This window comes from Kribbella flavida DSM 17836, from assembly GCF_000024345.1.
Taxonomy (GTDB): Bacteria; Actinomycetota; Actinomycetes; order Propionibacteriales; family Kribbellaceae; genus Kribbella; species Kribbella flavida.
The window spans coordinates 2,133,773-2,189,044 of the sequence record NC_013729.1 but is presented as its reverse complement, the minus strand read 5'-3'; the positions used below and the strand labels follow the sequence as shown (position 1 = coordinate 2,189,044).

Genomic DNA, 55,272 nt, shown 5'->3' with positions numbered 1-55,272 from the left:
TGGTGCTTGGTGCGCGCGCTGATCGTGTAGATCTGCGACGCCTGCAGCCACATGCCCGGCTTCGCCGCGGCACCCTCACCGGGCGCCCGCATCAGCTGCAGCTCGCTCCCGGACGCCGTCCGCAACGAGCCGAGCTGGTTCGTCCAGTCCAGCTGCATGCCGGCCAGGCCGCGACCCATCAGCGTCTGCTCGGGCGCCGGCTGACCGGCCAGCTCCGAGGTCATCGACGCCGGCGGCGTGGCGCCGGAGTCGCGCATCGCGGTGGTCATCGTGAACCACTCGGTCAGCGTCTGCTCGCTGATCCCGACCTTGCCGTCCTCGGTGTAGAGCGACTCGCCGCGCTGCCGCGCGAACAGGTCGAGCGCGTCGGCGCTGGTCGGGTCCTCGGCGCCGAACGTACCCTTCGGCGCCGCCTTGGCGATCTGCTCGGCGATCCGGCGGTAGTCCTGCCAGGTCCAGGTGTCCTGGTTCGGCAGCGGTACCCCGGCGGCCTTGAAGACCTTCGGGTTCACCACCACGCCGAACGCGTTCACGCCCGTCGGCACGCCGAACTGCTTGCCCTCGAAGTTGCCGTTCGACAGCGCGGCCTGGTCGATCTTGTCGGTCTTCAGAATGTCCTTGACCTCGGCCAGGTCGAGCAGCGCGCCGCGGTCGCCGTACTCGCGCGGGTACGCACCACCGAGGGTGATCACGTCGGGGGCGTCGTTGGCCGCGACACTGGTCGCCAGCTTGTCGAAGTACCCGTTGAAGTCGCTGTACTCCGGCTTGACGGTGATGCCCGGGTTCGCGGCCTCGAAGGCGTCGATCGCCTTCTGGGTGAGCTTGGCCCGGTCCTCGTTGCCCCACCAGGAGAAGCGCAACGTGACCGGCTGGTTCGGGTCGTCGCCCGAACCGCCGGAGTCACCGCCGCAGCCCGGCAGGGCCAGCAGCAGGCCGGCCAGGGCGAGCGCGGTCAGCCGTGCCCGGGACCTGCGGATCTTCGGCGAGAGGTGCTTCATGATCGTGTTCCTTCCTGCCCCGGCCGGCGGCCGGCGGTGACGTGAACCCCGAGTGGTCACTTGAGCCCCGTGGTGGCGATGCCACGGGTGAGATAGCGCTGGCCGGCCAGGAAGAACCCGAAGATCGGCACCAGCGCGACGACGGACATGGCGAACAACGGCCCCCACGAGGTCTGCCCCTGCGCGTCCATGAAGGAGCGCAGCGCCACGGGCACCGTGTACTTGTCCGGATCGGTGAGGAAGATCAGCTGGCTGAAGAAGTCGTTCCAGGTCCAGATGAACGTGAACACCGCCGAGGTGGCCAGCGCCGGCAGGCACAGCGGCATCACGATCCGGGCGTAGATCCGGAAGTGCCCGCAGCCGTCCAGCCGGGCCGCCTCGTCCAGCTCCCGCGGCAGCCCGCGGATGAACTGCACCATCAAGAAGACGAAAAAAGCGTCGTGGGCCAGGAACTTCGGCACCACCAGCGGCAGGATCGTGTTGATCCAGTCCAGCTTCGAGAACAGCACGTACTGCGGCACGATCAGCACGTGGATCGGCAGCATGATCGTGCCGAGCATCAGCGCGAACCACAGCTTCTTCAGCGGGAACTCCACCCGGGCGAACGCGTACGCCGCCAGCGAGCAGGTCAGCAGGTTGCCGATGATCGCCAGCACCGCGATCACCGCGGAGTTCATCAGGTAGTGCTCGAACGGGTGCGCCAGCGCCGTCCAGCCGTCGGTGTAGTTGTCGAACTGCACCTTGCTGGGCAGCAGCGACGGCTCGCGGAAGATCACCTCGGACGGCTTGAACGAGCTGGACAGCAGCCAGAGCAGCGGATACAGCATCACGAAGCCGAACAGGATGATCAGCGCGTGCTTGAGCAGGCCGCGGCCGGTCGAGGCCGGCCGGCCGGGGCGGTCCGCACGGACCCGGGGCAGCGTCTCACTCGTCACCGTAGAACACCCATCGCTTGGCGAACAGGAAGTTGATCGCGGTCAGCGCGGCGATGATCGCCAGCAGCAGCCAGGCCATCGCGGACGCGTAGCCCATGTGGAAGGAGCCGAAGCCCTCGTCGTACAGGTAGAGCGTGTAGAGCAGGGTCGAGTCGGCCGGACCGCCGGTACCGCCGCTCACCACGAACGCCTGGGTGAAGCTCTGGAACGCGCCGATCACCTGCAGCACCAGATTGAAGAAGATGATCGGGGTGAGCAGCGGCAGCGTGATGTGCACGAACGTCGTCCACCGGCCGGCGCCGTCGACCGCCGCCGCCTCGTAGTACGACGCGGGGATCTGCCGCAGCCCGGCCAGGAAGATCACCATCGGGGCGCCGAAGGTCCAGCCGTTCAGCAGGATCAGCGTGCCGAGCGCGAAGTCGGGATGCGCCACCCAGCTCTGGCCCTGGATGCCGACGCTTCCGAGCGCGTCGTTGACCAGGCCCTCCTGGCCGAAGATCTGCCGCCACAGGATGGCGATCGAGACGCTGCCGGCCAGCAGCGAGGGCAGGTAGAAGACCGAGCGGTAGAAGCCCAGTCCGCGAATGCCCTGGTTCAGCACGATCGCCAGGCCGAGCGCCATCAGCAACTGCAGCGGGACCGAGATGAACACGTACTGGAAGGTGACCAGCAGCGACTTGTGCAGCCGCCGGTCGGTCAGCATCTCCTCGAAGTTCGCCAGCCCGATCCACTCCGGCGGCTTGAGCAGCGAGTAGTCGGTGAAGGCCAGGTACAGCGAGGCCAGGATCGGCCCGAGCGTGATCGCCACCAGGCCGATCAGCCACGGGGTCAGGAACAGGTAGCCGGTGACCGCGTCGCGGCGGCGCTGGCTGTACCTCCCACGGCGGCCACCGTCGGGCGGTGGCGGCGGAGAGGCCGTCTCCCGCGGTTCGCGGGTCAGGGTGCTGCCGGTCGGACTCACGCGTCACCTTCTCTCACGATCGCGAGTAACCGGTTTCTAGCAGCCGACCTTGAAACGTGTCAATGCTTCAGCAGCGCTGCCGAAATTGTTTCGCTGTAAAGGATTATTCTCGGTCTGAACGCTGAGAGACCGGTTTCTTCGAAGTCGACGGTGGGTTATCGTTTCAGCCCCGGCGGGATCGCCGCCGGGTGCTGAAGGGAGGGTTCGGTGGTCGAACAGGGGCGGTCGACAGCGACCATCACCCGGGTCGCCGAGGCCGCGGGGGTTTCCCGGGCGACGGTCTCCCGGGTGATGAACGGCCACTCCACGGTGGCGCCCGAGCTCGCCGAGCGGGTGCTGGCCGCGGCCCGCGCGCTGGACTACGCCCCCAGCCCGGTGGCCCGCAGCCTCGCGCTCGGCCGGACGGCGACGATCGCGCTGATCGTGCCCGACCTGTCGAACCCGATGTTCCAGGACGTCCTGCGCGGCCTCAGTCTCGCCGCCGGCGCCGACGGTCACCGGCTGCTGATCGCCGAGTCCAACGAGCACGTCGAGGACGAGGAGGTGCTCGCGATCGAGGCCCGCCGGCGCTGCGACGGCGTCGTGCTCGCCTCGCCCCGGCTGCCGACCGCCGACCTCGAGCGGCTGGTCCCGCAGCTCACCCCGCTGGTGCTGATCAACCGCAAGCTGCCGGGCAGCGGCGTACCGTCGCTGTCGGTCGACCACGCCGCCGGCATCGGCGACCTCGTCGCCCACCTGCTGTCGCTCGGTCACCGCCGGATCGCCTACCTGGCCGGCCCGCCGGCCAGCACGTCGAACCGGGACCGCCTGGACGCCCTGCTGCGGCTGTCGGACCACGGCCGCGAGTTCGAGCTGATCCAGGTGCCCTGCGGGGCGATGTTCGACAACGGGCACGACGTCGCCGGCGAGGTGGCCGGCAGTGGCGCGACCGCCGTCGTCGCCTACAACGACATGGTTGCCTTCGGCGCCTTGTCCGGGCTGCACGAGCTGGGGGTCTCGGTGCCCGGCCAGATCTCGATCACCGGGTTCGACGACATCCCGTTCGCGCGGTTCACCACGCCGCCGCTGACCACCGCCGCGGTGCCGAAGAACACCCTCGGCAAGCAGGCCTGGGAGCAGCTGCGCAACCAGCTCGACGGCAGGCGTACCAAGCACGAGGCCGACTTCCGGCCGCGTCTGCTGGTCCGCGGCAGCACCGGCCGGGTGAGCTCGTGACCAGGGCGGACGGGGTCCTGCGCGTCGACGGCCCCCGCCTGGTCGACGGCGCCGGTACGCCGGTCCTGCTGCGCGGGATCGGCCTCGGCGGCTGGATGAACATGGAGAACTTCATCACCGGCTACCCGGCGACCGAGTCCCAGCACCGACGGGCGCTGCGCAAGGTGCTCGGCCCCGCGGCGTACGAGGCCTTCTTCGAGCGGTTCCTGACCGGCTTCTTCACCGCCGACGACGCGGCGTACCTGGCCTCGCTCGGTATGAACGCGGTCCGGATCCCCTTCTCCTACAAGCACTTCGAGCACGACGCGCAGCCGTTCGAGCTGCTGGAGGAAGGATTTCGCCGGCTCGACCGGGTGGTCCGGCTCTGCGCCGACGCCGGCATCTACTCGATTCTCGACCTGCACGCGGTGCCCGGCCGGCAGAACCAGCACTGGCACAGCGACAACCCGACCCACTGGTCGGAGTTCTGGAACCATCCGCACTTCCAGGACCGGGTCGTCCATCTGTGGGAGGCGCTGGCCGACCGCTACCGGGACAACCCGTGGATCGCCGGGTACAACCCGGTCAACGAACCGGCCGACCCGACCGGCGAGGTGATCGGCCCCTTCTACCAGCGGCTGACGGCCGCGATCCGGGCGATCGACCCGGGGCACGTGCTGTTCCTCGACGGCAACCGCTACTCGACCGACTTCTCGATGTTCACCGAGGTCGGTGAGAACACCGTCTTCACCGCGCACGACTACGCCCTGCCGGGCATCGCGGCGGGCAGCGAGTACCCGGGCATCACCCGCGGCAAGTACTTCGACCGCGGCGTGGTCGAGCAGACCTTCCTGGAGCGCACCGAGTTCATGCGCTCGACCGGTACCCCGATCTGGATCGGCGAGTTCGGACCGGTCTACACCGGCGACCCGGCCACCGACGCTTCGCGGTACCAGCTGCTGCGCGACCAGCTCGACATCTACCGCGAGCACGACGCCAGCTGGACCCTGTGGACGTACAAGGACATCGGTCTTCAGGGCCTCGTGCACGCCCGCCCCGACAGCCCGTACCTCCAGCGCATCGCCCCCTTCCTGGAGAAGAAGAAGCGCCTAGGCGCCGACTCCTGGGGCGGCAACGACGCCGGCGTCCGCCACGTGCTCGCCCCGATCGAGCAGCTGTTCGCCGAGGAGTTCCCCGAGTACGACCCGTTCCCCTGGGGCCGGCGTCAGTGGATCGCCGTGCTCGTCCGCAACATCCTGCTCGCCGAACCCCTCGTCGACCAGTACGCCGCCTGCTTCGAAGGCGTCACCCCCGCCGAAGCCGAAACCCTCGCCGACTCCTTCTCCTTCCCGAACTGCACCCGGCGCACCCCTCTGGCCGACCTGCTCCGCGCCCACCTCACCTGACCCACCCCGCCCGCCCGCAACCTCCCGCCGCCCGGCACCCCACCCCCGCCTCGCCCGCCCCGCCACATTTGAGGGGAGAACCTGCCAACTTGTGGGTCCACCCCCTCGTATTCCGGGGGACAACCCACAAGTTGGCGGGTTCTCCCCCGAGATGTCGGCGGGGCGGACTTGCCGGGACGTGACGTTCGTCTCGTGTACTTCGGGGTGGTCGTGGCTAGGGTCGTCGGAGTCGAGCGCGAGGAGATCCAGGATGACGTTTTCCGCCGAGCTGTGGGACGCCGGGGCCGCCAAGGTGTACGCCGAGATCGTCCGGCACCCGTTCATCACCGGGCTGACCGACGGGACGTTGCCGCACGACAAGTTCCGCTACTTCATCGTCCAGGACAGCCACTACCTGCGCGCCTACTCCCGCGCGCTCGCGCTGGCCGCCGGACGCGCCACCGACGAGGACGCGGTGAGCATGTTCGCCCGGCACGCCGCCGAGGCGATCGACGTCGAGCGTGAGCTGCACGCCTCGCTGCTGGGATCGCTCGGGCTCACGTCGGCCGACGTCGACAGGTCCGGATCGGGACCGACCACCACGGCGTACATGTCGTACCTGACCGCGGTCTGCGCCACCGGCACGTACGCCGAGGCGGTGGCGGCCGTGCTGCCCTGCTACTGGATCTACCGTGACGTCGGCCGCGAACTGCTCAAGCAGTCCTCGCCGGACCCGCTCTACGCCGAGTGGATCGCCACGTACGGTTCCCCCGAGTTCGACGCGGTCGTAGAGTCGGTGCTGGCGGTGACGGACCGGCTCGGCGCCGAGGTGGGCCCGGCCGAACGGGACCGGTGCCACCGGCACTTCGCAACCACCACGCGGTACGAGTGGATGTTCTGGGACGCCGCGTACCAGGAACTGGAGTGGCCGGTCTGATGAAGGACTTCTACGACGTCGTGATCGTCGGCGGCGGGCACAACGGCCTGGTCGCCGCCGGGTACCTGGCCGGCGCGGGCCTGAGCACGCTCGTGCTCGAGCAACAGCCGCACACCGGCGGCGCCGCGGTCAGCGAGCAGGTCTTCCCCGGCGTCGACGCCCGCCTGTCGCGGTACTCGTACTTGGTCAGCCTGCTGCCGGACAAGATCGTCGCCGATCTCGGGTTGTCCCTGCAGCTGCGGTCACGCTCCGTCGCGTCGTACACACCGGTACGCCGCGGCGGTCGCGACCTCGGTCTCATGGTCGAGCGACCGGAGGGATCCGCGACCCGGGAGGCGTTCGCGGCGCTGACCGGGAGCGACGCGGAGTACGACGCCTGGCGGGAGTTCTACGGCGCGGTCGGTGAGCTCGCTGAGGTGATCGCGCCGACCCTGCTGCAGCCGCTGGACTCGGCCGCCTCCGTGCGCCGGCGGGTGGACCCGGCGCTGTGGGAGGAGCTCGTCGAGCGGCCGCTCGGGGAGACGATCGAGCGGCGGTTCGCGGACGACACCGTCCGCGGGGTGGTGGCGACCGACTCGGTGATCGGAACGTTCGCCCGGCTGCGCGACGACTCGCTGCTGCAGAACCGCTGCTTCCTCTACCACCTGATCGGCAACGGCACCGGCGAGTGGCGTGTGCCGGTCGGCGGGATGGGCGCGGTGACCGCCGCCCTGCTCGACGCGGCCCAGCGCGCGGGCGCCGCGGTGGTGACCGACGCCGCCGTCTCGTCGATCGAGGCCGATGGGAAGCGGGCCGCCGTCACCTGGCTCGGCGGCGACGGCGAACGCTCGGTCGAGTGCTCGTACGTGCTCGCGAACGTGGCGCCCGCCGTACTGGATCGCCTGCGCGGCCGAACCGGCGGCGAGAAGCCCGAGGGATCGCAACTGAAGATCAACCTGCTGCTCTCCCGACTCCCCCGGCTGAAGTCGGGCGACGACCCGCGCCGGGCTTTCGCCGGCACGTTCCACATCGACGAGGACTACAGCCAGCTCGAGACCGCGTACGCCGAGGCGGCCGGCGGCACGCTGCCCGGCGTACCGCCGTCGGAGGTGTACTGCCACTCGCTGACCGACCCGTCGATCCTCAGCCCGTCACTGGTTGCCTCGGGCCACCACACGCTGACCGTCTTCGGCGTCCACTTCCCCGCCCGCCTCTTTGCCTCCGACAACGAAGCCGCCCGCACCGAGTCCGTCCGCCGGGTGCTGGCCGGCCTCGACAACCACCTCGCCGAACCCCTCGAGTCCTGCATCGCCCGCGACGCCGACGGCAACCCCTGCATCGAGGCCAAGACCCCGCTCGACATCGAAGCCAGCGTCGGCATGCCCGGCGGCCACATCTTCCACGGCGACCTCCAGTGGCCCTGGTCCGAGGACCCCGCCGACACCGGCCGCTGGGGCGTCGAAACCGACGTCGCCAACCTGCTCATCTGCGGCTCCGGCGCCCGCCGAGGCGGCGCCGTCAGCGGCATCCCCGGCCACAACGCCGCCCAGGCAGTCCTCGCCCACCACCCCTGATCCCCACCCCGGAGAACCGATTTTTCTTCTCCCCCCGAACCCTGCTACGATCCTCTTCGTTCGAAGGAAACACCAACTGAACAACATGCGCCGCTAGCTCAATTGGCAGAGCAGCTGACTCTTAATCAGCGGGTTCGGGGTTCGAGTCCCTGGCGGCGCACCATAACCGCAGGTCACAGCGTTGACCGGCGGTTTTTTGGTTCCCGGGGTCATCCTTTACCCGTCCTTTTGGTCGTCGAGCGCCTGGCGAAGTACGGCATCGATCGCGCTGGCGGCTCGGGGGTTGCGGAGCTTCCGGCCCATGTAGACGTCCTGGGTCATCGAGGGCCGGGCGTGACCGAGCTGGTCAGCGATCTCACGCGCTGTGAACTCGCCGTCGTCGAGCATCGTGGCGATGGTCTTCCGGAAGCTGTGTGACGTGATCCACGCGAGCGCGTCGTCTCCCCTGGCGTCGCGGATGTCACGCCGGACGTTAGTGGGGTCCCGGAGGCCGCCCAGGGAGTCTGGGAAGATCGGCATGTCCAGCCGTCCTCTCACCGTGAACCGACGCCGCAGCAGTTCGACCGTGGTCAGCGGCAGACCGAGCAGACGCTCCCCGGCGTGGCTCTTGGTGGGCTTCCGAAGCAGCCCCTGTCCCTTGACGCGGATCACCGTGTGGGTGATCTCCACTTGACCGGCCGCGAAGTCAACCTGATCCCACATCAGCGCCAGCGCCTCGCCGATGCGCACACCAGTCGCAAGCATGAACATGCTCAGGTCCGGCAGGTCTTTCCGGACCGCCTTCTCATCAGCCCGTAGTTTCGCCAGCCACGCCACGATTTCTTCTGCGGTGAGTGCACGGGGCTTCTTCTTCCGGCCGACCTCGATTCGCTCGACCTCGCGGACGGGATTGGCGGTCAGGGCTCCATAACGGACAGCAAGGCCCATGACGCCGGAAATCAGGCTTCGGCAGGTCTTGGCGGTTGGTGCGCCAGCGTCGGCCTTGATCGCTGCAATGACCTTGTCGATGAGTGGTGTGGTCGCCTCGGCAAGGCGCACCTGACCGAGAGCGGGGAGAACGTGATTGGTCAGCTGTCGCCGGTAAGTGTCCAACGATCCAGCCGATCGGCTGCCGGACTCGACCATCCCTTCAAACTTGACGATCCACAGATCGGCAGCCTCGGCGAATCGGTGCAGTCCAGTCAGCTCCCCACCACGCGCCTTCTCGGAGCGTTCCTTGAGTTTCTGCCGCAGCCGGTTGGACGCATCGTTTGGCGTACGGCCGTTGGCCTGGACGACACGTGTCCGGCCGTCGAAGTCGCGGAACTTCGCGATGGCCTCAGCCTTCGTTGGCCGGCCACGGTCGTCAGTTGCGGTGACCTTGGTCCGAATCTTGCCCCATGTGCCGATCGGCAAGGGCGGTCTGGCCACGTCTCCCCCTACGCCACGTTCTCGAGCGACTTGATCCAGGCACGCACGACCTCCTGGTCGTACCGGATGTACTTGCCCATGCGGACTCCGGCCGGACCGTATCCGGTTGTGCGCCATCGATAGAGGGTGGCAACCGGGATCCCCAGGAACTCAGAGAGGTCCTCGACACTCCAGAGCCGCCCATCGCGATGCTTCGGTACAGACATTTCAATCCTCCTTCGTTGACGGTTACGTGTCAGTCCTCGGTGCTCTCGGCAATCAGTTCCTTGACAAGTCGTCGGTGTTCGCGGGCTTTGGCGGCGGCAGTGTTGGCGAGTAGTGCGTCGCCGATGGTTCGCCAGCCGGTGTTGGCGTAGGTGAAGTTGCCGACGATGAGGGTGGTTTCGGTGTCGTCGGTGTGGTTGGCGGTGCGGTGTCGTTCTTGTCGCCAGTTGACGCGTGCTTCGCGGAGGGCTTTGAGGGTGGTGGAGTACTGACGGGATTTGGTGGAGAAGTGGCCGCCGAAGCCGAGCATGTGTGCCCAGCGCTGCAAGCGTCGGTAGGACAGGCGTGCGGAGTTCTTGGCGGCTTCGTCTTCGTCGAGGTCGGAGCCAGGTCGTCCGAGTCGCCAGCAGGCTTCGACCAGTCGGCCGGCGTGGGTGTGCAGGACGGCGTAGCGGCGGACGGTGGCGTCGGTGAGGCGTGCGGATGAGTGGCCGGTTGCTTCGGCGGCTTTGGTGGCGTACTTGGCCAGGTATCCCGCGACGGCGGTTTCGGTGATGACTCCATCGACGGTTTGCCGGACGGGACGTAGGTCGAGCTGGTTGCCCCATTCGATGAGCCAGCCTTCGGGCTGGTCGGGGTGAGGCAGGGAGCGGAACCGGGTGCCTTCAACGGCTCGACGGATCGCGTAAATCAAGAGCGCGAAGTCGGCCGAGGCGTGCGGTACAGCGATCTCGTAGGGCGCGATGGGGTTGACGCCGTCGAGCCGGATGAGGGCGTGGAAGTGGGCGACGCCTCGGGCTTGCATTTCGGCGACCTTGCCGTAGGACAGCTTGATCCGGACGCCGTGGTGTTTGCCCCACCGGCGGAGGGTGTCCTTGACGCGTTCCATGGTGCGTCGCCACAGTTCGCCTGACAGGGCGTTCCACACGACCTGGTGGTCGTGGTCGTAGCAGTCCAGACACAGCGGGGTTCCGAGTGTCTTGTCGCCGTCGCCGTGGATCTGATGGCAGGTGAGGTCCACGCCGTGCGGGCACGGGTCGGGGTTGCGCCGTGGGCGGCAGGGGCGGTTGCGGAGCTTGCCGTCTTTGTCGCGGGCTTTGCGGGTGCCGTGGACGGCTCCGAAGCTCGGTGCGGTGAAGGTGACGAAGGCGCAGGGGTGCTGGGCGACCGATGCCGGGATGCCTTTGCCGCCCTGGAGGCCGGCGAGGACGAGTTGGTAGGTGTCGCCGCGGTAGATCTCGGCGCAGGAGGGGCAGACGGCGGCGCGGCGGTTGCCGCAGGCTTTGTAGATGACGCCGTCGGGCATGTCGTCGGTGTGGCGGGTGGAGATGATCCGGCCGGTACGGGTGGACACGACGTGGGCTTCGCCGCGTAGCTGGATCGGTCGGACGCAGCCGCCTGCGGAGGCGGTGTGGTCGAGCCAGGCGCTGTAGTTGGCTGTGGTGGCGGCGCGTTGGATGGCTTCTTCGAGCCCTGAGGCGGGGTTGGTGCGGTTGCCGGAGTCGAGGGTGTGGTTGTGCTCGGTGATGATCTCGACGCCGCCTAGGAGACCGTCCAGGACGTCCAGCGGATCATGTTGGGGTGCGGTGGTCATGGTGGCCTCCTTCCGGGTTTGGGTTCTGTTGCTCGGGGCTACTGGGGTGGGTACGACCGCCCTTTGAGTCCCGGCCGGGGTTGGGTGGGTCTAGGCCCTGGCGTTCGGCCCATGTGCGCCGGGGCCGCCCTTTGACGGTTACGTGTCAGGCGGTGCGGAACGGGGCGTGTTCGAGTTCGGGAGTGCCGAACAGGTGGTAGCCACAGCCGATGCAGTAGCGACCGACGAGCTGGTCACCCATGGCAATCACGGCGTACTCGTCGCCGGGTTCGAGCACGGTGGGGCACCAGTCGTGTCCGCCGAGGTGGTCGTTGGCGACCCAGTCACACAAGAACGTCTCATTGGCGGTGTCGCGGTAGGCGGTGAGTTCGGCGTAGGCGTTGAGGTCGATGCTCATGAGTGGTGTTCCTTCCGTTCAGTGGGAGGTGACGGGTTCGGAGTGCTGGGTGATGCCGTTGTCGCAGTGCTGGTAGGAGCAGTGGGCGACCATCGGGGTGCCGAGCCGGGCGGTGATGGATCGGACGTAGGTCGGGTGCAGCCATTCGGTGCGGGCGGCGACGATTGGCCGGCCACAGCCGTTGCAGCGGAAGGCGCGGTAGATCGAGCCGGTGAGCCAGGCGGCGAGGTCTTGGTCTGGTCGGTGCTGGTCGAGGGCCACTACGGTTCCTCCGTTCTGGCGTCGGCTGGTGGTGGGGTTCGGTGTTCGCCCTGGCCTCCGGGGTGTTTGTCCCGGAGGTCAGAGCCAGCAACGGACCGGTGACTATTCGTCGGGTTCGAAGTGGGAGTCGCAGACGCCGCAGGTGATGTCTCCGAGTTCGAGGACTGCTTTGGCGACGCGGATGCGGCGCGGGCATTGGCACGCGCACGGGATCGCGTTGTTGTTGTTCTTCTTGGTTTCGCCGCCGCCATTGGTTTCGGGGTGCCGGTAGGCGATGAGTGCGGCTTTGAGTTCGGCCAGGACGGCCTTGTAGGTGGTGGCTGTCTCCTTGCGGAGGGTGCACAGCGACCAGCCGATGCGGGGGTCTTTGGTGGTGTCGAGACCAAGCTCGGAGGCGAGGTCGGCGAACTTCTGGTTGTGCCAGCGCCCTTGGCGGCTGGTGTTCTTGATGTCGCGGACGTGTCCGAGTGCGTGGGCTGCTTCGTGGAGCAGGGTGGTGAAGACTTCTTCGACGGGTCGTTTGAGGCCTTCGCCGGAGATGAGGACTTCGGCGAGCTGGTTGTCGCCGTGTTGCCAGCGGATCGGGGCGAAGTGCCCGTACTTGGCCTGCTTGGAGCCGGTGCCGGAGCCGACGATGATCACGACGGCGGGGACGTCGGGGTGCTGGGCGCGGATGGCGGTCCAGGCGGTTTCGAGTGCACTGACGAGTTGTGCGGTGGTGTAGGTGTCTTGACGCTTACGTGTCAGTCGCGCCTTGGGAGACACACCGGGTGAGCCGGTGCGGGTCTTGGTGGTGGTCTTCTTGGCTCGTTTGACGGTGACGGTGACGGCGGGGTGGCTGGTGCCGGTGGAGCATTCGCGGAGCTTGTTGCGGACCGCGATCAGGGATTGGTAGCCGGTGGCTCTGCCGCCTTGGTTGGCGCGGACGGTGTCCATGTGGGTCTGGACGGCGTTGAGGGCTGCTGTGGGGCTGCCGGAGTAGGTGGCGGTGGTCTTGGTGACCTGCCAGCCGGGGAGCCCGTTGAGGGCGTTGGTGTTGGAGTTGGTGAGGCCGGTGAGCTTGGTCGTGGTCGCAGGCTTCGCGGCGGCTACCGGTGCCGGGATGGCCGGCATTTGGGGCAGGTCGAGTTGTCCGGGGACCTGGACGACGGGTGTGAGGGTGTCGGTGGTCACCACTGTTCTCCCTTCTCGGTGGCGTCTTGCTTGGCGCAGGTCATGTGGCAGGCGCGGCCGTTGGAGGGGTCGCGCAGGAGTGCGGGGTTGCCGCAGAGGAAGCAGGGCTGTGGGTTGCCGACTGTGGCGTGTGCCCAGTCGTCGGCACGTTGTGTGCGGTAGGCCTTCTTGGTTTGGGTCTTCTTGGCCACCGGTTCCGGGGCCGGGGTGGTGTCAAGATCGGCCGGGATGGCCTGTTGTCCTTGACAGTTACGCGTCACGCGGCGCCGGGGAGTCCGGTTGGTTGCCGCGCGCATCAGTTCTCGTTGTCGCTCAGGACGACCTTGCGCAGGTCGGCCACGTGGCGCAGGACGAACGATGCGTAGTCGATGTGATCCAGGAAGACGAACCACGTGCTGGTGTCGGCTTGGGCCAGGATGCGCCCCTGGTACCAGCCCCACTTGGGTGAGCAGTAGGCACCGGGAGCCCGGCGTCCTGCGTAGTCTGCGGAGTCTCCTCCGTACTCGTCGAACAGTGGAGTCCACACGAGCGTGCCGTCGGGCAGTCGCCCATCGTTGTCGACGAGCCGCGCGGACTCGTCCAGGTATCGCTTCCAGGAGTCATAGACCGTTGCCGGGTCTTGGTGGCGTCCAGTCATGGCCGGTCCTCCGTCCAGTCGCCGGGGATGTAGAGGGGTTCTTGGGTCCAGGAGGCGTTGTCGGTGGCGTGGGTGATTTGGTGTTCCTCGAGCAGTGCTCGGGCTTCGTAGAGGGCGTCGATCAGGTGGCTGATCGCGGTGACGGAGCCGGTGACGAGTTCGATCTCGATCGGGTTTGCGCCGAGGTCGATGACGACTTTGGGGGTTTGGCCATTGCAGGCCAGGTTGATGCCGGCCACGGAGTGGTCGGTGAAGTCGTAACCGATGATGATGCGGTCTTCGCGATCACCACCGGATGCGTCGTAGAAGGTCATGCTGCGGCCTCCTTGTTGAGGTAGGCCTTGTGCCATTGGCCGTTGAAGGCTTGGCGGTTGCGCATCGCCGACCAGCACACACCGCAGCGGTGCGGCTGGGTGGGTGACCAGGTGAAGGCTCCGCAGTTGTGGAGCCAGCCGGTGTTGCCGTTGCCGTCGTTGACGGCGGTGAACGTCCCCGCGGGGACGGGTTTGACGGTGATCATGCGGCCCTCCGGAGGTACATGGCGCGGCGGACGATCTGCTTGTGGTTGTTGTCGTTGAGGAATGCCGTTTTGAAGCGGCGGGGGAATCCGCCTTCGGCGCGGAGAAGTCCGACGCCGAGGGCTTCGGGTGCGATGTCCACGGCGGTGTGGCCTTGGGAGGCCCAGCCGGTGCCGAGGATGATGTCGCTGCTGGAGTCAGTGGCGCAGCGGAATGCGAGCCGGTAGCCGAACAGGTCCCGCAGTGAGGTGGGAACGATGTCTGCCGAGGGCCGCTGGGTCGCGGCGACGACGATGATGCCTGCGGCTCGGCCACGGGCGACGATGTCTCGCACGAGGGTGCGGAACTCTTCTTGCTGTTCTTTGGTGCCGATGGTGACGGTGAAGTAGGCCAGCTCGTCGATGGCTACGAGCTTGGCGCGGAATCCGTCATCAGGAACGATCTTCTTACGGCCCGTGCGGGCCAGGTGCAGGTAGCGCTCGTCCAGGTCGGCTTGCAGGTCACCCAGGACCCGCAGTGCCTTGTCCATGTTGTTGCCGACGAACTCTGCCGCCACAGGCGCGTAGGGCAACAGTTCGACGATCTTGCCGTCGATCAAGATCAGGTCGACATCTGTGCTGAGTGCCGCGTGGGCGACGATGTTGCCGAGGGCTACAGATTTTCCGGCGCCGGGTTCCCCGCCGAGCAGGATGTTGCGGTACATGAGGGTGACGTAGACGGGTTTGCCGCGCGTGTCGATGCCCAGATAGATCAGGCCGTAGATCGACAGGCCGACCGGTTGAGGTGGGGTGGCCCCCGGCGTGCGCCGGGGGAACACCTGTCGTGGGTGGAAGCTAGACATAGTCGGACACGTCTTCTCCGTTGGCGCCCAAGATCACGGAGTTGCCGTCGTTCACGGCGGCGGTGGTCTTGGTCTTCGCGGTTTTGGTGCGGATCTCACCGGTGCCGGTTTTGGCCGGCGTAGACGAGGTGGAGCCCACAGCCGGGGTTTCGGAGGCGGGGTCGGGGCCGAGGAAGGCCATGACCGCGTCGTCTGCGACGGCCGCTTCGGGCATGTCGCTGGTGTCGTTGAGCAGCGGGGAAACGATGTGCTTCTTCGACAGAGGGTCGCGCCGGTCGATGTCGATCCGCACGAGGGCGGCGTTGCGGGTGGAGCGGGTGATGTTGGCTGTGCGTGCCCAGCACGCCGAGGCCAGCGTTTCGGACTTGTTCTCGAGGTCTTCGGCCGACAGACCGGGACGCATGAACAGCCAGACGACCTGTCCGGTCTTGGTGGACAAGCAGCCGACGATGAAGGGCAGGTTGCCGGACCAGTTCAGGGTCCGCATTTCGGTGAGGCAGGCCCGGACGCGGTGCCGGGTGATGACGCACCAGATTCGGTTACGCGCGAAGCGGCGGGCCGGGTTGTCGGTGAAGATCCATCCGGCGAGGACGATGATCAGCAGCGCGTTGAGCCACAGCGGGTTGGCCTCGAAGTAGCCGGTGATCGCGTCGCGGTGGGCGATGACGATGTAGGCGGCGGTGGCGAGCATGATGAGTTCCCAGCGCCAGCGCCACAGGCTCAGCAGAATGATGACCGGCAGCGACTGCGACGGCCGGGTGATGGTCTCCACGGCACTCGTGGCGGAGCCGCGTCCACGGCGGCGGACTCGACCAGTGGAGCGGTTACGGGTAGATTTGGGCATGACAAGACCTCCCGATCAGGGGGTTGAGTCAGGAAAAACACGAAGCCAGGACGGTTTCTCAGGCCTTTGACCCGGCTTCGTGTCTCGTTCCAGGGAGCGGCCCTTTCGAGGGCCGTTCTTGGGTTCTAGCGGTAGTTACTGAGTGGGTTCGAGGACGATCCCGAACTCCTTCGCGACGGTTGACACGCAAGCGTCAATCCGGGACTGATCACCACCGCACTCGGTGAAGAGTGCGTCGTAGGCGGTAGTGCGCTCGGCAGCGAGCTTGGTACGGCGGTCCCACGCCTTGTCGTTCAGGTCGAGGGTGGCGTTGACCAGGTTGGCTTCCATCCTGGGACCGGTGACGCTGTTGAGCGCCGACGGCAGGTTGGCCAGGAAGTCGTCCATCTTCTCCAGGTGGAGGCAGACGGTGACGTAGTGGAGGGTGATCTCACGGACGCTCGGAGCGCCGTTCGGGGTGAGATACGGGTGAGTCATTGGGTGATCCTCTCGGTGGGGTTTGACACGTACGTGTCAGTGGAGGATTGGCCGGCCGAAGCCGACACGATGACCGCGTGCGCGTAGTCGCGGGCGGCGTACAGATCGAGGCACCGGTTGGAAGCCTCGCGGTACAGGTCAAGCAGTTGCCAGAACGCGTTCGACGCGTGCATGGCGACCTTGTCGTTGCTCAACGCAACGACGGGTTCAGCCGTGTTCAGGCTGTTGGTGATGGCCTGGTCCAGGAATCCCAGGACCAGTTCGATTTCGATGATCTCGTTGCACGTGGCCACGAACTCGGTCCGTGCCTGATTCGCGGTCATGGTTCGGTCTTCCATCGGCTGCGACATGACTACCCCTTGCTGAGCAGTTGCACGAGTCACGGGACGAGTGGAGATCAGGCCTTCGCGTTACCAGCCGGGTTGAGGGTCTTGGCCCGGTACGCGACACCGTTCCGCCCATTGGTGGCCCACGGCATGGCCTCCAGCTCGACCGGCGCGACGACAGTGCCGACGTTGACCTTCGGCATGGCATTGCCCGCCAGGGTCACGTTGATCACCTCGCCGCCCGTCTCGTCGAGCGCCATCACCTGGACCTGCCAGAGCAGCTCGTTGGTGTTCCGGTCAGCCTTCTGACGGCCGTTCTGATCCTTCTTCTCCTCCACCGCCTTGGTCACCGTGAACGTCTTGCCCGTGGTGTCAATGGTCAGCTTCATCAGGAATCGCCCCTTCTAGGCGTCCAACCCGCTCCCGTTGAGCAGGTGTTCTAGTTCAGAGCCTAGAACACTGATCTCAAGTCAACAAGCGCCCAAGGTAACGAATTGATTACTCAGCGTTGACACGTACGCGTCAACGTGGTCGAAGACTCAGTCCCCGAGCCGACCCCGATAGGTCACGCGCCCGTACGTGATGCTCTCGCCGTACTCAAGCACGTCACCACGGTCGTCGTAGATCCAGTTCCGCCCCACCATGATGAGCGCCCCCTCATCCAGCCCCAATTGGCCGGCCTGAGCCGCGGTTGCATTCGCTGGCTCGAACTGATCCTGCCAAGCGTCAACGGTCCGCTTGAGTACGTTGGCTACGTAGGCGAACGTACCTTCCTTGATCCGCTCCGCACTCAGCAGCATCGGTGCCCGCTCAGCGAGGTCGCCACGGAAGTACGAGGTCGACGCGGAGATCGGCTTGCCATCAACCCTGTAGGTGGTTCGCACGCGCTGAACGACCTGACTGCCGACCTTCACCCCAAGTGCGTCAGCGACCTGCTCGGAGGCCTCCCCGAGCACGGCTTCGGTGATTTTCGCGTACTGCCCCGTGGGGTAGACCTTGCCGGTACGCCGAGACTTATCGACCCGGTCATTGGCAGCCCGACCGCGTTCCTCCTCGGTCGTGACGATGCTGCCGACGCCACGCTCTGGCTTGATGTATCCCTCAGCGCGCAAGGTCGACAGAGCCCGTTGAGCGGTGGCAATCGCCACTCCGTAATCACGCATCAACGACCGCACAGACGGCACCAGATCGCCTGCCTGCAACTCACCATTGGAGATCCGCCCACGGATCTCGTTGGCAATCTGCTGATACGGCGGTGCTGGACGCACCAACTTCGGGGGCATGGCTAGACCTCAAGCTCCAATCGCTGTTCTAGAACACCGCCAGCATAGTTGGCGGCTTCTCCGGAGGTCTAGTAATCGTCCCGCGCGTTGATTCGATCAACCCCACCAAGACCAGTCGCCGCGACCGATCGAGCGACCTCCACATCTGCTGGGTCCGGCTCGATCCCTTGTTCCTTGGCCGCAATAAGCCGCTTATGGACCTCCTGCAGCTCCAGAACCTCAGTCAAGCGTGCTTCCTGAATCTCTTCCCAGGTCGGCATGATCACTCCCACTTCAGACCGGTGATCCGCTCGTACATCGCAACGTAACGAGCGCGAGTCTCCTCAACGACCTCAGCCGGGATCTCCGGCCCCGGGGGCGTCTTGTCCCACGAGCCAAGATCCCGCGCCCAGTCCCGCACATACTGCTTGTCGAACGAGACCTGTCGCTGGCCGGGCTTCCAGTCCTCATCTCGCCAGTAGCGCGAGGAGTCAGAAGTCAGCACCTCGTCGGCCAGGACCAACGTGCCGTCCTTTGCAAGCCCGAACTCAAGCTTCGTGTCTGCCAAGTGCACACCGCGACCAGCGGTGATCTCAGTGGCCTTGCTGAACAGCTCTAGCGTCTTCGCCTCAAGCGTCTTCGCGAGCTCTGGCCCAACAGCCTCCGAGACCTCCTCAAAGGTCATCGGCTCGTCATGCCCATCCTCAGGCGCAGTCTTCGTAGTCGGCGTGAACACCGGCTGCGGAAGCTTGTCGCCCTCACGAAGGCCCGGGGGGATCTCCACCCCGGAGATCTTCCCCGTCTCCTGGTAGGCATCCCAGCCCAACCCAGCGAGGTAGCCGCGGGCGATGCACTCCACCTGGATGATCTCGACCTGCTGACACCGCACAGCCCGACCCTCGAACTCGGCCGGCACATCCGTAGCCGAGATCACGTGATTCGGCATCACGTCCGCCAGCTGCCCGAACCACCACAGCGACAGACTTGTCAGCAACTTCCCCTTGTCAGGGATCGGCGTAGGCAGCACCACGTCATAGACCGACACACGATCAGTCGCAACCAGGATCACCTCCCCCGGGCGATCGCTGTACACATCCCGAACCTTGCCCCGATGCAGCAGCTCCACACCTACTGTTCTAGCACACCGCGAACTGGATCGACTCGACGAGGTAAGTCGTGACAGCCAGACATCGAGGTCATAACCTGCACAGTCTGGGCAGGTTCCAACACTACGCGCACAGCCGCGTTTAGCAGTCTCATACCGACACGCACTCGAGGCAGGGGGATTTGGTGATCGACCTTAGTCAGGCCGTATACGCGATTGGCAGAAATGGGCCGAGTGGCGTGCAGCTCCTTGGCACTGCATTCGCGGTTGGCGCGAACAAAATAGCAACGGCGTATCATGTTGTCGGTGGCGACGATCGCGACCTTGTGATGATCGCACCTAAGATCGCTCACTTCAGTGAGTATCAGGATACCGCAGACGGCAGAGTTAATCCGTTGAGGTTGAAGATCGCGGCGGCAGATCCGGTGCGAGACCTGTGCGTGCTGCAAAGTGACGAATTTTCTCTTCGATTCTCGTATGGGCTCGGATCTACTGACTCGTCCCCACCGGGAACGCCCATCGTCACACTCGGATTTCCACATGCCAACCACGGCCGATTGGTTCTGACTCAGCAAAACGCCAATGTGGGCGCAAGAGTGCTGATCGAGAACGCTCGCCAGAAAAACAAGCACATTATTTTGAATACTCAAGCTCGTGAGGGGCAGTCCGGCGGACCCGTCCTCAGTGCCACCATGAAGGAAGTGGTCGCCATTCTCATTGGAAGTTACGCACCAGGGGGAGGTGGAGGCATCAGTCTCGGCGGGGTGGACCCGCACACTCTCCATCAAACCACGCATGCGGTGTCGGCAGAGTATCTAAGGGCTATGCTGTGACTGACGCCCTCGAAATACAAGAGCTGCTTGTCGGAGAACTCGATGACTGGATTGAGGCACTTCCTACATATCAAGCCCAATTGATTCGGTCGATGCTTAATGACGGCGATCCAGCCGAGGTTGCAATGCTATGGTTGTCCACATCAGGACCAAGCAACACTGCCCCATTTGGCGCCGTCAAGTCAGTCGGATCTCGCTTCTACGAGAATCTGCTAATCCAGATGAAGAAGTTGATCTGCGATGATGAGGGCTACGAAGATGAGCGTGGACAACTCATCAAATCCATGAATGCGGGCAAACTATTTCTCGTCGGCGCGATTAGTGCCGCACTCGCTCCTCATGTTGGCGCTGCGGCAGCGGTCATCGCTCCCGCAGTAGCGTTGACACTCGCTGTGCTCAGCGCGACAGGCAAGGCAACCGCTTGTGAAACCCTGACTCAGATGATCGCGGACCGGCAAGGTTTGCCACCTGACCAAGCACCACCCCAGCTGGATGCCTGACAAGTTTCTCTACGTCTTCAAGACGGGCCCCTTCAGGGCCCGAAAGCGCGCCGCCACCGTAGGGCGGGCCGCCTGCCCTCTGCTTCGCTTCGCTCCGCTCCGGGCGCGGCCCTTGGCTTGGCGCGCACGTGTCAGCAGGGTGCCGGGTCGAAGACAGCAGAACTCGCCGTCAACGGCTCGACACCCTGCAAGTGCACCGCTCACTCGGATTGGCCGGCGATCCCGCCGTAGCTGGCTGGGCATGCCTGCCGTCGGACCGTGGGCTACCGGATCGTCCCGACAGCAATGTTGGGGAAGTGCGGCCCGGCCCGGCACGCGTCAAGGGCGCCTACGGCGTCGCAAGCGATCGAGCAAGCTCGACCCTGGACACGCACCGTTCCGGACCTGGGGCGGCAGCTATCGGGACGATCCGGCGGACTGGCCGCGGTTGACACGGAACCGTCAACGGCATGTCATAAAGTCCTTTTTGGAAAAAGTATTCGGTCCGGCTCGGTGCCGCCTCCCCCGAAGGAGAATATCCGCCAACCACGATCACCAGACAGTATCAAAGTGATCACTTTCGTTGGATGAAAGAGCGGTTCCCCTTGTTGGACGAAATGCAGCTTATCTGGGTCGCCGACAGCGACGAGTCGAACATACGCAACCCGCCGAGCAGGATACGTAACGTGATTCGCAGGATTATACCCGGCAAGATCGGCCCGCAACTGGGAAATCCCGTTCGCGTCGAGGCCTTCCCATCCTTTAGCCTCAGGCGCAAGTATCTTTCGCAACTCACGCAGCGCGTCTGATGCGGGGATGTCCTCCCTGGTTACCGTGTGAATGAAACCGCAGACGATGGCGAACGGGTTAGCCTCATCGAGCATGCCGACCTGCCGCTCAGCGCCCTCATCGTCTTCGGACTCTACAAGCTCGGCCTGACGTCTCTCACTCAACACCAAACGGCCATCTAGTTCGCGCACCCAACGGACATCATTGGGATCTGTAAACAGCAAGAGAATCCCAGGAACTTTCGGCTGAACGCCAATCTCTTCTTGACGGTGGGGCATAAGAGGTAACGTTAGATCGTAAATCAACTCTCTTCTCGGCGGCAGGATGGGGATAATCCTTGGAATGGAAAGCGACCCCAGGATCACGGGCGGATGCTCTCCAGGAACCGGTGAGGTCAAATAGATTGATGCCTCGACATTGAATACGGGGTCATTACTTTCATTGATTATATGTGCGTGAATCTGTTGCACATAGGCCGTTCCGTTCTCATTCGGCGTATAGCTCTGCTCCACCCAGGAGGAGACTAGTTTCGCCGTGCTGCGATGCCTCTCAGCGTTCTGCTCTGCCAACAGTGCGTCGCGTTCTTTATTTGCCGCATTCGCTCGCCGCGCTTCGACGACTGCAACCCCTACAGCGATCGCCATGGTTCCAGCAGTCGTCACCGATTCGAGCACTGCGGACCACACTGGTGGGTCAGCCACGAGCACTCCTCCCCTCGTCGATTCGAGCTAACCGCCATCATCACCGGCCGAAGGCAACCATGACAGACCCGTAGGAGCTGTCCAATGCGGCGGCGAGACTCGAAGCGAACGCGGCCGATCCAAAGGAGTGCGGGTCCAGCCGGTACCGGTGCGGCCGTGCAGACGAGCAGCTACCGACTCGGCCTTTAAGTCGGCCCAATGATCGCCTAATGACAGCAACTGACCCCGACCGTGGAATATGCCTACCTCGGCATACAGCCTGTTCACAAGGTGTTTGGTGGCACTACCGAACATCAACGCGAGGCACGACAAGCAAATCAGCGGGTTCGGGGTTCGAGTCCCTGGCGGCGCACATCAGCCCAGGTCACCCAGGTGCCCTGGGCTTCGTTGTGCCTCCAACGACCCTCTTTGCTGCGGGCACGCATCGATCTAAGCCGCGAACGATCTCGCGTCGCGCGTTGGACAGGTCCTCGGAAACCCCTCGCCACTCTTGCCCGGTCGTCACTGTGCGTCACCTCACACAGTTGAGCGTAGTAGTTGCGACACCCCTGCCTCGATCCCGCCAGCCGTTGAGCAACCAACCATCGACCAGGTTGGAGGCTTGAGGTGCCAAGACCACCGCTGCCCCTCGGCTGGTCGACCCACGGATCCGTGGCAAAGCCCAGCGCACGTTCCCTGACGCCAGGCTCCTGTACCTGCCCAGATCTGGCCATGTCGCGCAGATGGAGCACCCGGAGATCGTCGAACAGGCTTTTCGCACTTTTTGACAACGCCTGCCACTGCGACCGAATCCTCATACCGTGACCGGCATCCCCGCGAGCGGAAGGATGTGTGGTGCGCAAAAAAGCACTGGTTGTCGGGCTGTTCTCAGCCCTGTTGATGACAGGCTCGTTCACTCAGGCAGTGGCAGCCGAAGACCCCAAGGTGGTCTCGGCTCCGGCCAAGAACTGGTGGGTTTCGAAGACGCCGGACGGCTACCTGGTCACGGTCCGGCTGGACCGGCCGGCGCCGATCCGGGACGCCAAGCCGATGCTGGCCGCGGATGGCCGGCCGATCGGCCCGGCCGAGGAATCCGCCGACCGCAAGACACTTTCGCTGGTCACCCAGGATGCTTCCGTCCTGCAGGCCAAGGAAATCCGGCTGGCCACTCCCACCGATCAGGTCGGCAAGAAGTCCCCGGCGGCCGGCGAGACCGACGAGTACTGGCTGAAACCGCGTCAGGGCCCGCTGCTCGGCGTGGATCCGGCCGCGCCCGGCGGGTACAAGGTCGGGATCAACGAGTACAACCTGGGTGACCAGGCGGTGTTCCTGCCAGGCCTTCGGCAGAAGTCCGAGGTACGCGGCCGTGTCTACAGTCCGGTGGACGCGTCCGGTGCCCGGCCGGTCGTGGTCTTTCTCCACGGGCGACACCTCTACTGCTATGGCATCCCGTGGTGGGAAGGCCAGCCGTGGCCCTGCCCGGCTGGCGGCAAGCCAGTACCCAGCTTCCGCGGGTACGACGCGCCGGCCAAGGCACTTGCCAGCCATGGGTACCAGGTGGTGTCGGTCAGCTCGAACGGGATCAACGCCTACGACCACTTGGCACCTGACGCCGGCTCACAGGCCCGGGCCGAGCTGGTACTTCACCACCTTGGCTTGTGGCGGACCTGGTCGACCACCGGTGGTGGACCCTTCGGGCAGCAGTTCGTCGGCAAGATGGATCTGCAGAACGTCGGTCTGATGGGTCATTCGCGCGGCGGCGACGGTATGGCCCGCGCGGCGACCCTCAACGCGGCCAAAGGCAGCCAGTACGGCGTCCGGGCCGTCCTGCCGCTCGCACCGACCGACTTCACCCGGGCGACCTTGCCCGAGGTGGCGACCAGCGTGATCCTGCCGTACTGCGACGGAGATGTCGCCGACCTGCAGGGACAGCTGTTCTACGACGACAGCCGCTACGCCGCGCGGACCGACGACGCGACGCGTTCGACGGTCACCCTGCTGGGCGCGAACCACAACTACTTCAACACCGAATGGACACCGGGACAGTCGGAAGCGCCGTCCGAGGACGACTGGCCGGGGACGGGGCAGGAGCAGTGCGACAGTGGGCATCCTGGCCGGCTCTCGGCCCAGGAGCAGCAGGCCGCGGGCGCGGCGTACATCGCCGGGTTCTTCCGTCTGCACCTGGGTAAGGAGAAGGCGTTCCTGCCACTGTTCGACGGCTCGGACACCCGTGCATCCTCTGCCGGCCGCGCAGTGACCCGGGTGGTCTCCCAGGCGCCGCGCACGGCTCGTCTGGACGTAAGCAAGCTGGACCAGCCGCTGCCCGACGGCTCGACCACTGGTCAGGCAACGGCCAGCGTGTGTGCAGGCAACGACGTGAAGCCAGGGGCGTGTGTCAGCGGGGCCAACCCGTTGACGACACCGCACTGGGTGCGAGGTGCCCGCGTCACGCGGACGCCCCCTATCGCGGTGACCAAGCTCAGCTGGACCGGTACGAATGGCGCCGTGCGCGTTGATCTCCCCGCCGGTCAACGGGACATCCGGCAGTACCGCGACCTGACCTTCCGGGCAGCGCCCGATCCGGCCGGTGCCGCCAAGACCGACCTGACAGTCGAGGTGGTCGATGGGCTGGGCAAGTCCGCCGAGGTGCCGGTGTCGGCGGTGAGTGACGCGTTGGTCGCCCTGCCTGGTGGACAAGCGATCTCCTGGTTGCCCAAGGTGCTCCTGCGGACCGTGCGGATCCCCCTGACCGATCTCCCCGGCATCAACCTGGGCGACGTGCGGTCGATCCGGCTCCTGACCGACCGCGTCGCCAGTGGGTCCGTGTTCCTGAGCGACCTGGCGCTGTCGACGCCCGGTCTCGGTCAGTCCGGTCCGTCCACCCTGCCGCAGGTATCGGCGCAGGCAGCCGTCTCCCGGATGCAGGAGGGCAACGTCGGCGGTCTGAACGACTACTTCGTGACGCTGTCCCGGCCGAGCACCGTCCCGGTGGTGGTGTACGCCCAGACCACCAGCCGCATGCCGACGATCGTGCGCGAGGAGGGGCACAAGCTGGTGTTCCAGCCGGGGCAGACCAGGCACAGAGTGACGGCGACGCTGCTTCCGAACACCCGGGACGGCGACGACGTCCTCGTCGGTCTGCAGCTCTCGGCCCCGGTCGACACGGTGATCGGTGCCGCCAGCTTCGGCGCGACGGAACTGATCGACGACGACCCGACGCCCACCTTGACGATCGAGCCGCTCAAGACCACTGAGGGCGCCGGTACCGCCGCCTTCCAGGCCCGCCTGTCCGCACCCAGCGATCGATGGGTCACGGTGACCGGACAGCTCCAGGACGGTACCGCCGTCCTCGGCCAGGACTACCAGTCCACCAGTTCCGGCCGGTTCGTCGGCGCGGATCTGGGCCCGGGAGTCCAGAGCGGCCCGCTCGAAGTGAAGGTGGTGAACGACCAGGTGAAGGAGCCGGAGGAGACCTTCTCGGCACTCTTCGACCAGGTAATCAACGCCGAATTGCCAGTACCCACGACGGTTTCCGCCACGATCAGCGACGACGACTGATCTCGGCCCGGGACCCGGGATGGTGTCGGTTTCGACTCGATCCCGGGTCTCCGGTCAACCAATGGCGTGCTCTCGACAGTCTGGACAGCCGGTTGCTTCACGGCGACCATCACCGACCTCAGAACCACCAGACCGCTGCGCACCCCAACAGCGATTGGGTCTTTCCCGGCTACTTCCCAGGCCGTCACCTCGAGCCAGGGGGTGTCGCTGACCGCCTGCGTGCTGCCTTCGGCGTACGTGCCGCCCGTCTCGGCACGCTGCACGAGCTCACCAAGCTCGCGCCGACCGCGATCATCGCCGAAATCCTCGGCTACTCCCCGCCACGATTGAACTTCACGCCCGCGGATCAGCCGCCAAGTACACCTCCTACATCAAGGCGAGGCTCGACGCCGCTCCGCACTGAAGTTCGGATTCCGAGGCATGGCATGGCATCGGCTCGCCGACGCACGCTCAGCGGCTGATCCGTGCGTCGCAGTCAGGCGGAGAGTGCCATCCATATACCGAGCCCAACCAGGGAGATGCCGCACGCGGCCTCGATGGCCTGTACGCCGCGAGCCGGGAGCGCGCGGCGGAACATGGCGATGGCGCCGGCGCAGATCCAGCACCACAGCAGGGACGCGATGAAGAAGCCCAGGAAGAACACAGCCATGACCTGCCAGGACGGCTCTTGACCGACGGCGCCGGCTACGGCGGCGGCGGCGCCGCCCCAGTAGACGACATTCATCGGGTTGGTCAGCGAGATCGTTGCGCCGACCGCGAGACCTCCCTTGGTGAGGTCCTCGCTGACGGCGCCTGAGCCTTCGGCAGTGGCGGGCGGGCGTATTGCGCCACGTAGCGACATGACCCCGAGTCCGACAGTGAGCAGTGCTCCGACGAGCATCAGGGGTATCCGGACCCCGTCGAGTAGAAAGAGGGCGCCGACGCCGATCAGGCCGAGGATCGCCCAGGTCGCGTCACCAACGAGGGAGCCGACCTGCACAGCGAACGCACTCTTGAAGCCCCCACGCATCCCGCGGCGCAGTGACTCCGTGAAGACGACCCCGGGGGCGGCGTTGAACAGGATCCCGAGCCCGAAGGCGAGAGCAGCGACGTTGAACATGCACCCACCCTGGCCGTGCCGGATGTGGTGCGTCTTGTAGATCTGTGACCAACCGTAGGTGACGTGCGCTACTCCGCGTGATTCTCCGGGTACACCTCTGAGCCGAGGTGGGTGGCGCGGAACTGGCCGGGCGTGGTCGCATACACGGCTTGAAAATGTTTGTGCAGGTGGGCCTGGTCGACGAACCCGACGGCGGTGGTAACTTCGGACGGGGCGCGACCTTCACTGAGCAGGCGCCGAGCCTTCCGCAGGCGCGCTTGAAGGTGCCAGGCGTAAGGCGGTGTGCCGGTGGTCTCGGTGAATCGGCGCGTGAAGGTCTCGCGAGTCCAGCCGAGGTGAGCGGCGACGTCGGCGACCCTCAATGGCTCTACCGGATCCTGAGCGATCGCACCGAACAACCATGCCTCGGCGCGCTCGAGTTCGAGCGAGGTTTCGGTCCTGCCCAGTGGCGCGACGCCGAACACCGAGTAGAGGAGCTGCTCGACTCGGTGGGGCGTTGACGCGTCCGTCGGCGCGAGGGCGATCTGGAGGAGCTGTGCTCGCAACTGCGGCGCGGTCACGACGGGTGCGTGGAACTCGGCGTCGTAGCCGAGCCGTCGCGAGACGACGTCGGGGTCGAGGTAGATGCTGGCGCACGACCAACGCTCGTCGTCGTTGACCGAGGTCTTACAGGATTGGACCTCGCCAGGGTTGTACAGCGTGAGCTCGTCGGTGCCGAGGGTGAAACGGCGCCGGTCGAGCCGGACTTGCTCGACACCGCACACGTTCGCGCTGATGACGAACTCATCGTGACTGTGCCGCGCGAACCCGCCGGATGTGGGCGCGCTGACGAAGACCTCGATGCCTTCTTGGGCCCAGATCCGCATTGGTCAAGCCTATCTTCGCTGCCAATCAGGTTCAGCGTCGGCAGAGGACGCACCACCTGGCCTCGGACGGGTGCACGAGGCTGCAACTCGTCGTACCTCGACATGTCGCTTCACCAGTTGAAGCCCGATGAGTTGCATCCGATGCGGTAGCTCATCGCTCCCCTGTGACAGCTCGCTCAGAGCGAGAGTTACGCATTCGCGAGCGGGCCATCAGCCGATTGCTGCTCCCCGGGCGGCTCAAGCCAGCTCGGCAGCTTTTCAGCTACGAGGACCGTCGTACAGCCCTTCGGGTGGGTTGTCCCAGGGAAGTGGGCTGAGTTCGCCGTTGATCTGGTGGCCTTCGGTGGTGCAGCCCTTGAAGGGGCCGTTGGGGTCGAGGAGCGGGTCATGTGGTGGTCGGCGTGGTCGCGCCACCACACGCTCGTCCCGGTGCCTGGTTCGAGGCGCAGTGCTTCCTAGGAGCGCCACAGCGCGTCGAGTCGGGCGGCGACTTCGAGGTGCTTCCACCACTGCCGGCACCAGGTGCCGCGCGCGACGACCTCTCGCCGGTAGGCCTCGATCAGGAACTGCCCGACGAACTCGGGCAGGCTCGCGAAGTACAGCTGCGGCTTGGTCGGCGGCCGCGGAGAGCTCGGCGCCGGCGGCCGAGGCCAGCGCTTCTTCTTCGAGCTGGTCGGCCTCGAGCTCGCGCAGCGCCGCAGCGACTGCGGCGGTCATGCCCGGTACGCCGGGCGCGGAGACGTCGATGGCGCCGTCGAGCACCGCAGCGATCTGGGCGTCGGCGGCCTTGTTCAGCCGCGCAGTCAGGCGCCGCTTCGCGGCCGCGACCAGGAGCGCCTGGTCGACCAGCTCGCCGGCGACCTTGCCGTAGTTCGGCGGGTCTTCCCACTCGGTGTCGGACAGGCTCACGATTCCTCCCGGCGAAGCGGCGCTGCTGCTGGCGATGGGCGGTCGACGACGCTGGTGCTGGTCTGTGCGCCGGGATCGAACCTCGCCAGCGAGGCCCGGATCCGGTCGGCGTACGGGCCGGCCATCCAGGGCACGGACCGGATCAGGGTCGCACGCGCCCCCGACGAAAACACGATCGCCCGCCCGGCCGGCAGCGTGGCGAGCTCGGCGACGTCGAGGATCTGCTCATGCTGCAGCTGACGGCTGACCGAGGTGCCCTGTTTGCTGGTCGACGTCGACGACCGGAGCCGTTCGTGGTCGCCGATCAGTTTGGACAGCCGGTCGAGGAATGCCGCGTCGGACACACCGCCGCCGTAGATGCGCCGGTTCGAGGCTGACCAGAGTTTCTCCATGCCGCGTTTACCCCAGGAGTCCACGCCCTGGGCCCAGGACTGCAGGATCGTCAGCAGCACGATCCCGCGGGAGCCGTAGTGGCTGTAGAGGTCGGGCAGGTCCTTCCAGCGGCAGACGTTCGCCGCCTCGTCCAGGACGCCGATCATCGGCACGGGGAGCCGGCCGCCGGGGCAGGTGGTGGCGTAGTCCTCGGCGGCTTTGACGAGCCGAGGGTCGTAACAGCGGCCCGCCTGCCTAGGAGCAAATGGCTTCAGCGCCTGAGTTGCCGCGTGGCGGTGCGCGAGTGCGACGGCCGGGACGACCCCCAGAACACCACCGCGTGTGCCCGAAACTCGACCCCGCTGTGATCCCCCACGCGTGAGCGCCACTGGCCAAGAGATGAGCGGTACCTCGTCATACCGGGTCGCGGAACCTGTCCAGTGGGACCACGGCGATCGGGACGACTTCTACGAGCAGGTCCGGGGTCACCAGTCCGGCGACCTGAATCAGGATGCTTGCTGGGGCCGTGGCGGCCGGCAAGGCGCGCGAACGTGCCTGCTGGATCGCCGGAAGGTCTTCGCGGTTCAAGAAGTAGACGGTCATGCTGACGATGTCGGCGAGCGTTCCACCTACCTGGCCGAGGATGCCCCGGACGTTGTCCAGACTCTTCTCCAGTTGCGCGCCGGCGTCTCCCGGCCCGACGACGTTGCTGTTCTCGTCCCAGGCCACCTGGCCGGTGACATGGATGACTCTTCCTTCTGGTTGCACGACACCCTGGTTGAAGGCGCGGCCGTTCGGGGCCCACATCCCTGGTGGATTGAAGTGATTCGCCATCTTGTGACTGTAGAAGGACTGGGGTTCAGCTTTCCTGAGCTTCTGGTTAGGCCGGGCGGTTCGGAGAACGGCTGCGAGTTCTCCGCAAGTAGTCGCTCAACTGGGCGCGGCAGTTGCCGCGTGGCGCGCTGGTAGTGCCTGGTCGCCAAGGCGAGGCAGACGCCGATGAAGAGGCGCCTGCCCGACGGTCGTTCGTTGTTCAGCTACTCAGTGGTCCAGCCGCGTTGGACTGCCCACTCGCGGGTGATGTCTTCGGCGGCGGGGAGGGTCAGGATGGATACGGCGTACAGGACGGTGACGAGGCCGATGGCGAGCGCCCAGGCGTGCGGGCGGTCGGAGCTGGGGCGGCCGGCGTCGGTGGTCCGGCTGAGCCAGCTCGCCGGGAGGTGGCGGTCGCTTGGTCTCAAGGACCAGGATGCGGCGGCGAAGGCCGCGAACATCAGGGGTGGTGCCCAGGACTCGGGACCGTCCCCGTTGACGAGATGCGATGCCACGGCGCCCGACCACATGAACACCGTGCCGGCGTACGCCCATTCCTTGAGCAGCTTGAAGCCGGGCACGATGATCGCGGCGGCGGCCGCGACGTGGCAGACCCCGAGGATGTAGATGAAGTAGTCCGGGTAGCCCAGATGGCTCGTCTGGACCTGCACCCATTCGATCGCCGCGAGATTCCACACCGATCCGGCGATCAGCTCGAAGACCACAACAACCGTGCTGGCCCAGAAGGCGATCGGGCGAATTCGGACCCAGTTGCTGCGAGCAACGGTGACCGGATGACCGCCGGTCGCAGGGTCCAACGTCTTTGTCGTTCGGTTCTGCATGTCCACCTCGTCGTCGAATAGACCTGCTCACGGGGAGTGCCGCGACTAACGGCTGATCGAACGCGGCACGGTGACCGCCTGGAGTTTGTCGGGGTTACGAATGGCGTAGAAGTGGGTGATCTTCCGATCGACGATCTCCATCAGAAAAACGCCCTCCATCCGGTCCCCGCGGGAGGCGACCAGCGCGGGACTGCTGTTGCAGGTGACCATCGCGATCCGCAGGTCCGGCAAGCCTTGGCCCTTGCGGAAGAGGCTCACGATGCAGGCGGCAACCTTCTCCGCCCCCACCACCGGCCGACGGGTCGCGGTGGTCTTGCCGCCACCGTCGGCGGTCCAGGTGGCGTCCGGCGCGAGCAGCGAGAGCAGCCCCTCCAGATCACCGGTACCGGCCGCGGTCAGGAACTGCTTCGTGACCTGCGCGGTCGTCGCAGCGTCGGCGGGCTCGAAGCGCTTGCGTCGCGCCTGCACGTGCTCGCGGGCACGGTGTGCCACCTGGCGCACGGTCGCCACGGACTTTCCCACCGCCTCGGCAACGTCGTGGTGGCTGAAGCCGAACACCTCACGCAGTACGAACACCGCACGTTCGCTGGGACTGAGAGTTTCGAGTACGACGAGCATCGCCATCGACACCGACTCGGCGAGCACCACGTCGTTCGACAGGTCGCTCTCGTCGACCAACAGCGGCTCGGGCAGCCACGGGCCGACGTAGTCCTCGCGACGGCGAGCGCCGGCCCGCACCGCGTTGAGCGCCTGCCGGGTCACCAGCCGCGCCAAGTACGACTTGGTGTCCCGCACAGTCGTCAGGTCCACCTCGGCCCACCGCAGATAGCTGTCCTGCAGCACGTCGTCGGCTTCAGTCGCCGAGCCGAGGACCTCGTAGACGATCGTGAACAGCAGCGGCCGTAACAGGGTGAACCGTTCGGCATGTTCGTCGGCGGTCGCCGGAACGCGAGGTCCCGTACGACGCCGGCCAACTGCTGGGTGGGGGGGTGCGCTGTGCTCAGGCATGCCTCTCAAGACACCGCCCACCGCGGAAACGTGACGTCCGACCCGTCATCGCAGGGCGAGCGGGGTCGCCCTTCCGCGGTAGGTCAGCTTCTGCGGGTCGCGGGCATAGTCATCTCTTCACCCAGCGGGTCCGGTACCAGGAGTGTCGGAACGTCGTCTGGTCGCAGATCTGCGCGGGGCATCGGCAACGGACGGAATGTGAACCGTGCAGTATTCGGGTGCGGCGCCTGTGCGGATTTGCTTGACTGCACTCATGCGTGAACCACCGGATTTCGTCTCAGCCGCCACTGTCCTCGCTGCCGTCCAAGAGCACTGGACGCTCGACGTCGACGCGATCGAGTATCTACCGGTCGGTTTCGGCGCGCACCACTGGCGAGTTTTGTGCGCCGGGCAGCCGCGACTCTTCGTGACACTCGACAGCCTCGGCCGAGCTCATTCGGCGGAGTCGCTCGAGGCTGCCTACACCGCGGCGGGTGAGCTGGCCTCAGCCGGGCTTGAGTTCGTCGCGGCATGCCTGCCCGATCGCCGAGGCCGGCGTACGGTGCCGTTGGCCGGAGGCAGCGTCAGCTGCGTGCCATGGATGGAGGGGAAGCCCGTTGGCTCGGGCCCGATCAACACCGAACGCCTGGCTGTGCAGAACACCGAGATGCTCACCCGGTTGCACGCTTCGTCCCCTCCGGCGGGCATGCCGACCTGGCGACCGCGGGTCGAAGAGGACTTCGGCGACGCCTTGGCCGATCTACTGCGGGATCCATGGCGGACCGGCCCGTACGGCGAACGTGCTCGGACAGCTTTGGCTCAGCAGATCGACTCGATCCGGCGTTGGACGGACGCCTATCACGCGCTGTGCCGCCGCGCTGTCGAACATCCGTGGGTGCCGACGCACGGTGAGACCCACACTGCCAACCAGCTTCTTACCGACCGGGGAATTGTTTTCGTCGACTGGGAGTCGCTTGCCCTAGCACCACGCGAGCGCGACCTCGGCACGCTGGTCGGCTCCGGCTACGCCGAGCTGGCCGCGCCGAACTGGGACATGATCAACCTGTTCGACTTGGAATGGCGGCTGGACGAGCTCGCGCAGTACGCGCTCTGGTTCACCCAACCGCACACCGGAACCGACAGCGACAGGGCCGCCTTCGACGACCTCCTCGCGGAGTTGGAACGGCCTGACCGCGCACGCGTCATCGACTGAAGCCTGGGATCTGCTCCCCGGAAGCTTCTGCGGCTGCGAGTTCGGCATTCAGTGATTCGCGGCCGCTAGGAAGGCGCTCCAGTCGCGACGGCCGGCGCCGTAGAACCCGTCATGGTCGGTGAGCGCCAGGCCGTGCAGCCCCAGGTCGGCCGCGGTCTCCACCAGCGCCTCGGGCTGGGAGGCGCCGTCGAGGAACGAGAACGTCGAGTGCGTGTGCAGCTCCGCGTACGGCACCGGCGCCTCCGCGCGCAGCCGCGCCGCCCGCTCAGCCGCCGGCTCGCCCTCGCCGGCCGCGACATACGGGCCCACGGTGCTGGCTCCAGGCGGGCGAGTCTCCCCCATCGCCTCAAGCCGGGCGGTCGCCGTCGCTGCCCGGTCGCGCTCGGTCCGACAGGCCGGACCGATACAGCAGGTGGGGAGGCGCTGATGGCAACGTGCCAGGTCGCGCAGCGTTGTCGGGAACACCGACCTTTTGCCACCTACAGCAGGCCGACGTACAGCAGCACGGCCGACCATCAGGCCAGGACGGTCAGGTGGGCCGAGCGTCGCGCGCAGCTGAAGTTGCAGCAACGTGCAATCTGCTCCCTCTATGGCCGATGACGCTAGCCCTGTACGTTGCGAGCTGTCTGGATGCCGAGGCCGAGGAGTCGATGTGAGAACAAGCCTGCGCAGAATCGGGTCGATGCTCTTAGCCCTGCCGTTGGTGATCGCCGGCTGGGTTGGAGTACCTGGTGTGGCGGCGGCTGCGGTCGTGGTGCCGCCCGGTGGGGCAGGACACACGTGCAGCGGTTATCACTACTCGACTCCCTACAGCTATTGGCAGACCTGCGCGTGGGCGGACCATCAGTACGTCTGGTTCACGGTCAACTTCGGCAACAGCGGCGACGAAGCCTGGTACCCCGAAGTCATCGCCATCGACTACATCAGCAGCGGCTCCTTCAAGTCCTGCCCTGCCGGCTACTGGGAGACCCCCGAATTTGTCATCGGCCGGAACGCCACGCGGAGCACTCCTCGACTGTCTTGTGTCATCACAAGAAGGCCCGGCGCATACGCATCGAATGCGTATGTCGAGGGCAACCCGCTGGGCTACGACAGCGCCACCTTGCGCAGTCCCACGCTCCAAGTCCAGTAACGTCCCGACGACGTCGACACCTACGCACGAGCTCGCGCCGCCGAGCGGTCCAAGACGATCATCACCTGATTGCTGAGCTGCCTAGCCAGAGGCCTCTCGTCGCTGGTTGAGCAGCCTTGCCGCGGCGACGGTGAACTCCTGAGCCGCCAGCTCGACAACCTCCGGCGGGCGAGCCGCCGCCGCAGCAACGGCCGGATCCACACGTACCGCCGCCAACCGATCCGGTGCTGGATGAGCCCGGAGAACTCCTGCACGATCATCCACTCGGCCGGCATCCGACCGTCAGCCGGCTCGGACGCCTCGGCAGGGCGATGAGGGCCACCGATGTTCATCTCGGCGCCGGTCCGGACCGGGGACCGGGCCCATGCCTCACCTGCGCTGATGGTGACCTCAGCGCGGAGGAGCTCCACCAAGGCGTTGTAGATGCGGCCGAGCTCGGCGCTCTCCGAACTCACCCAGCCCGTCGAGTAGGCCAGCGATTCCTTGGTCTGTGCCCCGAGCGCTTCAAGCCGCACCAGCGTGTCAGCCGAGTCGTCGACGCGACGGTGGATCCGCAAAGGGAACTGCCCCCCGCGTTCAGCGCCTTGACCGCATCGGCGTATCCCTCGCGGATGATCTCAGCGCGTGCGCCGCCGCGATCGAACAGTTCGCCGGCCAAGGTGCCGAGCACGGACGACCCGAAGGCGATCGAGACCACCGTCGACCACGACATGACTCCAGCTGGATCCGGCACCGGCATCTCCCATCCCCCAGCGGGTTGACCGCTTGGCTCCGCCATTGTGGCCATGCCAGCGACGCCGGCGCGGCATACCGCGTGGTCCCTGCTGTGGTCTCTTGTCGGTCAGGCGCCCTCCGAGTGCGCGCGCCAGCAGGTCCTTGTCCAGTTGCCGCCGGTCGAGCGAAGCGGGTCTGGACAAGGACCTGATGGTGTGTGGAGGCTCGCCCACCTGATCGACGAGAGACCACCCACTGACCACCTCTCCGAGAGCGGGCCGGGGGTCCGGGGGCGGAGCCCTGGTCACGTTGTGACCGGTTCCGGGCGGTGGGGACTGCGCGAGAGTCCCGGCCGTGGCCGGTCACGGGCAGGCTGCTGCCGCGTTCAGAGAAACGCCGGCGACCAGTTGCCCGATACCCCCCGGTGGGGAGGCAACGATGGGTACGTGTGAGGTTGCGCTGCGGCTGGTCGCGCTGCTGCGGATCGTCGAGCGGGATCCGGCACCGCACTACGCCGACCAGCTCAGCTATGACGCCGTGCTCGACGCCTGGTTCGGGATCCGCTCCCCCGCCATGCCGTCCACCGCCCTTGACCAAGTAGTCGCCCCCGCGCCTCAGCTGACAGCGAGCGGTTCCAGCAGCTCGGGCCCGTTGTTGCGGACCGAGTTCACCGCGGTGGACACCGCGTAGATCTCCAGCCCGCTGTCCAGCGGAGGCGCATCAACGACCGCACCTCGTCGACGTCGTGGTTACGTGGATCGAGCCACGCCTCCCAGTGGGCCGGGGCGATCGCCCTCGGCATCCGGTCGTGGATCCGGCCGACGCCGTCGGTCGCGGTCGCGGTCGCGGTCGCGGTGATGATCGTGTAGGTGTGCACCAGGCGCTCGGGGTCGTCTTCGGGCTTCGACTTGTCGGTCCAGGTCTGCCACAGGCCGGCCAGCGCGAGGGTGGACCCGTCGGCGGGCCGGAGTGCGAACGGCTGCTTCAGCGGCTTGTTGTTCTAGTCGAGCTGCTCGGTTTCCATCCACTCGTAGAACGCGTCGACCGGGATCAGCGCGCGGCGGGACTTGAACGGCGTAGGGAACGACCGCTTCTCGTGCACCGTCTCGGCCCGAGCATTCACCATCTTCGACCCGATCTTCAGACCGGGAGCCCAGAACGGAGCCAGTCCCCACCGGAAACTGCGTAGCTCCCTCAACTCTGCGCCGGGCGGACTGACCCAGCCCCGTTGATAACGACCATTCTCACCGGGATGCGCCCGCCGTACGACGGCCCGGATCCAGGCGTGCACCGGCCGTATCCGGCGTCGACAGTCAGCCGGCACAGGCGGACCGGGTGTGCGGTGAACCGGCGGCATGATTGGCTCGGCCGATGGTGCTGGTCTTCCTCGTGACTGTCGCGGTGGTTCTCCTCAGCCCCGTTGTGATCGTGTGGACGTTCGTCGGAACCGTGTTCGCGCTCGTCCGGCGTCGCCGGGCCTGGCGAATCGTGGCCCTGCGCAGACTGGCCACCCTCAGCGCTGCCTTCGCTGTGGGCAGTCATGCCCTCGGTGTGGCGCTCGTGATGCTCGAGGTTTCTCAGTCGACACACGGCGCGGATTCGTCGCCTTCTCACGCGTGCCGCAACGCCGCACCGGATCCCGGCAGTATCCGTCGGATCACCCGGCACGAGGCGGGCTACCTACCACCCCGCTTCGACTGCGTTATGGACGATGGCACGAAGTACTCCGGCCGCGTCGTTCCAGCTGGTCTCGGCCCGGTGGTGTTGGTTTCCGGTGCAGGCGCCATCGTGCTCGGGCTCGCCGCACGGCGGACATCCCGGCAAGCGGCTGACGTCGCATCGGCCTGACCAGTGCCAGATCAACTGGTGCCGCCGGGATCCGAGCTCACCGCGGTTTCTACACCGCCCGCCTGGCACATCCTCACAACCCCTCGTTGAGGCCCCAACCCGCTTCGATCACGCCACCGGAACCACTCAACCACCGCGGTTCAACCCATTGGCTCTTCAGGAAACCTTGAACCCACGGTCCCCGGTGATAACGACTGTTCTCGCAGGTCTGCTGGCCAGAGTGTATGGAGAGTGCACAGGGATGTGGCCGGTTGCGGTTCAGCTGGCAGCTTGCCGGGGTACCGCTCTCGTATGCGCGACCATCTGATGTACCGGGCCCCGTGGTGGGTTTTGGCTCTGGTGTCCGGCGGCTGGTTCTGGATCTTCATGGCCGTCACAAGTGGGCTGTCACCCTCCTACGGGTGGCCTGCCGCGATCCTGGGTGGCCTCGTCGGGGGCGTCGTGTTCGGTGTCTTAGTCGCCACGAGCGTCATTTGGACACGGCGCCGACGCCGTCAGGCGACCCAAAGCGACGGGAGCAGCCCTGACCCCCGCCCCAGCCAGTCCCGTTGATAACGACCACTATCACCGGGACCCGCCCGCCGGATGCCGGGTGATCAAGCGCGAACCGGCCCGATCGGTCGGCCATACGCCCGGCCGGCGCCGAACGGCAATCTGCCGTTATCACTGGCCCGAGAACCAGCGGGTGGCCCGGAACCGTCGGCCGCCTAGTAGGGAACGACCTACACCTTGAAAGGTGGAAGGGGGTGTAGTCGCGGCCGAGTTGGGCTGCCCACGAGGTCATCTGCTGGTCGTGCAGTTCGCGGAAGTGGAGCACTCCGCCGGTCCACTCGCTCGTTCCGATGTACCAGCTCTCGTACGGCTGGAACGGTCCGAGTCGAGACCGCGCTCGAAGCCGTTCCTCAGCGTCGTGCGCAGGTGCTCGGCGCGTTGAGCGCGTTCGGCCGGCTGCGATTCGAGGAGCTGCCGGCGAGCCAGGGCGACAACCAAGTGCTTTGTCGTCGTACCACCGCTGCTCAGACTCGTTCCACAGCTCCACGTTGTGCAGTCCGTCGGGGCCTGTGAACGACGGCCTTGTCGAACTCGCCGTCCTTGCGCCGCCGATGAAGGCGTCCCACTTCGTCGGAGTGACCTGCAGGACCGGGCCGCTGCCGTCTGCTTGGTGTCACGTTCGGCGACGCCGTCAGTGGCTGCTTTCGGCGCCGCCGTTGACCTGGATCATCTGCGCGGTGATGTGTCCGGCGGCCGGCGACGCGAGGAAACTGAGCGTGTTCGCCACGTCGCTGGGTACGCCGATCCGGCCGGTCACGGTCTCTTCGATGCGTCGCAAACGACCGCCACCATCCTCGACAACGACGGCCAAACCGCCCGCCAGATCGCCGACCAACTCGGCCACCCGCGTCTCCATGACCCAGGACGCTTACCGCGGTCGCAAAGCACCGATGCCCGAGCGGCCGAAGCCCCCAACCGTCCCCTCGAGAACCTTGGGCCGACGTGACCCCGAAGACGTCGCGTCAACAGCGAAGGCAGTCTGGCTTCCCGAGCCCACGCGGGGCGGTCGACCTGTGCAACGAACCGCTCGGCGGCGTTAGTTGGTCGACGCTCCACACCCAGCGGTGGCGATCGAGCAGCACACCCTTCCGGCGCTCAGCCCTCACCGCACGTGGAGGTCTGAGCGCTGTCAATGCAGGCGGACCTAGAAAATGTCCAGGATCTTGCAGCGATCACATCGCTACCACCGCGCGTCCTCCAGACATGGCCCGTGACTGCGGTTTCACTGCTCATCCATAGGCACCTCTAGCGACTCTTTGTCATCCTCCGACGGAGCAGGAACGGAGCAGAGCGGGGCAGCAGGCGCTCGGACCAGCCGAGGCTAACGGCGACCTACAAGATGTGCCGATCAAGATGTGCCGATGTCGTCATCGGCCCGATGTGGTCGAGGTGCGTATCCGAGGAGGGACACTCACCTCAACCATACGTTTGAGCCTCGCTGTGTCGGCCCGGAACGATGCCGCGTCCACTCCAGCACCGCACTCGCGCGGCCGTAGGGGTTCGCGGCATCGGGCCTGCGAACTACCGCCGCCATCCGCAGTCGCGAAGGTCGCGAATATTGGCTTGGCGGCGCGCTGATCGTCATCTGCTCGCGCGCCGGCGACAGCGCGACGACCAGCGCCGGGACCCGCCAGCTCACCAACCACGGCTGGATCCACCACGACGGCACCTGGCACTGCATCGGCCACTATTCCCCCTCCGTCGACCACGCCGAGCTCTTGTCCTGGAGCAGCGCCCTAGCGGCCACCCGCACCGCCGCGACCACCACCGCTTCCTGACCGACCACCGGGGCCGAGACGCACGCTGCACAGGGATCAACCAGCGGTGCGCTCGAGCAAGGGAGTCGACTCCCGAACACCTGGGGCGACCAGCCCCAAAGATCCAAACGCCAGAACGTTCCGAGGATGTGTTCGACGAGCGCGTAGAACGTCGGTTCCATGGCCTGGAAGGTCGCCGCGGGAATCCGAGTCAGCATGTGGCTCGAGCCCCGGATACAACTGGCTCGAGCGCATCGACACTGCACCATGACCGCCTAGTAGCCGGCAGGTCTGCCTAAGTTTGAGGTCGATCTTGTGCGGGGCACGGAAAGAAGGTCGCAGCTCACTTTTTGGGATCGAGTGGGCCTTCAAGGGCGGTTGGGAGGACCCTGCTGTGTCGATGGAACACTCGTCGGCCGAGGCATTCGGCCGGCTGGCAGCCGAGTTGCAGGACGCCGACGGGGTCGAGCAGACCGTCGAAGCGGTGGTGCAGTACGCCCTACAAGCGGTGTGGTGCGAGTACGCCTCAGTGGTGTTGATCACGAAGAGACGGCGCCCCCAGATCATGGCGCTGACGGATCCGAAACTGGCCGAGCTGTACCGCAGCCAGATCGATGCCGGTACCGGCCCGATGATTACCGCGCTCGAGCAGCGGTCCGCGCTGCTGATCCCTGACGTCCTTGCCGAGGCCCGGTGGTCGGCTCAGTGGAGCGAGCAGATGGTCGCGGCCGGGATCCGTTCTGCGATGCACCTGCCGATGCTCGTGGCAGGACGGCCTGAGGCCGTGCTGTCGCTGTACAGCGACAAGCCCGACGGGTTCACCGACGACGATCTGGCTGTGGCGCACATTCTCGCCCAGCACGGTTCGGCTGCGGTCGCCGCAGCACGTAACCAGGTCTCTTTGACAGAAGCGGTCGACGCGCGCAAGCTGGTCGGGCAGGCCCTGGGCATCTTGATGGAGCGCTACCGCCTCGACGAGGTCCGAGCCTTCGAGGTGCTTCGGCGCTACTCCCAGGACAACAACCGTAAGCTACGCGACGTGGCTCAAGAACTGCTCGACACCCGCGAGCTTCCCACCAGCTCCCAGCGCCGGATGTAACAACCCGGCCCAGCTCCGCTCCTGGAAGCGGTACCTAGCTGCACCGTGGCGTGCTTGACCCCATGTCCGATGACTGCCGAGCCTTGCCGTCGCCGTGACCGTCGTCCGTTTCGACTCGAGCAGCATCTGACCGCCGCGCCTCCGGCACGCCATACTGCCCGCACCAGAGCACGGCGCACCGGTCGCCAGTCTTCAACCCGCCAGAAGCTGCAGCACGGATGCGATCAGGCCGCTCCCTCCACCGGTGCCCAGAAGAAGTTTCAGCAAGCGGTAGGCGTCCTGTCTGCGGTCCGCGTCCTTGACGAACAGGGCGACGCCGATGGCCGCGGCGCTCAGGATCAGGACGAACCCAATCGTGGCGATGATGGTGATGATCATCCAAGGCGTCTGCCCCATAGGTCGAGATCCTCTCGGTGTGCCTCGTCGTACGGGTAACGAAGCAGTCCGGACGATGGCCTGCACCGGACTGATCCGCTAGCGTGCGAGAACGCCCAGGTCAGAGCGCTGATCAGCCCCGATCCCTATCAGGTGTAGATGTCGCCGAGCTGTGTCACCGGTGAGCCGGCGTTCAGCCGCAGCGCACCCAACCGTTGCCGTCGCGGGCCGGCCGCCACCCGCTCGCGGTGAGCTGGGTGTCGATCGCGGGTGGCAGCTGTCAGGCGGATGCAGCCCATGGTCCGGCCATCATCGGGCCTTCGCCGCACACCCGGCACGCGCGAGCGGCGACCGTGCCCTGGGGTTGGCAGTGCGAGCAGAACCGCCGGACCGACACCTGGCCGTTGGAGTCGTCAACGAGCCACACCACCTCAGGTCTTCCCAGTGCTCGTCGGCCTCGATTCCCTGTGCCGGGGTGTACAGGTCATCCGCGGCCTGCTCGGCGGCGCGCAGCGCGGCCTTGAGCGCGTCCACACGGTCCTCGGCCGCCTGCTTCACGTCGGCGAGCTGGGCCTGGTAGTCGGCGCGCAGCTGCTCGCGTTCGGTCCGAGCGTCGGCCCGCAACTGTTCGAGCTCGGCGCGGTGCTGCTGCGCGAGCGCGCGAAGTTGGGCCTGGGCCTGGGCGCGGCTGGTCTCGGCGTCCGCGGCGGCGGCCCGGGCCTGGCGCTGGTCGCTCTCGGCCGCGGCCTGCGCGATCCGCGCCGCTTCGGTCTCGGCCTGCGCCTGCTGGACCTGTTCGTCGGCCGCGGCCCGGAGCTGGCTGATGCGCTGCTCGGTCTCCGCCCGGATCTGCTCGACCTGCTCGGCGGCGGCCGCGCGGGCGGCCTCGGCGTCGGCACGGGCCATCGCGGCGGCTTCCACCGCGGCTGCGGTCTCGGCGCGGGCGGCCTCGAGGTCGGCGATCGCTTCCTCGGCCGCGGCGTCGGCGTAGATTCCATACATTCTTCATTGCAGTCATGCGCTGGCCTACCTGCTCACTGACACACAGAGCAGGTAGGTCCGACCTCATGTTCAGCGAGATCCCGGCGTGCCGTGCCTTCTTACGCCAACGGTCGCAACGATGAACCCGACCACTGCAGCCAATCCGGCTTGAATAAGTGACGCCCAGGAAATGATCGTCTCCCCGTCTGCTCGACGCAGAAGTACGACGACGGCCGCAGCGACTAGGGCGATAGTCAAACGGAACAGCAGAGACTCAAACCTAGAGTCACGATCTTCATTTCGTTTCACGCAATATTCCTACCATGAAGTGACCCATTTGTTCGAGCCTTTGACAGTTCCTATTGCCGAACCGATCCAAAACCATATTCAGAGGATTTGTCGGGGTCGCTGCCAGTGAGTTCACTAACATCGCCGCGCCAATGGGTCGAGACAACTACGACGGCATTGTCGAGATCTTCCAGCCAGTCGGCTGCCCGGCGCATCACGGCTGCTTCGGTCGGACCGGTGATCGTGACAAGTGCGTGGGGGTACTGGAGACTTTGACGGCTCTTCACAGACCAGGGTGTAGTCGTGGCCTGAAGCCGCCGGTCTCGAGCAGGGACCTGGCAATGTAGTTGGTGATGTTGCGGAATCCGAGCGCGGAGCCGCGGAGGTGTTCGAGCCGTCCGTTGATCGCCTCGGTCGGGCCGTTGGATGTGCCGGGCCGGTCGAAGTAGGCCAGCACGTCGTGGGCGCGCTTCTTCAACGTCCGGCCCAGCGTGATGACCTCGCTCAGCACGGCCGGGACTCCGGCGCTGACCGAGTCGATCAGCGCGATCATCAATACGCGGCCACGAGCCCGGTCGGGCTCCCGGTAGGCCGCGATCATGCGCTGGTAGATCCCCCAGGTCGCCTGGACCTGCACATGATCTCCGACCGCGAACAGCGCCCGCAGACGGCTGCGCTGCTGGTCGGTGAGGAGGTCGGCGCCGGTGTGCAGGGTCCGCCGCGCCGAGTAGAGCGGGTCGCCGTTCATGCCGCGGTGACCGTGGATGGCTTGCTGGACCCTGCGTCGGCACCGGTCGAGCGCGTCGTCGGCCAAGCGGACCACGTGGAAGGGATCCATCACCGCGACCGCGTCAGGGAGCTCTTCGGTGGTGGCGGTCTTGAAGCCGCTGAACCCGTCCATCGCGACGACCTCGATCGCGTCACGCCAGGCGTCGGTGCGGGCGACGAGCCAGGTCTTGAATACTTGCTTGGAGCGGCCCTCGACCATGTCGAGGAGCCGTGCCGGGCCTGTCTTGTCGCGGATCGGGGTGAGGTCGATGATGACCGTGACGTACTTGTCACCACGGCTGGTGTGGCGCCAGACGTGCTCATCGACGCCGACGACCGGACGCCGTCGAACCGTGCCGGGTCGTCGATCAGGACCCGCTTGCCCTCGGCGAGGACTGCGTCGTTGGCGGTGTTCCACGCGACGCCGAGACCTTCGGCGACCGGGCGACGGTGAGGTGTCCGACCACAATCCCTTCGAGTGCGCACCGCAGCCCGCGCCGTGAAAACTTCGACCGCGGCTCGGCCACCTGGGAGGTGTCCTGGCGCCAGACATGCCCGCAGCCACCGCATCGGTAGCGGCGGATCGTGACCAGCAGGGTCGTGGGCCGCCAGCCGAGCGGCTCGTGGGCAAGTTGCCTGGTGACCGTGTCCCCGGGGGGCCCTTCGCAGCCGCAGCGGCGGCACCATTGGTCGGGTTCGAGGACCCGGCACCCGAGGACCGCGCGGTCGGGCTCGAGGCGTTGGCCGTCGACGACGAGGCCGACCTCGTCAAGTCTGCAGAAGGTCCTTAGATCGGGGGGCGAACGCGTGCGAGCGGTCGCCACGGTAGCGTCGGGCACGTGGCGGTTCTTTCAGAATGAGCGTGTAGGAGCCTTCCCTCTGGAAACCTCGACATCCATCTGGGACCGCCGCGCCAGCTACACCCCCATCTGTCGAGGGATCCGCGATCACGGCTGATGGCAGAAGCTGATGCGCATCAGCCGACTGTCAGCCCAGTCTTCGAGCCGGGTCGGCCGGATGGTGCCGGGGTCGTGGGGCTGATTGAGATCCGCGACGATCTCCGCCAGCACGGCCTGACGTTCAGCTGGGTCGGTGACAGGCGTGGCCCGTGCAGGCAGATCTGCGCGGATCCCGTTCTTGAGGTGGAAGGTGAAGTTGGGATTGTTGAGAAGGTTTGCATGCCAGTCGGTCGCGGCACCGCCGGCGCCGCTACACAGGTAGGTGGTGCCCGCCACTCGGTAGAAGAAGATCTCGATGCGGCGTGGCCGGCCGGTGCGGCGCCCCAGCGTCGTGATGTCGATGATCCGTTCGCTGGTGCCTGCGGCGGGTGTGATCTCGATGGCTCGCCGGATGTGATCGGGCAGGTGCGACAAAGACGCGTCACGTGCGGAGTCGTTCCATCCGGTCGTGTCTGGACTGCTCATGCGGTCTCGGCCTGAAGGGCGGGCCCGAGGAGGAGTCCACCGTCGATGACGTACTCCGACCCCGTGATGAACGACGCGTCTGATGACGTGAGGAACAGGAGAAGCCGGGTGCCGTCGGTCGGCTCTCCAAGCCGGGGGATGGCGAACGGCTCGGGTGAGTAGAAGTCGGAGATTGCCGCGACGGCGCCGGCTGCTGGTTCGTGGATGAACGGGGTCGCGATCACGCCGGGGTGGATGGCGTTCACGCGGATGTGGTCCCGGCCCAGCTCGAGCGCTGCCGTTCGGGTGAGGCCTCGCACGGCCCACTTGCTGGCGACGTACGGCGCGTAGTGTGCCGTGCCGCCCAGGCCCATCGTCGAGGCGATGTTGACGATGGCTCCCCCTGTTGCGCGGCGCAGAGCGGGAGCGGCGACCTTGATGCCGAGGAAGGTCCCTGTGAGGTTGATGTCGAGGATGCGCGACCACGTGGCCTGGTCCGTGTTCTCGATCGGCGCCGGCGGGTTCTGGACGCCCGCGTTGTTGACGAGCACGTTCAGGGCGCCGAAGGCGCTCTCGGCGGCTAGCACAGCGGCGGACCACGAACTCTCGTCGGTGACGTCGAGGCGGGTGAAGTGAGCGCGGGTCCCGAGCTCGTCGGCGAGAGCGGCGCCGCGTTCGGTGTCGATGTCGCCGATCACCAGGTTCGCTCCCTCCGCGTGAAAGGCGCGTACGTGGCTCGATCCCTGGCCACCGGTCCCACCGGTCACGAGCACGGTCTGGTTGTCGAAGCGGTTCATCAGATGTTCCTTCGGTACGTGGGTGACCGACCGGGATATCGGCGATGAACGGCCGGCCGATGGCGAGCCGAGTGACTCACCACTGCCTCGACACTAGATTGGCGGCAGTGGCGAGTCAAGCCACTCACCTCGTAGACTCAGGCCATGAGCAGGGTCGTACCGACGTACCACCAGCGCGTCGCCCAGGAAAAGCGCGCGCTGATCGTGACGGCCGCGACCGCACTGTTCCTCGAGTTGGGCTACGACCGGACGTCGCTGGCGCGGATCGCAGAGCGCTCGGGTGTCTCGCGGGCCACTTTGTTCAAGCAATTTCCGAGCAAAGCCGTTCTGTTCGACGCCATCGTCACCGAGTCCTGGTCAACCGCTGACGAGGAGGACCCTCCGCCGGCAGGCAATGTCGTTGACGGGCTCAGCGCCATCGGTCGCCGTTACGCCGAGCTGTTGAGCCGGCCCCAGATGACCGACCTGTTCCGGATTGTCATCGCCGAACTGTCGCGGTTCCCCGAGCTGGCCCATGCGCAGTTCTCGCACGGGAAGATGCCCTACTTCGAGTCCGTACGCAGCTACCTCCTGGCTGAGCACGAGGCGGGAACGGTGCGGGTCGAGGACGTGGACCTCGCAGCCACCCAGTTCCTGGGCATGATCTCCAACTACGTCTTCTGGCCAACACTCCTAGTGCCGGGCTGGGAGGTGAGCGCCGAACGCGTCGCTCAGGTAGTCGACGAGGCCGTCCGCACCATCGCCGCCCGGTACGCCGCGACGGGACCAGAGGCGTCCACCGACGACTGAGTCCTCCCGCCGCCACCAAAGGCGCTGATGCCTAAGCAACCGAGGCCGTCGGCACCGAGGGCGTTCGCGGGGCATCCCGGGGCGGACACCGAAGGAGGGAGTGTCGATGTGTTGACCCACCTCGATCAGCCTGGCATCAGCACGGCCCGACAAGAGGTCTCAGCGGCGGGCCCAAAAGTGCAAGGCTGCCCTCTCACTCCCAACGACAGCAAGAGGGGTCACCCAAGACCCGGCCCTCGCAGCTACACCCTCATCTGTGAAGAGCCCCTTTGACGGTAACCCCTCAGCAGGGAGTCCCGACAGAAGTCACCCCCACCCGATCTACCGCGGCCGTGAACCACTCCGCGACCCGTGACCCACGTCCGCGTTTCCCCTGCGGTAGCAGATAGTCAAGCTCCATCCGCAACCCCCGCGCCAACTGCGATCGAACCGCCTCGTCGGACTCTGACAGCCGCCGCTCAGTTCTGCGCCATACCCCACGGTGTCCCCTTCCACAGCGCGCAACCTACATAGCCGGCGATCGCTGACCCAAGGCCATTCCCTGTCGCCTTCGCCGACCCCTTCGGTGATAATGATTGGGTTGGACCTCAGATCTCCGCTTCCGTATCGAGCCCACAAGGTGGGCATCCGCGCGAATCAGTCCAACATCGGCGCATGCGGCTCCGCGGGGTTGGAGTGAATGTGATGAGACGATCACGGCGACAATTGCGGTCCAGTTCCACACACTGTTCGACGATTTATTACCGAATCCGCTGCAGACCACCCGCCACGCCGAGCACAACCCAAAACTCAGGGCACAGTTACATCGGCTACCGTTCCAAGACAACTGACTCGCAACCGTGTGCCAACCTGCGCGAAGTCGGGCAACATGTATGGATGGCGTCAACTACTACAGGTAGACAGGGAGTCGCTCCCAGGTAAAGATTGCCTGCCTATTTCTTTTCGCAGCCGGGTATTCAGCACTTATCCATGCGACGCTTCGGTGAATGAAATCTGTCGCAGCTTGTAGAATACTTCGACGCCAATACGCGCAATGGCGTCTGACCGTGTCCGCGACATATTTAGATCGGCTCCGTCACAGCATACCTCAATGTATTCGTTCGAGTCCGGTTCCGACATACGGCGCTCGGCCTCGCCAACCGAGATGCTGCGAACCGCGGCATCTAGCCGCAAACACCATTCGACCAGCCCTCGCCAGCCGCTGTCTTGCTCACAGGTTGAGAAATCAGCGTTCGGGAGGTGCAAGATTACGTCGCCCATGAAGGCGCCATTCAAAATATCGACATCCCAGGCCGGGCGTCTTCCGGGCCGCCGAGGGCGAGGGCGTGGCGGTAGAGGGTGAAGGCGATCGCTTGGAAGCCTGCGATCGTGGCACCGCCGGCGAGGCGTAGACCCAGAGCGGACAACAGGTCGTCGCCTCGCTGGCGGCTGACTCTGCAGGCTTCGACGACGCCGTCGATCTCATCGAGCGCAATCTCGCGGTGGCTGATCTTGCCAGCTTCGCCGGCCGGCGCAATGAACTCAATCGGCGGGAGGTGGCCGCCGCAAGCTGCCCGGACGAGTCGGCGCGAGTCCGCGACGACGGCGGTGGCGGCGTCCAGCCAGTCGGCGATGACCTCGACTGTCAGCCACTCCTCCTTCCACGGCGGCAGGTGGCCGCCGATCGCGGCGCGATCCTGTTCGACGCCACGGTCGAAGTCCTGTTCGAGGCTGACTCCCAGCGCGTTGCCGAGATCTCGCAGTAGCGCCTCAAGTTTCGCCACCGCAATGGACAGCCGGCCGAACGATGCGTAGTACTCGGTCTCAAGCGTGTTTCATGCTGCCGTTCGGTTCTCCCTGTCACCACCGGGGAAGCTGGCCCGGCTGCTCCCGGTACTCCGATAACCGTGGTGACCAGTTGACCGTCGAGAGTTGCAGCTCAGTAAGCGACGGCGGGGCCGCGGCGAACCGGGACCCACGCCGCTCGACGACCCGGACCACCTGGGCCTGGTACGCGAGATCCCAGACTTGGCGTTCGGCCACGGGGTCCATCGTTGCCTCGGTGATTCCCTGGCCCGCTTGAAGGCGGAATCGGGAGCGGCGCCGTGCTCCGCCGCCTCACCCTGACGCTGATCGCCACCGACCCCGACCGGCACCCTTTCCCGTTGTTCCGCGGACTCAGGTCCCTCCCGGTCACCGTGGGATCGACCAGGGTCTAATGCATCGCAGCGCAACCGTTTGCCGTGCTATACACCCGCCGTCCGATGCGACGAAAGGGAGTCTGATGAGAAGGCGCCGGTTAGCAGTGGTGGGTGCGGTGCTGCTGGGTGTGGTCACAGGCGGGATCACGACAGCGATACCGGCCAGTGGTGCGCCGCCGCAGTTCGAGCACCTGCGGCCAGGAGAGCAGCCCCAGCTCACCGAGCGAGTGCCGTTGAACGTGGTGCTGCTCGGGTACAAGCGGGACAGCGTCGATCTCGGTGCGCTGAGTGGGGCGCTGCCGATCAAGCACCAGCCCCAGCAGATCACCCGGCTGCATTTCGCGGGGATCCACGAGACGGTCGGGCTGGAGTACACCTACGACTACCGGGTCAAGTTCGCCGACCAGACGTACCAGGACCGGTTCTTCCGGCAACTCAGCAGTCTCGCCCGGCCCACCGAGGTGAACACGGTCCAGGCCAGGTACAACGCCCAGCAGAAGAACAAGCTGGACGTCACGGCCAACCACGACATCGACGCGCCGAGCGTTGAGAAGTGGCTCGCCTTCAACCCGCCGACCGGGGTCGACACCCGGGAGAACACGGTCTACCTGATCAACTGGCATGACCGGCCGGACTTCAAGTTCCACGTCTACACCAAGACCGACGAGCCGGACCCCGACACCGGGCAGAACTGGGGCAAGTACGCCAGCCGCGGCATGGTCGCCTGGGGCGGTACCACGGCGGCCGACGAGGAGAGCGGGCTCGGCGCCACCCGCCGGGTCTGGTTCCACGACATCTCGGCCGGGCCGGACCAGTTCTCCGGCAGCTGGAATGTCGACAATCCGGACCTGGACGGCGACAACCAGCCGGACTATCGGATCCCACCGGCCTGGGAGTACGCCGACGACGGCTACCGCAAGAAGGCGGAGCTGACCGCCGACCTCGGCCGCCTGCTCCGGACGGTCGTGGTCAACCAGCTCATCACCGCTTCACCGACGTACCCGCTGGAGCTCACGGTCGGCAACGCGAAGACCGTCAACCTCGACAGCAACACGTACGAGGGCTGGCCGGGCACCGATGTCAGCGGCAAGTACATCAAGCCGGACCTGGTCACCGCCGAGCTCGGCGAGGTGCTGCCCGGAATCGAGCTGTCGTACGACCACCAGGACCTCCCGTACGACGGTGAGGCCAAGCGGTGTATGGAGGACTGGCTGCAAGATGTCTCCTGCTACCCGGAAACAGAGTTGCCGCCGTTCGCGAACATGTACCTGCAGAACAAGCGCGAACTCGACCGGGTGCTGGACGACCAGGGCAAGGTCGACTACGAGTTGCCGCTGTTCAACTATGCGGTCCAGAACGAAAACCTGCCGTGGCTCGGCTTCGCCGGTGACAACTGGAAGGACGGCGGCCCGGGCTTCGTCTACAACTGGCTGTCTCCGCAGTTCGTCGGCTGGGGATACGGCCTCACCTCGACGATGATCCACGAGGTCGGTCACCACATCGGGCTGACGCACCCGCAGGACGGGTACGACAGCATCACCGACAAGTTCTACGAACCGACCGGACCAACGTACTTCGCCTGGCTCGGCGGCGAGGTGAACTCGGTGATGAACTACCTCCAGGTCAACTACGACTTCAGCCAGTTCGACCACGACAACCTGAACCGGTTCCGGGCCGCGGCGTCGAACGAGTCCGCGAACGCGCTGACCGCGGAGGTCCTCAAGATGCCGAACGCCGATCGCGCCTACGCCGACCTGATCCGCGCCGACCAACTGATCGGCCAGGTCAAGAACCGGCTGACCGCGCACGACTATCCCACCGCCCGGATCCTGGCGAGGCAGGCCTACGACGCGGTCGTGGAGGGCAGCCGTAAGGCCGGCGTGAGCGCAGAGGCGTACGAAACGAAGCAACGCGAACTCACCCGCCCGACCCCGGCCACCCTCCCAACCAAGCCGAACCCGGCCACGGTCGACCGCTTCGCGGGTCCTCGTACGGTCCGCTGACCACCCGTGCTGCCGGGAGTACCTGGTCCCGAAGGACCGCCCGCCGAGGGCGGCTCCCGGGAGTACCTGCTTTCCGAAGGACCGCCCGCCGAGGGCGGCTCCCGGGAGTACCTGCTTTCCGAAGGACCGCCCGCTGAGGGCGGCTCCTCGGGAGCTACCCGGTACCGGCTTGGGCCAAGCTGGAGTGGTACCTCCCCCGCTCCCGGCACGCGTGCTCCTTCGTCGCGTGCCGGGAGCGTGGTGCTCTGCCCCCGGCTTCGCGCTGACGCGCTGTCGCGCGGACCGGTAGGTAACTGAGCGGCCATCGGGCGACTCAGCGAAGAACTCCAGTGAGAGTGGAGACCGATCCCGTCAGGCGGGAGTCACCTCCAGCCGCTCGATGATGTCGGTCAGGGTGAAACGGAACGAGAACGGCAGGGGGCCGCCGGGGAAGTCTCCGTTCGCGTTGGCGGTGAGCGTCGAGCTTGAGGGGTCGTAGTCGACGACGGTCAGCGTGATTTTCGGAGCGATCTGGTGGTCCTGGATCCACTGGGCGATCTGGGTGGCGCCGCGGTACTCGGTGTTGTCGTCGATCACTACCGATTCCGGTCCGAAGAGGCCGGCCAGCGCTTCGGCTTCGTGGGTGTTGGTCGCCTCGACGAACGAGGCGACCAGGGATTCGGTGATGGCTGCACTCATGATGTTGCCTCCTGAGGTTTTGTGTCCTGTTGGACAGTATAACGTGTCGTGCAGGACAAGGAATTCCTGCAGCGAGCGAGAAAGTTCGGTAGGCTGCCGGGATGGTTGCCCCTGTTGATCCGTCGCCGCGGCGGCCGCGCGAGGCGCGTGATTTCCCATATCGGTCGGAGTTGCTGGCGAGCCTGAGCGCGCTGATCCTGCTGTGGGAGTCACCTGGCCTGCAGAGCGAGATCCTCACCTCGAGCGGTGAGCCGATCGATCAGCCGGCACACTCGGCACTTCGGCATCTGGCGGCCGGTCAGCCGATGCGGCCGAGCGATCTTGCCCAGGTCATGGGAACTGGCCCTTCGAACATCAGCAAGATCCTCAAGCGCCTTGAGGCGGCCGGATTCATCGAGCGCGGCCCTGATCCCGAGGACACCCGCTCGACCTTGATCACGCTGACATCCGAGGGGCAGACGGCCGCCCGGCACATCTACGACCTCGGCGACGCCATGATCGCCCAGGTGCTCGCCACCTGGTCGCCGCGCGACATCGCCCGGTACACCGAGCTCACGAAACGCTTCACCGCCGACGCGATCGCGGCCGCTGAGGTCATGCGACGCGAGGGCCTCACCCACCCACGCTGACTGGACTCAGGCAGGGAAATCGGCGCTGCGGGAGAGGGCTTCACTGGCGCGGATGTCGGCGAGGTTCGACGCCAAGGTGTTGACGGCGGCATCGAATCCGCCGCTACCGAGCACCAGACGGCGCGGCGGAGATTCCCGGTCCATCGCCTGAAGCACGGCCTGGACGCCACGCTCCGGATCGCCGGGCTGGTTGCCGTCTTGATCGATCATGGTTTTGCGGATGACGTCCAACTGCGGCAGGTAGGCATCCACGGTCTCCCGCAGCGGCTCGTCGGCGAAATTCGAGTACGCCCGGGTGCGGAAGGCGCCCGGCTCGACGGCCAGCACCTTGATGCCGAACTCGGCGACCTCCGCGCGCAGTACGTCAGTGACTGCTTCCACTGCGAACTTCGCCGCTGAGTAGTACCCGAAGCCCTCAATCCCCCGCAGCCCCGCCACCGAGGACATGTTCACGACCCAGCCGGAACCCCGGGCTCGCATTCCCGGCAGGACCGCTCGGGTCACCTCCAGCACGGCGAAGAAGTTCAGCTCCATCACTCGCCGCACATCCTCGGGCCGCATCCCCTCGATCGACCCGTACCAGCCCCGGCCGGCGTTGTTCACGAGCACATCGATCCCACCGAACTGCTTCTCGGCTGCGGCAACCCCAGCTCGCACCTGACCGGCATCGGTCACGTCGACCTCGACCACAAGGACGTTCTCGCCGTGGGGAGCAGCCCAGTCGGCCAACTCCGCAGGGCGCCTCGAGGTGATCGCCACCTGGTCACCGCGCGCCAGCACAGCGTCAGCGAACACCAACCCAAAGCCGCCAGGGGTCCCGCCGGTGATGAACCAAGTCCTCATGCCACTCCTCCTGGGTCCGATCAGATACAGTCAAAACTGTCCTGAAGGACACAGTATCATGTCCTTGGCGACACTATCTGTCGATCCGAATCGGTTGGCCGGGCGGTCAGCGGCCGGGACGGTAGCGCAGGATCCACACGCCCTGGTTCTTGTCGGTGACGTAGATGAAACCGCGCCGGTCCACCACGACATCCTCCGTTTGCAGGACGAGCTCACCCTCGGGCATCGGGCCGTAGCGCCGCCGAGGTTCAGGTGGAAGGAAGTACCCGACCTCACGGACCAGTCGGGTGTTCGACACGTCGTAGATCCGTAAGCCGGCGTTGAAGTGCGCGAGATGGAACAGATTTCCTTGCCTCGCGACGTCGGGATGGTGCTGGTGATGATTCATGTTGTGCGGACCCCGCCAGCCGCCGCGGGTGGTGAAGTCGGCGTACGGCGCGCCGGGTGGCGGAACCGGTTCGGGGAAGAGCGACAGCAGGAACGGCTTCGTTGGATCGGTGATGTCCACGATCGAAGCGTGGTGGGCCGGGCCTTCGCCGTAGGTGACGTTCTCGGAGTTGACGAACGCGATGCCCTGGCCGGGCAGCGGGAGAACCCCGTGCACGCCGAACTGCGAGTGGAACGGCGGGCTGAACGGCAGCCCACCGATCTGCCGAGGGATGGTTGGATCGGAGATGTCGAGAACGATCAGGCCCGCCTCACCGTAGGGCAAGTACACGAGACTGCCTGCGACGTACGGCGGTCCGTGGAGGGACACCTGATGTCCGGACGCGCAGCACGGGCTCGGCTGACCTGGCGGCGCCAGCTGTTCCTCGCTCTCGTGCTGACCCTTGACCCACCATCGGCTCACCTCCCGTGGCCGAGCCGGATTTGCGACATCGAGCAGGACGTAGATGTTGCCGCGATACCCCGGCATCCCGGCCGCGAGATGCACATAACGCCCGCCCGGGTAGAGATTGCGGTGCGTGCCGGTGCCGCCGGTGCGGAAATGACCGAGCTTCCGAGGCCGTACCGGATCGGCGATGTCCCACAGGTAGACGCCGTCCGTGAACGGCTCGGCCGGATCGCCGCCGAAGTTGGGGAACACCTGCTCCAGTGCCGTCACCATGAGGTCGTCGTGCAGATCGACCTGCAGCGTCCAGGTGTTCTCCGGGCCTGGTACGAAGGCCGCGACCTCGGGCCTGCTCGGCCTTGTCACGTCCAGCACCGTCCAGCCCGAGTGCCAGAAGTGCCCGAGGTACAGGTACCAGCGGCCCCGCCGCTGCCGCACGGCCATCTTGAACCCCGGCCGGCCGTCGAGGTCGCTGTAGCCGACAACCTCGACGTTGTGCGCGTACCCGCCGTACGGCCGGTCGACCGTGGCCCGGGCCGGCGAGGTCGACGTGGTGAGGGCACCCGCGGCGGCCGCGGTCCCCAGGATTGCCTCTCGTCGTGAGATCGGACTCATGCGTCCATCGTGAGGCGACTGACCGCGCGGGCCCAGGCCGCGTTGGTCCCTAGGACCGCCAGAATCACCCTGATCAGTCGATAGTCTGGAGCACATGGCCGACATCGGTGGCTTCCTCAAGTCATGTCGAGCGCGACTCAGTCCGGCAGATGTCGGCCTGCCGACGGGACCAGGTTTCCGCCGGGTCGCCGGCTTACGGCGTGAGGAACTCGCCACCTTGGCGGGGATCAGCGTCGACTACTACACGCGGCTCGAGCAGGGTCGCTGCGATGGGGTGTCGGAGAACGTCCTCGACGGCCTGGCGGCGGCGCTGCGACTGACCGAGGACGAGCGTCGCCACCTCCACCAGTTGGCGCGGCCGGCGGCACCGGCACCGCGCCGTGCCGAGGTGCGACCCGGACTGCGGCAGGTGCTGCACGCGATCGGATCCGCCACCCCGGCTTTCGTGCTCGGCAGACGCATGGACATCCTGGCGTGGAACGCACTCGCCGCGGCGCTGATCACCGACTTCGCCGCGCTAGCCATCCGCGAACGCAACCTCGCCCGCCTCGTCCTGCTGAACGACGAAGTCAGCCGGCGATACCCGGACCGGGAACTGGTCGTCCGCAACACCGTCGGATTCCTGCGACTCGACGCCGGTCGGCATCCGACCGACCGGGAACTGGCCGAACTGGTCGCCGAACTGTGCGAGCGCCACCCTGACTTCCGCGAGCAGTGGGAGCTGCACACGGTGCGCCGCAAGAGATTCGGCGTGAAACGGTTCGATCATCCGGACGTCGGCAAGCTCGAGCTCGACTACGAGACGCTCTACCACCCGGACGACGACGAGCAACTGCTGATCGTGTACTCGGCGAAACCGGGATCGCCGGCCGAGGCGAAGCTGCAACGGCTCGCCGGCGTCAAGGACAGTTCACCTGGTGTCGCTCCAGTCCGCTGACCCCTGACCGTTCGCCGACGGCGACAGCTCCTTGGTCAGGGGCTTTGGTGTCCTCCCGCCCCCGCGCTGCGGGGCGATCTCGTCCGGCCACGGGTGCGGACGAGTGCGACGCTTGGCCGGGCGGTGGTCCGACAGGCCCGAATCGACGTTGACGTAGGAGATGCCGGCCAGGCCGGCGCATGCGACGACGGCTATTACCAGGAAGTCGACGAGCCAGGCCAGAGATCCTGCGCCGGTACCGGCGGGGACGTACAGGAGCCCGTTCTCCAAGACCAGGAACTGCTGGGCGGCTTGGTGCCCGATCAAGGGTTCCGCGCGCTCCTGGGCGAACTCCAGCTGGGTCTTCTGTGCCCCGCTGGAAGTCCGGATCGGTCAGCGACCGGCCCAGCCCTGGCAATCTCACAGCCACCCCGCTGAGGCTGCTCAGACCACGGGCAGGCCTGCAGCCAGAGGAGGTTCCGTCTGGAGATCAGAGCCGGTCCGGTCGACCCAAAGATCCAAATGGGTCCGGTCGTCGGTGTCCAGATGCAGCCGCGGACCGCCACCCGCGTCCGGAGCCAGGAAGGCGGGGTTGTCTGGATCGGGTGAATAGTGCAGCGCCTGGCCCCAGAACTGCGCTGCCCGGCCGATGTCCGACACGTTCAGCACGACGGCACCCAGAGAACTCCCCATCGACATTCTCCTGACTCGCGTCACCCCACGCCGGATCCGGATGATCGACCGGGGCGCTCGACTCCACCATGCCACGCCACGCTCGACATCAGGCCGGACGCTTGCGGGTGTCGATCAACTGCGCACGACGAGGCACAAGGCCTGCTCGAACCGAGCCGGGCCGCCGACAGGCGAAGCCGGACGCGCAAGCATTTGTTCGTCGGATTGAAAGGCTCGGACGAGACCTCAGCGGTGAGTAGAGTCCGGCCATGAGGATCTGGGGCTTGTTACTGCTCGGGTGTCTTTTCGTGGCCGTCGGCACCTATCTGGCTGTCCAGGGCAAGGTCGCGCAGGGGGCGATCGGGGTGATCTTCGGATCGATCGGGCTTCTTGCGGCCGCCGTCGGTCTCGTCCGGTCGAACCGCCGGGACCGGGCTGGTCGCTGACCGGTCCGCGGCTCCGCAGCTTTCAGCAGCGGGGCTGGGCGCTACTCCGGCGCAGGTCAGGCTCGCCTGGGTCCTGCCAGGGAGGAGACCGAAGATGAGCGTCTTCCGCCCGCGGCAAGGTTGAAACCGATCAGAGCTTCGAGCTTCGATCTGCACCGTGCGCGGGCGGCTGATGCCGGACGTCCGCCCAGTGCCGGACCAGCGTGGAGTGTTGGGCTCCGTTGGAGGAGACGCAGCCGTCGACGGCTGTGTCGTAGCGCTGGTCTGCGCCGTGTCGATTCGTGACTGTGCCTCCGGCTTCCCTGACGAGGATGCAGATGGCGGCGACGTCATGGGCCCCGGTGCTGTCGTAGAGATCTGCGTCCCAGGTACCTTCTGCGACCTTGCAGCCGGAGAAGACCGTCGGCCAGGGGAATCGGTGCGCGGTGGTTCGGAAGGTGGGCGAGACGAAAGTCTCCAGCAAGGTGTCGGCATCGAGGCCGGCCGGGGTGGGCATGGCGCCG

The 55,272-nt window shown here is 66.2% G+C and carries 61 protein-coding genes, 1 tRNA gene and 2 pseudogenes (2 of these 64 only partly in view); 19 read left to right on the top strand and 45 right to left on the bottom strand.

All coding sequences use genetic code 11. The features are described 5' to 3' along the window. The 3 genes in view from KFLA_RS10370 to KFLA_RS10360 are tightly spaced (at most 56 nt apart) and all read right to left on the bottom strand, a layout consistent with a single transcriptional unit that may run on beyond the window. Window positions 1-998 carry the 5' portion of an ABC transporter substrate-binding protein gene (locus KFLA_RS10370; protein WP_012919739.1) on the bottom strand. It extends 322 nt beyond the left edge of the window, so 998 of the gene's 1,320 nt are visible here — the first part of the coding sequence; it begins with the start codon at window positions 996-998; the stop codon falls past the left edge of the window. 56 nt (window positions 999-1,054) lie between these two features. After that, window positions 1,055-1,933 carry a carbohydrate ABC transporter permease gene (locus tag KFLA_RS10365; RefSeq protein WP_012919738.1) on the bottom strand — a complete coding sequence of 293 codons (879 nt, stop codon included), beginning with the start codon at window positions 1,931-1,933 and terminating at the stop codon, window positions 1,055-1,057. Further along, window positions 1,923-2,894, bottom strand: a complete 972-nt coding sequence (locus tag KFLA_RS10360) for a carbohydrate ABC transporter permease (RefSeq protein ID WP_012919737.1) — start codon at window positions 2,892-2,894, stop codon at window positions 1,923-1,925. Before KFLA_RS10360 ends, KFLA_RS10365 begins: the two co-directional genes overlap by 11 nt. Window positions 2,895-3,101: 207 nt before the next feature. On the opposite strand from KFLA_RS10360, the gene KFLA_RS10355 reads away from it, so the two are divergent. The 5 genes from KFLA_RS10355 (at window position 3,102) to KFLA_RS10335 (ending at window position 8,126) form a co-directional block, all read left to right on the top strand. Then, window positions 3,102-4,109 carry a LacI family DNA-binding transcriptional regulator gene (locus KFLA_RS10355; protein ID WP_012919736.1) on the top strand — a complete coding sequence of 336 codons (1,008 nt, stop codon included), beginning with the start codon at window positions 3,102-3,104 and terminating at the stop codon, window positions 4,107-4,109. After that, complete coding sequence (locus tag KFLA_RS10350) at window positions 4,106-5,494, top strand: glycoside hydrolase family 5 protein (protein ID WP_012919735.1); 1,389 nt, start codon at window positions 4,106-4,108, stop codon at window positions 5,492-5,494. Before KFLA_RS10355 ends, KFLA_RS10350 begins: the two co-directional genes overlap by 4 nt. A 250-nt stretch (window positions 5,495-5,744) precedes the next feature. Next, the gene (gene tenA, locus KFLA_RS10345; protein WP_012919734.1) at window positions 5,745-6,410 is read left to right on the top strand and encodes a thiaminase II; all 666 of its coding nucleotides are present in this window, start codon (window positions 5,745-5,747) and stop codon (window positions 6,408-6,410) included. Next, on the top strand, window positions 6,410-7,963 hold the full coding sequence (locus KFLA_RS10340; protein ID WP_012919733.1) for a phytoene desaturase family protein: 1,554 nt from the start codon (window positions 6,410-6,412) through the stop codon (window positions 7,961-7,963). The genes tenA and KFLA_RS10340 overlap by 1 nt, the downstream gene beginning before the upstream one ends. An 87-nt stretch (window positions 7,964-8,050) precedes the next feature. Next, window positions 8,051-8,126: transfer RNA gene (locus KFLA_RS10335), tRNA-Lys, on the top strand. A 53-nt stretch (window positions 8,127-8,179) separates the two neighbouring features. Here the strand turns inward: KFLA_RS10335 and KFLA_RS10330 are convergent. The 18 genes from KFLA_RS10330 to KFLA_RS10250 form a co-directional block, all read right to left on the bottom strand. Then, on the bottom strand, window positions 8,180-9,373 hold the full coding sequence (locus KFLA_RS10330; protein ID WP_012919732.1) for a site-specific integrase: 1,194 nt from the start codon (window positions 9,371-9,373) through the stop codon (window positions 8,180-8,182). 8 nt (window positions 9,374-9,381) lie between these two features. Next, window positions 9,382-9,579 (bottom strand): helix-turn-helix transcriptional regulator, encoded by a 198-nt coding sequence (locus KFLA_RS10325; RefSeq protein WP_012919731.1) that lies wholly within the window; start codon window positions 9,577-9,579, stop codon window positions 9,382-9,384. A gap of 29 nt (window positions 9,580-9,608) precedes the next feature. Beyond that, window positions 9,609-11,171, bottom strand: coding sequence for a replication initiator (locus KFLA_RS10320; RefSeq protein ID WP_012919730.1), 1,563 nt, complete (start codon window positions 11,169-11,171; stop codon window positions 9,609-9,611). 145 nt (window positions 11,172-11,316) lie between these two features. Continuing rightward, window positions 11,317-11,568: a hypothetical protein gene (locus tag KFLA_RS10315; RefSeq protein ID WP_012919729.1), complete on the bottom strand. Its 252-nt coding sequence runs from the start codon at window positions 11,566-11,568 to the stop codon at window positions 11,317-11,319. 18 nt (window positions 11,569-11,586) lie between these two features. Continuing rightward, complete coding sequence (locus tag KFLA_RS10310) at window positions 11,587-11,829, bottom strand: hypothetical protein (protein ID WP_012919728.1); 243 nt, start codon at window positions 11,827-11,829, stop codon at window positions 11,587-11,589. Window positions 11,830-11,931: 102 nt separating this feature from the next. Next, entirely contained in the window at window positions 11,932-13,002 is a 1,071-nt protein-coding gene (locus tag KFLA_RS36565) for a hypothetical protein (RefSeq protein ID WP_012919727.1), read from the bottom strand. Beyond that, window positions 12,999-13,298 carry a hypothetical protein gene (locus tag KFLA_RS37365; RefSeq protein WP_012919726.1) on the bottom strand — a complete coding sequence of 100 codons (300 nt, stop codon included), beginning with the start codon at window positions 13,296-13,298 and terminating at the stop codon, window positions 12,999-13,001. The genes KFLA_RS36565 and KFLA_RS37365 overlap by 4 nt, the downstream gene beginning before the upstream one ends. Beyond that, complete coding sequence (locus KFLA_RS10300) at window positions 13,298-13,639, bottom strand: hypothetical protein (RefSeq protein ID WP_012919725.1); 342 nt, start codon at window positions 13,637-13,639, stop codon at window positions 13,298-13,300. The genes KFLA_RS37365 and KFLA_RS10300 overlap by 1 nt, the downstream gene beginning before the upstream one ends. Then, window positions 13,636-13,953, bottom strand: coding sequence for a hypothetical protein (locus KFLA_RS10295; RefSeq protein ID WP_012919724.1), 318 nt, complete (start codon window positions 13,951-13,953; stop codon window positions 13,636-13,638). Before KFLA_RS10295 ends, KFLA_RS10300 begins: the two co-directional genes overlap by 4 nt. Continuing rightward, entirely contained in the window at window positions 13,950-14,159 is a 210-nt protein-coding gene (locus KFLA_RS10290) for a hypothetical protein (RefSeq protein ID WP_012919723.1), read from the bottom strand. The genes KFLA_RS10295 and KFLA_RS10290 overlap by 4 nt, the downstream gene beginning before the upstream one ends. Beyond that, a complete protein-coding gene (locus KFLA_RS10285) occupies window positions 14,156-14,998 on the bottom strand; it encodes an FtsK/SpoIIIE domain-containing protein (protein ID WP_012919722.1) in 843 nt (280 codons plus the stop codon). The genes KFLA_RS10290 and KFLA_RS10285 overlap by 4 nt, the downstream gene beginning before the upstream one ends. Further along, on the bottom strand, window positions 14,991-15,770 hold the full coding sequence (locus KFLA_RS35460) for a hypothetical protein (protein ID WP_049797305.1): 780 nt from the start codon (window positions 15,768-15,770) through the stop codon (window positions 14,991-14,993). Before KFLA_RS35460 ends, KFLA_RS10285 begins: the two co-directional genes overlap by 8 nt. A gap of 207 nt (window positions 15,771-15,977) precedes the next feature. Then, window positions 15,978-16,319 carry a hypothetical protein gene (locus tag KFLA_RS10275; protein WP_012919720.1) on the bottom strand — a complete coding sequence of 114 codons (342 nt, stop codon included), beginning with the start codon at window positions 16,317-16,319 and terminating at the stop codon, window positions 15,978-15,980. Next, a complete protein-coding gene (locus KFLA_RS10270) occupies window positions 16,316-16,669 on the bottom strand; it encodes a hypothetical protein (protein WP_012919719.1) in 354 nt (117 codons plus the stop codon). The genes KFLA_RS10275 and KFLA_RS10270 overlap by 4 nt, the downstream gene beginning before the upstream one ends. A gap of 47 nt (window positions 16,670-16,716) precedes the next feature. After that, on the bottom strand, window positions 16,717-17,034 hold the full coding sequence (locus KFLA_RS10265; protein WP_012919718.1) for a hypothetical protein: 318 nt from the start codon (window positions 17,032-17,034) through the stop codon (window positions 16,717-16,719). Between the two features lie 150 nt (window positions 17,035-17,184). Next, entirely contained in the window at window positions 17,185-17,928 is a 744-nt protein-coding gene (locus KFLA_RS10260; RefSeq protein WP_012919717.1) for a GntR family transcriptional regulator, read from the bottom strand. 68 nt (window positions 17,929-17,996) lie between these two features. Further along, window positions 17,997-18,188, bottom strand: a complete 192-nt coding sequence (locus tag KFLA_RS10255; protein ID WP_148256596.1) for a hypothetical protein — start codon at window positions 18,186-18,188, stop codon at window positions 17,997-17,999. A 2-nt stretch (window positions 18,189-18,190) separates the two neighbouring features. Continuing rightward, entirely contained in the window at window positions 18,191-19,033 is an 843-nt protein-coding gene (locus KFLA_RS10250) for a phosphoribosylaminoimidazolesuccinocarboxamide synthase (RefSeq protein WP_012919716.1), read from the bottom strand. Between the two features lie 164 nt (window positions 19,034-19,197). On the opposite strand from KFLA_RS10250, the gene KFLA_RS36560 reads away from it, so the two are divergent. After that, on the top strand, window positions 19,198-19,845 hold the full coding sequence (locus KFLA_RS36560; protein WP_202797108.1) for a S1 family peptidase: 648 nt from the start codon (window positions 19,198-19,200) through the stop codon (window positions 19,843-19,845). Continuing rightward, window positions 19,842-20,345 (top strand): hypothetical protein, encoded by a 504-nt coding sequence (locus KFLA_RS37360; protein ID WP_148256595.1) that lies wholly within the window; start codon window positions 19,842-19,844, stop codon window positions 20,343-20,345. The genes KFLA_RS36560 and KFLA_RS37360 overlap by 4 nt, the downstream gene beginning before the upstream one ends. A gap of 452 nt (window positions 20,346-20,797) precedes the next feature. Here KFLA_RS37360 and KFLA_RS37355 read toward each other — a convergent pair whose 3' ends face one another. Further along, window positions 20,798-21,814 carry a hypothetical protein gene (locus KFLA_RS37355; protein ID WP_012919714.1) on the bottom strand — a complete coding sequence of 339 codons (1,017 nt, stop codon included), beginning with the start codon at window positions 21,812-21,814 and terminating at the stop codon, window positions 20,798-20,800. 903 nt (window positions 21,815-22,717) lie between these two features. Here KFLA_RS37355 and KFLA_RS10240 point away from each other — a divergent pair. Beyond that, window positions 22,718-25,351, top strand: coding sequence for a Calx-beta domain-containing protein (locus tag KFLA_RS10240; protein WP_158307270.1), 2,634 nt, complete (start codon window positions 22,718-22,720; stop codon window positions 25,349-25,351). Window positions 25,352-25,826: 475 nt separating this feature from the next. Here KFLA_RS10240 and KFLA_RS10235 read toward each other — a convergent pair whose 3' ends face one another. The 7 genes from KFLA_RS10235 to sigJ form a co-directional block, all read right to left on the bottom strand. Continuing rightward, a complete protein-coding gene (locus KFLA_RS10235) occupies window positions 25,827-26,450 on the bottom strand; it encodes a LysE family transporter (protein ID WP_012919712.1) in 624 nt (207 codons plus the stop codon). Window positions 26,451-26,518: 68 nt separating this feature from the next. Further along, a complete protein-coding gene (locus tag KFLA_RS38760) occupies window positions 26,519-27,316 on the bottom strand; it encodes an AraC family transcriptional regulator (protein ID WP_012919711.1) in 798 nt (265 codons plus the stop codon). A gap of 188 nt (window positions 27,317-27,504) precedes the next feature. Then, the gene (locus KFLA_RS39765; protein WP_202797107.1) at window positions 27,505-27,735 is read right to left on the bottom strand and encodes a hypothetical protein; all 231 of its coding nucleotides are present in this window, start codon (window positions 27,733-27,735) and stop codon (window positions 27,505-27,507) included. 486 nt (window positions 27,736-28,221) lie between these two features. After that, on the bottom strand, window positions 28,222-28,764 hold the full coding sequence (locus tag KFLA_RS10220; RefSeq protein ID WP_083792971.1) for a TraG/TraD/VirD4 family protein: 543 nt from the start codon (window positions 28,762-28,764) through the stop codon (window positions 28,222-28,224). A gap of 247 nt (window positions 28,765-29,011) precedes the next feature. Further along, window positions 29,012-29,431 (bottom strand): RidA family protein, encoded by a 420-nt coding sequence (locus KFLA_RS10215; RefSeq protein WP_012919709.1) that lies wholly within the window; start codon window positions 29,429-29,431, stop codon window positions 29,012-29,014. Window positions 29,432-29,634: 203 nt separating this feature from the next. After that, window positions 29,635-30,135 carry a DoxX family protein gene (locus tag KFLA_RS35455; RefSeq protein ID WP_202797106.1) on the bottom strand — a complete coding sequence of 167 codons (501 nt, stop codon included), beginning with the start codon at window positions 30,133-30,135 and terminating at the stop codon, window positions 29,635-29,637. Between the two features lie 162 nt (window positions 30,136-30,297). Further along, entirely contained in the window at window positions 30,298-31,260 is a 963-nt protein-coding gene (gene sigJ, locus KFLA_RS10205) for an RNA polymerase sigma factor SigJ (RefSeq protein WP_012919707.1), read from the bottom strand. A 253-nt stretch (window positions 31,261-31,513) separates the two neighbouring features. Here sigJ and KFLA_RS10200 point away from each other — a divergent pair, with 253 nt between their 5' ends. Next, on the top strand, window positions 31,514-32,452 hold the full coding sequence (locus KFLA_RS10200) for an aminoglycoside phosphotransferase family protein (protein WP_012919706.1): 939 nt from the start codon (window positions 31,514-31,516) through the stop codon (window positions 32,450-32,452). A gap of 48 nt (window positions 32,453-32,500) precedes the next feature. On the opposite strand, the gene KFLA_RS10195 is transcribed toward KFLA_RS10200, so the two are convergent. Continuing rightward, on the bottom strand, window positions 32,501-32,761 hold the full coding sequence (locus KFLA_RS10195) for a PHP domain-containing protein (RefSeq protein ID WP_041289246.1): 261 nt from the start codon (window positions 32,759-32,761) through the stop codon (window positions 32,501-32,503). 373 nt (window positions 32,762-33,134) lie between these two features. Here KFLA_RS10195 and KFLA_RS10190 point away from each other — a divergent pair, with 373 nt between their 5' ends. After that, complete coding sequence (locus KFLA_RS10190) at window positions 33,135-33,584, top strand: hypothetical protein (protein WP_041289245.1); 450 nt, start codon at window positions 33,135-33,137, stop codon at window positions 33,582-33,584. Window positions 33,585-33,604: 20 nt separating this feature from the next. On the opposite strand, the gene KFLA_RS35450 is transcribed toward KFLA_RS10190, so the two are convergent. Beyond that, on the bottom strand, window positions 33,605-34,141 hold the full coding sequence (locus KFLA_RS35450) for a hypothetical protein (RefSeq protein ID WP_049797303.1): 537 nt from the start codon (window positions 34,139-34,141) through the stop codon (window positions 33,605-33,607). 54 nt (window positions 34,142-34,195) lie between these two features. Between KFLA_RS35450 and KFLA_RS37875 the strand changes: the two genes are divergently transcribed. Together KFLA_RS37875 and KFLA_RS35445 are read left to right on the top strand one after the other, a co-directional pair. Continuing rightward, window positions 34,196-34,345 (top strand): hypothetical protein, encoded by a 150-nt coding sequence (locus KFLA_RS37875; protein WP_158307269.1) that lies wholly within the window; start codon window positions 34,196-34,198, stop codon window positions 34,343-34,345. A gap of 391 nt (window positions 34,346-34,736) precedes the next feature. After that, complete coding sequence (locus KFLA_RS35445; RefSeq protein ID WP_012919704.1) at window positions 34,737-34,988, top strand: hypothetical protein; 252 nt, start codon at window positions 34,737-34,739, stop codon at window positions 34,986-34,988. Here KFLA_RS35445 and KFLA_RS38750 read toward each other — a convergent pair. Continuing rightward, window positions 34,966-35,655 (bottom strand): annotated as a pseudogene (locus KFLA_RS38750) (SOS response-associated peptidase). The gene KFLA_RS35445 and the pseudogene KFLA_RS38750 overlap by 23 nt on opposite strands. 14 nt (window positions 35,656-35,669) lie before the next feature. On the opposite strand from KFLA_RS38750, the gene KFLA_RS35435 reads away from it, so the two are divergent. Further along, window positions 35,670-36,146, top strand: a complete 477-nt coding sequence (locus KFLA_RS35435) for a hypothetical protein (protein WP_012919703.1) — start codon at window positions 35,670-35,672, stop codon at window positions 36,144-36,146. A 1,183-nt stretch (window positions 36,147-37,329) separates the two neighbouring features. On the opposite strand, the gene KFLA_RS10170 is transcribed toward KFLA_RS35435, so the two are convergent. Next, on the bottom strand, window positions 37,330-37,542 hold the full coding sequence (locus KFLA_RS10170) for an SDR family oxidoreductase (protein ID WP_041289244.1): 213 nt from the start codon (window positions 37,540-37,542) through the stop codon (window positions 37,330-37,332). 1,313 nt (window positions 37,543-38,855) lie between these two features. Here KFLA_RS10170 and KFLA_RS10160 point away from each other — a divergent pair. Then, window positions 38,856-39,554 (top strand): GAF and ANTAR domain-containing protein, encoded by a 699-nt coding sequence (locus KFLA_RS10160; RefSeq protein WP_041289953.1) that lies wholly within the window; start codon window positions 38,856-38,858, stop codon window positions 39,552-39,554. Between the two features lie 192 nt (window positions 39,555-39,746). On the opposite strand, the gene KFLA_RS10155 is transcribed toward KFLA_RS10160, so the two are convergent. The 5 genes and pseudogenes from KFLA_RS10155 to KFLA_RS10135 form a co-directional block, all read right to left on the bottom strand. Continuing rightward, a complete protein-coding gene (locus KFLA_RS10155) occupies window positions 39,747-39,932 on the bottom strand; it encodes a hypothetical protein (RefSeq protein ID WP_148256594.1) in 186 nt (61 codons plus the stop codon). A gap of 306 nt (window positions 39,933-40,238) precedes the next feature. Further along, a complete protein-coding gene (locus tag KFLA_RS10150) occupies window positions 40,239-40,931 on the bottom strand; it encodes a hypothetical protein (protein WP_012919699.1) in 693 nt (230 codons plus the stop codon). 550 nt (window positions 40,932-41,481) lie between these two features. After that, window positions 41,482-42,805, bottom strand: a pseudogene (locus KFLA_RS10145) (ISL3 family transposase). A 108-nt stretch (window positions 42,806-42,913) separates the two neighbouring features. Beyond that, window positions 42,914-43,390, bottom strand: coding sequence for a nitroreductase/quinone reductase family protein (locus KFLA_RS10140; protein WP_012919698.1), 477 nt, complete (start codon window positions 43,388-43,390; stop codon window positions 42,914-42,916). Beyond that, complete coding sequence (locus KFLA_RS10135; RefSeq protein WP_012919697.1) at window positions 43,387-44,166, bottom strand: SDR family oxidoreductase; 780 nt, start codon at window positions 44,164-44,166, stop codon at window positions 43,387-43,389. The genes KFLA_RS10140 and KFLA_RS10135 overlap by 4 nt, the downstream gene beginning before the upstream one ends. A 144-nt stretch (window positions 44,167-44,310) precedes the next feature. On the opposite strand from KFLA_RS10135, the gene KFLA_RS10130 reads away from it, so the two are divergent. After that, window positions 44,311-44,955: a TetR/AcrR family transcriptional regulator gene (locus KFLA_RS10130; protein ID WP_012919696.1), complete on the top strand. Its 645-nt coding sequence runs from the start codon at window positions 44,311-44,313 to the stop codon at window positions 44,953-44,955. Between the two features lie 1,271 nt (window positions 44,956-46,226). Here the strand turns inward: KFLA_RS10130 and KFLA_RS10125 are convergent. Next, a complete protein-coding gene (locus KFLA_RS10125) occupies window positions 46,227-46,718 on the bottom strand; it encodes a hypothetical protein (RefSeq protein WP_012919695.1) in 492 nt (163 codons plus the stop codon). Window positions 46,719-47,218: 500 nt separating this feature from the next. Here KFLA_RS10125 and KFLA_RS10115 point away from each other — a divergent pair, with 500 nt between their 5' ends. Then, window positions 47,219-49,138, top strand: a complete 1,920-nt coding sequence (locus KFLA_RS10115; RefSeq protein ID WP_012919694.1) for a zinc metalloprotease — start codon at window positions 47,219-47,221, stop codon at window positions 49,136-49,138. 351 nt (window positions 49,139-49,489) lie between these two features. Here KFLA_RS10115 and KFLA_RS10110 read toward each other — a convergent pair whose 3' ends face one another. Then, the gene (locus KFLA_RS10110; RefSeq protein ID WP_012919693.1) at window positions 49,490-49,816 is read right to left on the bottom strand and encodes a nuclear transport factor 2 family protein; all 327 of its coding nucleotides are present in this window, start codon (window positions 49,814-49,816) and stop codon (window positions 49,490-49,492) included. A 101-nt stretch (window positions 49,817-49,917) separates the two neighbouring features. On the opposite strand from KFLA_RS10110, the gene KFLA_RS10105 reads away from it, so the two are divergent. After that, complete coding sequence (locus KFLA_RS10105; RefSeq protein WP_012919692.1) at window positions 49,918-50,445, top strand: MarR family winged helix-turn-helix transcriptional regulator; 528 nt, start codon at window positions 49,918-49,920, stop codon at window positions 50,443-50,445. 6 nt (window positions 50,446-50,451) lie between these two features. Here the strand turns inward: KFLA_RS10105 and KFLA_RS10100 are convergent, their stop codons facing one another. Both KFLA_RS10100 and KFLA_RS10095 read right to left on the bottom strand, forming a co-directional pair. Continuing rightward, the gene (locus KFLA_RS10100; protein ID WP_012919691.1) at window positions 50,452-51,288 is read right to left on the bottom strand and encodes an SDR family NAD(P)-dependent oxidoreductase; all 837 of its coding nucleotides are present in this window, start codon (window positions 51,286-51,288) and stop codon (window positions 50,452-50,454) included. A 106-nt stretch (window positions 51,289-51,394) separates the two neighbouring features. Then, window positions 51,395-52,735: an LVIVD repeat-containing protein gene (locus tag KFLA_RS10095; protein ID WP_012919690.1), complete on the bottom strand. Its 1,341-nt coding sequence runs from the start codon at window positions 52,733-52,735 to the stop codon at window positions 51,395-51,397. A 94-nt stretch (window positions 52,736-52,829) separates the two neighbouring features. On the opposite strand from KFLA_RS10095, the gene KFLA_RS10090 reads away from it, so the two are divergent. Next, complete coding sequence (locus KFLA_RS10090) at window positions 52,830-53,672, top strand: helix-turn-helix transcriptional regulator (RefSeq protein WP_012919689.1); 843 nt, start codon at window positions 52,830-52,832, stop codon at window positions 53,670-53,672. Here KFLA_RS10090 and KFLA_RS10085 read toward each other — a convergent pair. Both KFLA_RS10085 and KFLA_RS10080 read right to left on the bottom strand, forming a co-directional pair. Next, window positions 53,646-53,978 (bottom strand): hypothetical protein, encoded by a 333-nt coding sequence (locus tag KFLA_RS10085; RefSeq protein ID WP_012919688.1) that lies wholly within the window; start codon window positions 53,976-53,978, stop codon window positions 53,646-53,648. The two genes, KFLA_RS10090 and KFLA_RS10085, sit on opposite strands and share 27 nt — an antisense overlap. A gap of 117 nt (window positions 53,979-54,095) precedes the next feature. Then, window positions 54,096-54,320, bottom strand: a complete 225-nt coding sequence (locus KFLA_RS10080; protein WP_049797301.1) for a VOC family protein — start codon at window positions 54,318-54,320, stop codon at window positions 54,096-54,098. A 272-nt stretch (window positions 54,321-54,592) separates the two neighbouring features. On the opposite strand from KFLA_RS10080, the gene KFLA_RS37870 reads away from it, so the two are divergent. Then, window positions 54,593-54,769, top strand: a complete 177-nt coding sequence (locus KFLA_RS37870) for a hypothetical protein (protein WP_012919686.1) — start codon at window positions 54,593-54,595, stop codon at window positions 54,767-54,769. A gap of 130 nt (window positions 54,770-54,899) precedes the next feature. On the opposite strand, the gene KFLA_RS35430 is transcribed toward KFLA_RS37870, so the two are convergent. Further along, window positions 54,900-55,272, bottom strand: partial view of an inositol monophosphatase family protein gene (locus tag KFLA_RS35430; protein WP_012919685.1) — the 3' end only. Its footprint extends 479 nt past the window's final position; the window shows 373 of its 852 coding nt (coding positions 480-852); its start codon lies beyond the right edge, outside the window — the gene reads right to left on this strand; it ends in the stop codon at window positions 54,900-54,902.

Coding starts and splice junctions, on each gene's coding strand:
- KFLA_RS10320 (WP_012919730.1), bottom strand. CDS start 11,171: ATGACCACCGCACCCCAACATGATCCGCTGGACGTCCTGGACGGTCTC.
- KFLA_RS38760 (WP_012919711.1), bottom strand. CDS start 27,316: ATGCGGATCTGGGCCCAAGAAGGCATCGAGGTCTTCGTCAGCGCGCCC.
- KFLA_RS10270 (WP_012919719.1), bottom strand. CDS start 16,669: ATGTCGCAGCCGATGGAAGACCGAACCATGACCGCGAATCAGGCACGG.
- KFLA_RS35445 (WP_012919704.1), top strand. CDS start 34,737: ATGGGTACGTGTGAGGTTGCGCTGCGGCTGGTCGCGCTGCTGCGGATC.
- KFLA_RS10215 (WP_012919709.1), bottom strand. CDS start 29,431: ATGGCGAATCACTTCAATCCACCAGGGATGTGGGCCCCGAACGGCCGC.
- KFLA_RS37365 (WP_012919726.1), bottom strand. CDS start 13,298: ATGCGCGCGGCAACCAACCGGACTCCCCGGCGCCGCGTGACGCGTAAC.
- KFLA_RS10105 (WP_012919692.1), top strand. CDS start 49,918: ATGGTTGCCCCTGTTGATCCGTCGCCGCGGCGGCCGCGCGAGGCGCGT.
- KFLA_RS10260 (WP_012919717.1), bottom strand. CDS start 17,928: ATGCCCCCGAAGTTGGTGCGTCCAGCACCGCCGTATCAGCAGATTGCC.
- sigJ (WP_012919707.1), bottom strand. CDS start 31,260: ATGCCTGAGCACAGCGCACCCCCCCACCCAGCAGTTGGCCGGCGTCGT.
- KFLA_RS10300 (WP_012919725.1), bottom strand. CDS start 13,639: ATGACTGGACGCCACCAAGACCCGGCAACGGTCTATGACTCCTGGAAG.
- KFLA_RS10115 (WP_012919694.1), top strand. CDS start 47,219: ATGAGAAGGCGCCGGTTAGCAGTGGTGGGTGCGGTGCTGCTGGGTGTG.
- KFLA_RS37870 (WP_012919686.1), top strand. CDS start 54,593: ATGAGGATCTGGGGCTTGTTACTGCTCGGGTGTCTTTTCGTGGCCGTC.
- tenA (WP_012919734.1), top strand. CDS start 5,745: ATGACGTTTTCCGCCGAGCTGTGGGACGCCGGGGCCGCCAAGGTGTAC.
- KFLA_RS10130 (WP_012919696.1), top strand. CDS start 44,311: ATGAGCAGGGTCGTACCGACGTACCACCAGCGCGTCGCCCAGGAAAAG.
- KFLA_RS10160 (WP_041289953.1), top strand. CDS start 38,856: ATGGAACACTCGTCGGCCGAGGCATTCGGCCGGCTGGCAGCCGAGTTG.
- KFLA_RS10150 (WP_012919699.1), bottom strand. CDS start 40,931: ATGTATGGAATCTACGCCGACGCCGCGGCCGAGGAAGCGATCGCCGAC.
- KFLA_RS37875 (WP_158307269.1), top strand. CDS start 34,196: ATGATCTCAGCGCGTGCGCCGCCGCGATCGAACAGTTCGCCGGCCAAG.
- KFLA_RS10155 (WP_148256594.1), bottom strand. CDS start 39,932: ATGATCATCACCATCATCGCCACGATTGGGTTCGTCCTGATCCTGAGC.
- KFLA_RS10135 (WP_012919697.1), bottom strand. CDS start 44,166: ATGAACCGCTTCGACAACCAGACCGTGCTCGTGACCGGTGGGACCGGT.
- KFLA_RS10315 (WP_012919729.1), bottom strand. CDS start 11,568: ATGAGCATCGACCTCAACGCCTACGCCGAACTCACCGCCTACCGCGAC.
- KFLA_RS10190 (WP_041289245.1), top strand. CDS start 33,135: ATGCTCTTAGCCCTGCCGTTGGTGATCGCCGGCTGGGTTGGAGTACCT.
- KFLA_RS10200 (WP_012919706.1), top strand. CDS start 31,514: ATGCGTGAACCACCGGATTTCGTCTCAGCCGCCACTGTCCTCGCTGCC.
- KFLA_RS10140 (WP_012919698.1), bottom strand. CDS start 43,390: ATGAGCAGTCCAGACACGACCGGATGGAACGACTCCGCACGTGACGCG.
- KFLA_RS10095 (WP_012919690.1), bottom strand. CDS start 52,735: ATGAGTCCGATCTCACGACGAGAGGCAATCCTGGGGACCGCGGCCGCC.
- KFLA_RS10235 (WP_012919712.1), bottom strand. CDS start 26,450: ATGTTCAACGTCGCTGCTCTCGCCTTCGGGCTCGGGATCCTGTTCAAC.
- KFLA_RS10275 (WP_012919720.1), bottom strand. CDS start 16,319: ATGACTCACCCGTATCTCACCCCGAACGGCGCTCCGAGCGTCCGTGAG.
- KFLA_RS10285 (WP_012919722.1), bottom strand. CDS start 14,998: ATGTCTAGCTTCCACCCACGACAGGTGTTCCCCCGGCGCACGCCGGGG.
- KFLA_RS10100 (WP_012919691.1), bottom strand. CDS start 51,288: ATGAGGACTTGGTTCATCACCGGCGGGACCCCTGGCGGCTTTGGGTTG.
- KFLA_RS10090 (WP_012919689.1), top strand. CDS start 52,830: ATGGCCGACATCGGTGGCTTCCTCAAGTCATGTCGAGCGCGACTCAGT.
- KFLA_RS10265 (WP_012919718.1), bottom strand. CDS start 17,034: ATGAAGCTGACCATTGACACCACGGGCAAGACGTTCACGGTGACCAAG.
- KFLA_RS35435 (WP_012919703.1), top strand. CDS start 35,670: ATGGTGCTGGTCTTCCTCGTGACTGTCGCGGTGGTTCTCCTCAGCCCC.
- KFLA_RS10295 (WP_012919724.1), bottom strand. CDS start 13,953: ATGACCTTCTACGACGCATCCGGTGGTGATCGCGAAGACCGCATCATC.
- KFLA_RS10340 (WP_012919733.1), top strand. CDS start 6,410: ATGAAGGACTTCTACGACGTCGTGATCGTCGGCGGCGGGCACAACGGC.
- KFLA_RS10110 (WP_012919693.1), bottom strand. CDS start 49,816: ATGAGTGCAGCCATCACCGAATCCCTGGTCGCCTCGTTCGTCGAGGCG.
- KFLA_RS10255 (WP_148256596.1), bottom strand. CDS start 18,188: ATGCCGACCTGGGAAGAGATTCAGGAAGCACGCTTGACTGAGGTTCTG.
- KFLA_RS10325 (WP_012919731.1), bottom strand. CDS start 9,579: ATGTCTGTACCGAAGCATCGCGATGGGCGGCTCTGGAGTGTCGAGGAC.
- KFLA_RS10290 (WP_012919723.1), bottom strand. CDS start 14,159: ATGATCACCGTCAAACCCGTCCCCGCGGGGACGTTCACCGCCGTCAAC.
- KFLA_RS10220 (WP_083792971.1), bottom strand. CDS start 28,764: ATGATCGGCGTCCTGGACGAGGCGGCGAACGTCTGCCGCTGGAAGGAC.